This window comes from Nocardia sp. NPDC056952, assembly GCF_042674185.1.
GTDB lineage: Bacteria > Actinomycetota > Actinomycetes > Mycobacteriales > Mycobacteriaceae > Nocardia.
This window is the reverse complement of sequence record NZ_JBHURA010000009.1, coordinates 112,522-168,255: the sequence shown is the minus strand read 5'-3', so window position 1 is coordinate 168,255 and position 55,734 is coordinate 112,522. Positions and strand designations below refer to the sequence as shown.

The 55,734-nt window shown below is 67.0% G+C and carries 56 protein-coding genes, 2 tRNA genes and 1 pseudogene (2 of these 59 cut by a window edge); 26 read left to right on the top strand and 33 right to left on the bottom strand.

What is annotated here, in order from left to right:
• Together ACFTS5_RS27005 and ACFTS5_RS27000 are read left to right on the top strand one after the other, a co-directional pair.
• On the top strand, positions 1-373 hold the final stretch of the coding sequence (locus ACFTS5_RS27005) for an APC family permease (RefSeq protein WP_378636168.1). 1,139 nt of this gene lie to the left of the window's left edge; the window shows 373 of its 1,512 coding nt (coding positions 1,140-1,512); its start codon lies off the left edge, out of view; the stop codon is at positions 371-373.
• 116 nt (positions 374-489) lie between these two features.
• Positions 490-563: transfer RNA gene (locus tag ACFTS5_RS27000), tRNA-Leu, on the top strand.
• Positions 564-697: 134 nt separating this feature from the next.
• Here ACFTS5_RS27000 and ACFTS5_RS26995 read toward each other — a convergent pair.
• Together ACFTS5_RS26995 and ACFTS5_RS26990 are read right to left on the bottom strand one after the other, a co-directional pair.
• On the bottom strand, positions 698-1,102 hold the full coding sequence (locus ACFTS5_RS26995; RefSeq protein WP_378636166.1) for a hypothetical protein: 405 nt from the start codon (positions 1,100-1,102) through the stop codon (positions 698-700).
• A gap of 235 nt (positions 1,103-1,337) precedes the next feature.
• Positions 1,338-2,015, bottom strand: coding sequence for a hypothetical protein (locus ACFTS5_RS26990; protein WP_378636163.1), 678 nt, complete (start codon positions 2,013-2,015; stop codon positions 1,338-1,340).
• Positions 2,016-2,490: 475 nt separating this feature from the next.
• Here ACFTS5_RS26990 and ACFTS5_RS26985 point away from each other — a divergent pair, with 475 nt between their 5' ends.
• Together ACFTS5_RS26985 and ACFTS5_RS26980 are read left to right on the top strand one after the other, a co-directional pair.
• The gene (locus tag ACFTS5_RS26985) at positions 2,491-2,796 is read left to right on the top strand and encodes a transposase (protein WP_378636161.1); all 306 of its coding nucleotides are present in this window, start codon (positions 2,491-2,493) and stop codon (positions 2,794-2,796) included.
• Positions 2,797-2,798: 2 nt separating this feature from the next.
• Complete coding sequence (locus ACFTS5_RS26980; protein ID WP_378636158.1) at positions 2,799-3,686, top strand: IS3 family transposase; 888 nt, start codon at positions 2,799-2,801, stop codon at positions 3,684-3,686.
• 61 nt (positions 3,687-3,747) lie between these two features.
• On the opposite strand, the gene ACFTS5_RS26975 is transcribed toward ACFTS5_RS26980, so the two are convergent.
• From ACFTS5_RS26975 to ACFTS5_RS26965, 3 genes are all read right to left on the bottom strand, one after another.
• The gene (locus tag ACFTS5_RS26975) at positions 3,748-4,083 is read right to left on the bottom strand and encodes a DUF4333 domain-containing protein (RefSeq protein WP_378636155.1); all 336 of its coding nucleotides are present in this window, start codon (positions 4,081-4,083) and stop codon (positions 3,748-3,750) included.
• 802 nt (positions 4,084-4,885) lie between these two features.
• On the bottom strand, positions 4,886-5,305 hold the full coding sequence (locus ACFTS5_RS26970) for a hypothetical protein (RefSeq protein ID WP_378636153.1): 420 nt from the start codon (positions 5,303-5,305) through the stop codon (positions 4,886-4,888).
• Positions 5,302-5,610: a hypothetical protein gene (locus ACFTS5_RS26965; RefSeq protein ID WP_378636150.1), complete on the bottom strand. Its 309-nt coding sequence runs from the start codon at positions 5,608-5,610 to the stop codon at positions 5,302-5,304. The genes ACFTS5_RS26970 and ACFTS5_RS26965 overlap by 4 nt, the downstream gene beginning before the upstream one ends.
• A gap of 199 nt (positions 5,611-5,809) precedes the next feature.
• On the opposite strand from ACFTS5_RS26965, the gene ACFTS5_RS26960 reads away from it, so the two are divergent.
• The 3 genes and pseudogenes from ACFTS5_RS26960 to ACFTS5_RS26950 all read left to right on the top strand — a co-directional run.
• Complete coding sequence (locus tag ACFTS5_RS26960) at positions 5,810-6,988, top strand: helix-turn-helix domain-containing protein (protein WP_378636148.1); 1,179 nt, start codon at positions 5,810-5,812, stop codon at positions 6,986-6,988.
• Between the two features lie 139 nt (positions 6,989-7,127).
• Entirely contained in the window at positions 7,128-7,382 is a 255-nt protein-coding gene (locus ACFTS5_RS26955; protein ID WP_378636146.1) for a hypothetical protein, read from the top strand.
• 1,229 nt (positions 7,383-8,611) lie between these two features.
• Positions 8,612-8,830, top strand: a pseudogene (locus tag ACFTS5_RS26950) (hypothetical protein); the annotation flags it as partial.
• A gap of 203 nt (positions 8,831-9,033) precedes the next feature.
• On the opposite strand, the gene ACFTS5_RS26945 reads toward ACFTS5_RS26950, so the two are convergent.
• The 4 genes from ACFTS5_RS26945 to ACFTS5_RS26930 are packed head-to-tail and all read right to left on the bottom strand — an operon-like array spanning position 9,034 to position 11,591.
• Entirely contained in the window at positions 9,034-9,534 is a 501-nt protein-coding gene (locus ACFTS5_RS26945) for an SMI1/KNR4 family protein (RefSeq protein WP_378636144.1), read from the bottom strand.
• Positions 9,524-10,984, bottom strand: a complete 1,461-nt coding sequence (locus ACFTS5_RS26940) for a deaminase domain-containing protein (RefSeq protein ID WP_378636142.1) — start codon at positions 10,982-10,984, stop codon at positions 9,524-9,526. The genes ACFTS5_RS26945 and ACFTS5_RS26940 overlap by 11 nt, the downstream gene beginning before the upstream one ends.
• A gap of 5 nt (positions 10,985-10,989) precedes the next feature.
• On the bottom strand, positions 10,990-11,292 hold the full coding sequence (locus ACFTS5_RS26935; RefSeq protein ID WP_378636141.1) for a WXG100 family type VII secretion target: 303 nt from the start codon (positions 11,290-11,292) through the stop codon (positions 10,990-10,992).
• The gene (locus tag ACFTS5_RS26930) at positions 11,292-11,591 is read right to left on the bottom strand and encodes a WXG100 family type VII secretion target (protein ID WP_378636139.1); all 300 of its coding nucleotides are present in this window, start codon (positions 11,589-11,591) and stop codon (positions 11,292-11,294) included. The genes ACFTS5_RS26935 and ACFTS5_RS26930 overlap by 1 nt, the downstream gene beginning before the upstream one ends.
• Positions 11,592-12,160: 569 nt before the next feature.
• Between ACFTS5_RS26930 and ACFTS5_RS26925 the strand changes: the two genes are divergently transcribed.
• Positions 12,161-12,709: a carboxymuconolactone decarboxylase family protein gene (locus ACFTS5_RS26925; RefSeq protein ID WP_378636137.1), complete on the top strand. Its 549-nt coding sequence runs from the start codon at positions 12,161-12,163 to the stop codon at positions 12,707-12,709.
• Positions 12,710-12,887: 178 nt separating this feature from the next.
• A complete protein-coding gene (locus ACFTS5_RS26920; protein WP_378636134.1) occupies positions 12,888-14,132 on the top strand; it encodes a hypothetical protein in 1,245 nt (414 codons plus the stop codon).
• A gap of 27 nt (positions 14,133-14,159) precedes the next feature.
• Here ACFTS5_RS26920 and ACFTS5_RS26915 read toward each other — a convergent pair whose 3' ends face one another.
• Entirely contained in the window at positions 14,160-14,609 is a 450-nt protein-coding gene (locus ACFTS5_RS26915; RefSeq protein ID WP_378636132.1) for a cupin domain-containing protein, read from the bottom strand.
• 191 nt (positions 14,610-14,800) lie between these two features.
• Positions 14,801-14,932: a hypothetical protein gene (locus ACFTS5_RS26910; protein ID WP_378636129.1), complete on the bottom strand. Its 132-nt coding sequence runs from the start codon at positions 14,930-14,932 to the stop codon at positions 14,801-14,803.
• 60 nt (positions 14,933-14,992) lie between these two features.
• Here ACFTS5_RS26910 and ACFTS5_RS26905 point away from each other — a divergent pair, with 60 nt between their 5' ends.
• On the top strand, positions 14,993-15,550 hold the full coding sequence (locus ACFTS5_RS26905) for a hypothetical protein (RefSeq protein WP_378636127.1): 558 nt from the start codon (positions 14,993-14,995) through the stop codon (positions 15,548-15,550).
• The gene (locus tag ACFTS5_RS26900) at positions 15,547-16,167 is read left to right on the top strand and encodes a hypothetical protein (protein WP_378636125.1); all 621 of its coding nucleotides are present in this window, start codon (positions 15,547-15,549) and stop codon (positions 16,165-16,167) included. Before ACFTS5_RS26905 ends, ACFTS5_RS26900 begins: the two co-directional genes overlap by 4 nt.
• 112 nt (positions 16,168-16,279) lie before the next feature.
• On the opposite strand, the gene ACFTS5_RS26895 is transcribed toward ACFTS5_RS26900, so the two are convergent.
• From ACFTS5_RS26895 to ACFTS5_RS26885, 3 genes are read right to left on the bottom strand one after another with little or no spacing between them, the layout of a single operon-like run.
• Positions 16,280-17,506, bottom strand: coding sequence for an acyl-CoA dehydrogenase family protein (locus ACFTS5_RS26895; protein ID WP_378636123.1), 1,227 nt, complete (start codon positions 17,504-17,506; stop codon positions 16,280-16,282).
• Between the two features lie 52 nt (positions 17,507-17,558).
• On the bottom strand, positions 17,559-18,137 hold the full coding sequence (locus ACFTS5_RS26890) for a TetR/AcrR family transcriptional regulator (RefSeq protein WP_378636121.1): 579 nt from the start codon (positions 18,135-18,137) through the stop codon (positions 17,559-17,561).
• Positions 18,138-18,168: 31 nt separating this feature from the next.
• Positions 18,169-19,410, bottom strand: coding sequence for a cytochrome P450 (locus tag ACFTS5_RS26885; RefSeq protein ID WP_378636119.1), 1,242 nt, complete (start codon positions 19,408-19,410; stop codon positions 18,169-18,171).
• Positions 19,411-19,505: 95 nt separating this feature from the next.
• Between ACFTS5_RS26885 and ACFTS5_RS26880 the strand changes: the two genes are divergently transcribed.
• Together ACFTS5_RS26880 and ACFTS5_RS26875 are read left to right on the top strand one after the other, a co-directional pair.
• Entirely contained in the window at positions 19,506-19,772 is a 267-nt protein-coding gene (locus ACFTS5_RS26880) for a YdeI/OmpD-associated family protein (protein ID WP_378636117.1), read from the top strand.
• Positions 19,773-19,832: 60 nt separating this feature from the next.
• Complete coding sequence (locus tag ACFTS5_RS26875; RefSeq protein ID WP_378636115.1) at positions 19,833-20,843, top strand: hypothetical protein; 1,011 nt, start codon at positions 19,833-19,835, stop codon at positions 20,841-20,843.
• Between the two features lie 57 nt (positions 20,844-20,900).
• Here the strand turns inward: ACFTS5_RS26875 and ACFTS5_RS26870 are convergent, their stop codons facing one another.
• The 8 genes from ACFTS5_RS26870 to ACFTS5_RS26835 all read right to left on the bottom strand — a co-directional run bounded on the left by ACFTS5_RS26870 (position 20,901) and on the right by ACFTS5_RS26835 (position 30,125).
• On the bottom strand, positions 20,901-21,860 hold the full coding sequence (locus ACFTS5_RS26870) for an exopolyphosphatase (RefSeq protein ID WP_378636113.1): 960 nt from the start codon (positions 21,858-21,860) through the stop codon (positions 20,901-20,903).
• Between the two features lie 45 nt (positions 21,861-21,905).
• Positions 21,906-22,421 (bottom strand): DUF501 domain-containing protein, encoded by a 516-nt coding sequence (locus ACFTS5_RS26865; RefSeq protein WP_378636110.1) that lies wholly within the window; start codon positions 22,419-22,421, stop codon positions 21,906-21,908.
• Entirely contained in the window at positions 22,418-22,993 is a 576-nt protein-coding gene (locus ACFTS5_RS26860; protein ID WP_378636108.1) for a septum formation initiator family protein, read from the bottom strand. Before ACFTS5_RS26860 ends, ACFTS5_RS26865 begins: the two co-directional genes overlap by 4 nt.
• Positions 22,994-23,016: 23 nt before the next feature.
• Entirely contained in the window at positions 23,017-24,303 is a 1,287-nt protein-coding gene (gene eno / locus ACFTS5_RS26855; protein WP_067451558.1) for a phosphopyruvate hydratase, read from the bottom strand.
• A 114-nt stretch (positions 24,304-24,417) separates the two neighbouring features.
• Complete coding sequence (locus ACFTS5_RS26850; RefSeq protein WP_378636105.1) at positions 24,418-25,134, bottom strand: lytic transglycosylase domain-containing protein; 717 nt, start codon at positions 25,132-25,134, stop codon at positions 24,418-24,420.
• 100 nt (positions 25,135-25,234) lie between these two features.
• Complete coding sequence (locus ACFTS5_RS26845) at positions 25,235-27,688, bottom strand: ATP-binding cassette domain-containing protein (protein ID WP_378636103.1); 2,454 nt, start codon at positions 27,686-27,688, stop codon at positions 25,235-25,237.
• On the bottom strand, positions 27,685-28,614 hold the full coding sequence (locus ACFTS5_RS26840; protein ID WP_378636101.1) for an ABC transporter permease: 930 nt from the start codon (positions 28,612-28,614) through the stop codon (positions 27,685-27,687). Before ACFTS5_RS26840 ends, ACFTS5_RS26845 begins: the two co-directional genes overlap by 4 nt.
• Before the next feature lie 5 nt (positions 28,615-28,619).
• Positions 28,620-30,125 carry an ABC transporter substrate-binding protein gene (locus tag ACFTS5_RS26835; protein WP_378636098.1) on the bottom strand — a complete coding sequence of 502 codons (1,506 nt, stop codon included), beginning with the start codon at positions 30,123-30,125 and terminating at the stop codon, positions 28,620-28,622.
• A 327-nt stretch (positions 30,126-30,452) separates the two neighbouring features.
• On the opposite strand from ACFTS5_RS26835, the gene ACFTS5_RS26830 reads away from it, so the two are divergent.
• Genes ACFTS5_RS26830 through ACFTS5_RS26810 form a run of 5 tightly spaced genes read left to right on the top strand, consistent with a single transcriptional unit; the run spans position 30,453 to position 36,456 of the window.
• Positions 30,453-31,529, top strand: coding sequence for a TauD/TfdA family dioxygenase (locus tag ACFTS5_RS26830; RefSeq protein ID WP_378636095.1), 1,077 nt, complete (start codon positions 30,453-30,455; stop codon positions 31,527-31,529).
• Positions 31,501-32,511 (top strand): ornithine cyclodeaminase family protein, encoded by a 1,011-nt coding sequence (locus ACFTS5_RS26825; protein WP_378636093.1) that lies wholly within the window; start codon positions 31,501-31,503, stop codon positions 32,509-32,511. The genes ACFTS5_RS26830 and ACFTS5_RS26825 overlap by 29 nt, the downstream gene beginning before the upstream one ends.
• A complete protein-coding gene (locus ACFTS5_RS26820; RefSeq protein ID WP_378636090.1) occupies positions 32,502-33,956 on the top strand; it encodes a Y4yA family PLP-dependent enzyme in 1,455 nt (484 codons plus the stop codon). Before ACFTS5_RS26825 ends, ACFTS5_RS26820 begins: the two co-directional genes overlap by 10 nt.
• A gap of 36 nt (positions 33,957-33,992) precedes the next feature.
• On the top strand, positions 33,993-35,027 hold the full coding sequence (locus ACFTS5_RS26815; protein ID WP_378636088.1) for a PLP-dependent cysteine synthase family protein: 1,035 nt from the start codon (positions 33,993-33,995) through the stop codon (positions 35,025-35,027).
• Between the two features lie 37 nt (positions 35,028-35,064).
• On the top strand, positions 35,065-36,456 hold the full coding sequence (locus tag ACFTS5_RS26810) for an MATE family efflux transporter (RefSeq protein ID WP_378636085.1): 1,392 nt from the start codon (positions 35,065-35,067) through the stop codon (positions 36,454-36,456).
• A gap of 58 nt (positions 36,457-36,514) precedes the next feature.
• On the opposite strand, the gene ACFTS5_RS26805 is transcribed toward ACFTS5_RS26810, so the two are convergent.
• The 4 genes from ACFTS5_RS26805 to mfd all read right to left on the bottom strand — a co-directional run bounded on the left by ACFTS5_RS26805 (position 36,515) and on the right by mfd (position 42,136).
• Positions 36,515-37,090: a TerD family protein gene (locus ACFTS5_RS26805; RefSeq protein ID WP_378636082.1), complete on the bottom strand. Its 576-nt coding sequence runs from the start codon at positions 37,088-37,090 to the stop codon at positions 36,515-36,517.
• Positions 37,091-37,128: 38 nt separating this feature from the next.
• Positions 37,129-37,614, bottom strand: coding sequence for a hypothetical protein (locus tag ACFTS5_RS26800; protein WP_378636080.1), 486 nt, complete (start codon positions 37,612-37,614; stop codon positions 37,129-37,131).
• Between the two features lie 203 nt (positions 37,615-37,817).
• Positions 37,818-38,513, bottom strand: coding sequence for a MazG family protein (locus ACFTS5_RS26795; protein WP_378636077.1), 696 nt, complete (start codon positions 38,511-38,513; stop codon positions 37,818-37,820).
• 8 nt (positions 38,514-38,521) lie between these two features.
• Positions 38,522-42,136, bottom strand: coding sequence for a transcription-repair coupling factor (mfd, locus tag ACFTS5_RS26790; RefSeq protein WP_378636075.1), 3,615 nt, complete (start codon positions 42,134-42,136; stop codon positions 38,522-38,524).
• A 217-nt stretch (positions 42,137-42,353) separates the two neighbouring features.
• Between mfd and ACFTS5_RS26785 the strand changes: the two genes are divergently transcribed.
• Positions 42,354-42,977: a TIGR03085 family metal-binding protein gene (locus ACFTS5_RS26785; RefSeq protein ID WP_378636071.1), complete on the top strand. Its 624-nt coding sequence runs from the start codon at positions 42,354-42,356 to the stop codon at positions 42,975-42,977.
• Position 42,978: 1 nt separating this feature from the next.
• Here ACFTS5_RS26785 and ACFTS5_RS26780 read toward each other — a convergent pair whose 3' ends face one another.
• Together ACFTS5_RS26780 and ACFTS5_RS26775 are read right to left on the bottom strand one after the other, a co-directional pair.
• Entirely contained in the window at positions 42,979-43,626 is a 648-nt protein-coding gene (locus ACFTS5_RS26780) for a TetR/AcrR family transcriptional regulator (protein WP_358071707.1), read from the bottom strand.
• Positions 43,627-43,786: 160 nt separating this feature from the next.
• Positions 43,787-44,425: a TetR/AcrR family transcriptional regulator gene (locus tag ACFTS5_RS26775; RefSeq protein WP_378636068.1), complete on the bottom strand. Its 639-nt coding sequence runs from the start codon at positions 44,423-44,425 to the stop codon at positions 43,787-43,789.
• Between the two features lie 227 nt (positions 44,426-44,652).
• Between ACFTS5_RS26775 and ACFTS5_RS26770 the strand changes: the two genes are divergently transcribed.
• The 6 genes from ACFTS5_RS26770 to ACFTS5_RS26745 all read left to right on the top strand — a co-directional run bounded on the left by ACFTS5_RS26770 (position 44,653) and on the right by ACFTS5_RS26745 (position 49,316).
• Positions 44,653-44,723, top strand: a tRNA-Gln gene (locus ACFTS5_RS26770).
• Positions 44,724-44,814: 91 nt separating this feature from the next.
• Complete coding sequence (glmU, locus tag ACFTS5_RS26765; RefSeq protein WP_378636066.1) at positions 44,815-46,305, top strand: bifunctional UDP-N-acetylglucosamine diphosphorylase/glucosamine-1-phosphate N-acetyltransferase GlmU; 1,491 nt, start codon at positions 44,815-44,817, stop codon at positions 46,303-46,305.
• Positions 46,302-47,282 carry a ribose-phosphate diphosphokinase gene (locus ACFTS5_RS26760; protein ID WP_056813833.1) on the top strand — a complete coding sequence of 327 codons (981 nt, stop codon included), beginning with the start codon at positions 46,302-46,304 and terminating at the stop codon, positions 47,280-47,282. The genes glmU and ACFTS5_RS26760 overlap by 4 nt, the downstream gene beginning before the upstream one ends.
• 214 nt (positions 47,283-47,496) lie before the next feature.
• A complete protein-coding gene (locus ACFTS5_RS26755; RefSeq protein ID WP_378636063.1) occupies positions 47,497-48,123 on the top strand; it encodes a hypothetical protein in 627 nt (208 codons plus the stop codon).
• A gap of 87 nt (positions 48,124-48,210) precedes the next feature.
• Positions 48,211-48,876, top strand: a complete 666-nt coding sequence (locus ACFTS5_RS26750; RefSeq protein WP_378636060.1) for a DUF2461 domain-containing protein — start codon at positions 48,211-48,213, stop codon at positions 48,874-48,876.
• A gap of 65 nt (positions 48,877-48,941) precedes the next feature.
• Positions 48,942-49,316 carry a hypothetical protein gene (locus ACFTS5_RS26745; protein ID WP_378636058.1) on the top strand — a complete coding sequence of 125 codons (375 nt, stop codon included), beginning with the start codon at positions 48,942-48,944 and terminating at the stop codon, positions 49,314-49,316.
• Positions 49,317-49,429: 113 nt separating this feature from the next.
• On the opposite strand, the gene egtD is transcribed toward ACFTS5_RS26745, so the two are convergent.
• The 4 genes from egtD to egtA form a co-directional block, all read right to left on the bottom strand.
• Positions 49,430-50,401: an L-histidine N(alpha)-methyltransferase gene (gene egtD, locus ACFTS5_RS26740; protein ID WP_378636056.1), complete on the bottom strand. Its 972-nt coding sequence runs from the start codon at positions 50,399-50,401 to the stop codon at positions 49,430-49,432.
• Complete coding sequence (gene egtC, locus ACFTS5_RS26735; RefSeq protein WP_378636054.1) at positions 50,398-51,240, bottom strand: ergothioneine biosynthesis protein EgtC; 843 nt, start codon at positions 51,238-51,240, stop codon at positions 50,398-50,400. Before egtC ends, egtD begins: the two co-directional genes overlap by 4 nt.
• Positions 51,240-52,574: an ergothioneine biosynthesis protein EgtB gene (egtB, locus tag ACFTS5_RS26730; RefSeq protein ID WP_378636051.1), complete on the bottom strand. Its 1,335-nt coding sequence runs from the start codon at positions 52,572-52,574 to the stop codon at positions 51,240-51,242. Before egtB ends, egtC begins: the two co-directional genes overlap by 1 nt.
• Positions 52,575-52,659: 85 nt before the next feature.
• On the bottom strand, positions 52,660-53,946 hold the full coding sequence (egtA, locus tag ACFTS5_RS26725) for an ergothioneine biosynthesis glutamate--cysteine ligase EgtA (protein ID WP_378636049.1): 1,287 nt from the start codon (positions 53,944-53,946) through the stop codon (positions 52,660-52,662).
• A 122-nt stretch (positions 53,947-54,068) separates the two neighbouring features.
• On the opposite strand from egtA, the gene ACFTS5_RS26720 reads away from it, so the two are divergent.
• Entirely contained in the window at positions 54,069-55,247 is a 1,179-nt protein-coding gene (locus ACFTS5_RS26720) for an aminotransferase class V-fold PLP-dependent enzyme (protein ID WP_378636046.1), read from the top strand.
• Here the strand turns inward: ACFTS5_RS26720 and ACFTS5_RS26715 are convergent.
• Positions 55,237-55,734: the 3' portion of a TetR/AcrR family transcriptional regulator gene (locus ACFTS5_RS26715; protein ID WP_378636044.1), read on the bottom strand. It continues 63 nt past the right edge of the window; 498 of the gene's 561 nt are visible here — the last part of the coding sequence; the start codon falls outside the window, past its right edge; the stop codon is at positions 55,237-55,239. The two genes, ACFTS5_RS26720 and ACFTS5_RS26715, sit on opposite strands and share 11 nt — an antisense overlap.

Below are 55,734 nucleotides of genomic sequence, written 5' to 3'. Positions count from 1 at the left end.
CACCGGCAAGCGCGGCACGCCGGTGCGCCTCACCGCCATCGTCGGCGTGATCTGCTGCGTGCTGGCCGGTTTCGTCGACTTCGGCACGCTGGAAGAAATGGTGAACATCGGCACGCTGTTCGCCTTCGTCCTGGTCTCGGTGGGCGTCATCGTCCTGCGCCGTACCCGCCCCGACCTGCCCCGCGGCTTCCGTGTCCCCCTGGTCCCCCTCATCCCCATCCTGGCCGTCGCGGCCTGCCTGTGGCTGATGGTGAACCTCTCGGTGGAAACCTGGCTGCGCTTCGTGATCTGGATGGCCATCGGCTTCGCCGTCTACTTCGCCTACGGCCGCCGCCACTCGGTCCTCGGTAAAAAGGCCGCGAGTGACGACTGACCAGCCCCTTCGATGACATGATCGGTCCCGGCGTGGTCTGTTCCGACACGCCGGGCCGACCTTGTCGACCAACAGGATTCCGGTACACCCGTACGATTCGCTACGCTATCCGGGACGCCCCTATAGCCCAATTGGCAGAGGCAGCGGACTTAAAATCCGCACAGTCAGGGTTCGAGTCCCTGTGGGGGCACTCAAATACCAGGTCAAGCCCGGTCACTGGGCCTGAACCGCTCGCAAACTGCGGCTGTGACCAAAAATATGCCAAGAATTCCTGGCCAACTTCCTGTCGCTGATCCTCGAGACGGCGACCGACTGGGGAACGACCTAGCCCTTCGAAAGTGGCATGATGCTGAACACGGTAGCGACGCAGTGCCAGAACAATGGGACCGCCTCACCGACCGGACCTACTATCTGGCCGGGGTTGACATCCGAGAGGCACTCGACGATCACCGTGCCGTCGGCCACCTCGACGAGCGATCCCGGGGCACGGACGACCACTTCCTCGATCGGCGCTTCAGACACCGGCCGGGCCGTGACAATCAGATCGTGCATCGACATCGTCGCTGCCATGTCCCGATCACGGCCCGAGCGCACGACGCTATCCACGATGTCGGTCAGGTGCTGCATGTGGGGGTGCCGCTCGGACAACCCCCGATAGAAGCGCGCGATCTCGCTCCAGGGCACCTCATGGAAGTCCTCGGTCCACGCACTGAGCCCGTTGCTCCTCATACGTCCAACTATGCCCACCCGTAGGCCGTGAAAGCCAGTGTCCGAAAAGTCAGTTCAACTCGCGCACTCTGCAACCGCTCATCACCACGTTGACGATGTAGAGCGTTCCCGACGTTTGCCGAGAATGGTGGTCGATGGTCAGGCCACCTACCGGCTGGTTTAGGAGACGCGCACGATGGTGACGTTGGCGCTCGTCTGTACTGCTGCGTGGTTTCTGCGTACCCGCACATCCCATCTAGACCTGCGTGTCGTCTCCCACAACATCCCTGGATGGCAGTGAACCCGGACTTGCCTTCCGCAGGCGGCGTCGAGGTTGCTGTGCACGTCGCAGCCCTGGCGTTCGTTTCTGCTGATTCACATTTGCAGCCTGCGCCAAGGCCGCTGTGATCACTGCGTGGTACTGATCAATATGCTCTTCAGTGCGACCTGGCATTTGCCCGATGAGTCGTTCAGCACTCAGTAGGTAGCTCTGAACGAGTGGCTCCTGAAAGAAGTACCTCATCTGGTCCTGGGTGCTGGACTGGACTTTGATGAAGGTACTGGCGATGTAGCCACTTGTGGCAGCACATGTAGCAGTGACGATCGCCGCCGCGTACTTGCTCGCCGCGTCGCTGCCGAATATTGCTGCCGCGATCCCGCTCACGACGAGCAATAGACCGACAACCATGGCCCACGTGCTGGCTCGGTGAGAGCTAGACGCCTGGTCGCGTGCGATCTGGTCATAGGTTGACATCTGTTTGCGGTTCGCAGCGAGAAACCCCATCACATCGCTTGGGTCTTGGACCTGCTCGAAAGCCGAGTCCGCTGTCGCCTTCATTCGACCGATCCACTGGTTCGCGTAGGCAAACTGTGCAGTGGTGTAGGTGTACCAACCTATCCCAGCGACGATAAACCCACCGCCCGCAAGAATCATCGCTGCCCACCATCGCCCTGTCTCCGCCCACCACGTTCCTTCAGGCCGAGCGACGGACCAGGCGAGAACTCCGAAACCCAGCGGAACGAGCGCCCCAATGTAGTACCGAATTGCTCTTCGTAAAGCGTCGCTGCGCTCTTGCGACTGCAACCACATCCGCTGACGATCCGCGGACGCGAAATCCACCGTCTGCGGCAGACGACCCGAGGTTGGTTGACCTTCGATCACCTTCGCGTCAGCGATAGCATCTCGCCCCCTGCGCAGTCCGCTTGAGGCGCCTACGGGCGGCTTCGTACCGTCGGCCATATCGGGATCTTACGGTACTCGAACCGCGCTTCAGAAGGATTATAGGCATCAGCTACCATTAATCCTTACCCTCCTTGAACTGGTTGTTCGACGGCAGTTCCGCATTGAGGTTCCCCCGCTTTCTCGGAGGGCTCTGACGGTGGTCCGATAGGACCGGAAGCAGTCATTCGTGGCAGCACCGAAGAAGTACCCGGACGAATTGAAGGCGCGGGCCGTGCGGCTGTATCGGGAGTCGGAACCGAAGCCGACGATCCGGAAGCTGCCAACGCAGCCCGGGGTGCATCACGAAGCGTTGCGGCTGTGGATTCGCCAATCGGAGACTGATGGCGGCGAGCGAGACGATCGCCCGACGACCGACATGCTGGCCGAGAACCGAGCTCTGAAGAAGCGGGTCGCGGAGCTGGAGCGAGTCAATGCCGTATTGCGTGATGCGAGTGCGTATTTCGCCTCGGAGCTCGGCCAGACCCGACGGTGATCGTGGCGTTCGTCAGCGAACATCCACAGCACCCGGTCGAGCTCGTATTACGGGTTCTGGGCATCGCGTCCTCGACGTATTACGGCTGGTTGCGGCAGGCGCAGACGCCGTCACGGCGGCAACTGGCCGATCAAGAGCTGCTGGCCGAGATCGTTGACATCCATACCCGCTCCGGCGGAACCTACGGGTCACCACGCGTGCACGCGATGCTGGCTCGGCGCGTGTTCTCGGTCGGTCGCAAACGAGTCGAGCGGCTGATGCGGGGTGCGGGTTTGCAGGGCGCGTTCTCGCGCAGGGAGTGGCGGCTGGGCTCGACCCGGCATGATCGGCGTGCCACCCCAGCTCCGGACCTGGTGAATCGTGACTTCACTGCCGGGGAGCCGGACCGGTTGTGGGTTGCCGATGCCACTCGCATCGTCTGCGGTGAGGGTGTGTTCTGGCTGGCCGCGGTCCGGGACGCGTTCTCGAACGCCGATCGTGGGCTGGAAGTGTTCGACCGTTGCGACACCGAACTGGTCCTCGGTGCTCTCGAGTACGCGGTCTGGACCTGCGATGTCCGGGACGGGCAGCTGGTTCATCATTCCGACCGCGGGTCGACCTACACGGCGATCCGGTTCGCTAACCGGCTGGCCGACAACGGAATAGCACAATCCATGGGGTCGGTCGGTGACAGTTACGACAACGCCCTCATGGAGAACTTCTTCTCGACCTTGAAGACCGAGTTGGTGTATCGGAACAGTTGGCGGACAAGGGAAGACGCCGAGAACGCCTTGTTCGCCTACATCGACGGCTGGTACAACACCCAGCGGATCCAGAAGAAGCTCGGCTGGCGATCACCCGACGAGTACGAAGCCAGCTATCATCACCGGGTTCCTGCTGGAACCAGATAATCCGCTCTCCGGATTAGCGGGGCACCTCAGATGCTGGATCAACCCGAATCCCGGTCTCCTGTCACGACCTGGTGACCTCGATCTCGCCCTGATCGCTGACGATCTCAACGCGCGCCTTAACGGAACGCAGGTAATCCCATGTATCGCAATCGAACTGGTTACCGACGACGACCTGAACAGAACCGGGACAGGTCACCCGGCCCACTGGATTGTCTCCCACACCCTGCAGCCGGTTTGCCACCTGCTGCTCCAGCGCCGCCTGGTCCAGCACCCGCGGTGGTTCGGCGGGGTCGAGGTCAGCGACCGCCACCTTTACCGTCACCACCACCGCGCACACAGCGACTACAACCGACGAGACGGCAGTAACGATCCGGGCAACACTCTGTTGATCAGCCACCCGATATTCCTATCCGCCACCCATCCCGCTGACAAGAGCTGAGACGCTGCCATCAGCCCCGACGCGGTACGGCATTGTCTGTTCGGATTCCTCGGGGTACGGCAGAATATCGCTAGGCTGGACCCGGTTGGCGAGTTGAGAATTCGGGCCCGTGGGGCTCCGAAGTTCGTTCATCAGGCGACAAGGAGATGTTCGTGGCAGATCCATGTGAAGGCAAACGGCATATCGTCGACGAACTTGAGCAGCAGCTCTCCAGCATGCAGGATGTCCCTCTCAGCGACATTCCTCCCAAGCACAGGCCTGCATGGGAAGCGTCAATTACGCAGCTCCGGCGAGCACTGGATAGGGCTCGCGATGCCTTGGCTGAGTGCGAGCGACTCAATCCGTCTCCCCCGGAACCCCGAGCCTGACTTCGAGGACGGCACCGCGCGCATCGGATCGCTTCCCGTCAGTGCGCGGTCGCCCGACAGCCTGGCTTCCCTTTGACCCACTTATCGGGGGTCAGAAATCCGGCCATCGTGCACGGCGAGCGGCCACCTCAAGAACGTGCCGAACGGCTCGTGTCACGTCCGGTCGTCGCCCCGAACTGACCTGCGCGTGCCGACCGCCTTCGCTCTGGCAAGGTCAGGCAGCCGACACGCGCAGGCTTCTATCCGTGACGGTCTGACATGCACCCGACCGCCACGCTCATCCCCCGGAGGGAGTAGTCAGAGGTCCGCCGCTGTAGCCATCTGACCGGCACCGCCCGCCTGGCCGAACGTGCAGCCGGGCGGGCGGAGCTGTCTACGCGGCAGACAATGCGTCACTGCGGCGTGAGCTTCTCGGCCCACTGGTGGCACTCGTCCAGCGAGAACGCGGGACGGTTGACCGCAAGGTTGACCCCTGCTCGATCGCTAGTGAGCCACCAGAAGCCCTTGCGCCAGATCCCCCACATGCCGTTAGGCAGGGGATGCGGGCCCACAACGGAAGCCCACTGGCGACACCGGTCGAGAGTGGCGCCCGTGAATCGGCAGAACGTTTCGAGGGTGCCGTCTCGGTCGATGGTTACCCGCCACCATCCGTTCGACTTGTTCGCCCACATGCCGTTGCTGAGGACGATCGGTCCGATCATGTCGGCCGGTTCGGCTTCTGGTTCGGCCGGTTCGGGTGCGGCCGCGTTGATCGCCGCGGTTGTGTCTGCGTGCAGCACGGTCAGTTCCCGCGCCAAGTCATCGTCATTCACGACGCTCGGACCCTCCCCGGCTCGAGCTGCCCGGCGGATGGGCTCGGGGACATGATCCCGCGCTCCACCAGCAGCGCGAACGCCGCGCGTTTCGCTGGGCACTCGTCTCGCTGGCAGACCCGATGCTGCCGCATCAGAATGCGCGCATAGTCGACCGTGATCGGTCCGCGTGGTGCGGCATGGTTCAGGACCGGCGACGGGCGGCCCTCTGCTTCGTGCTCGCTGCTGATTCGGTCGATGATTTCCTGCACCGTGACCGCGTTCGCCGCGGAGCGTGGCTCCGGTGCTCGCGACTGCTCCGGCACTTCGTCCTGGATATCCCGCTGTAACCCCCACATGGCGGCCTTCTCTCTCCAGAGTTGGTGTGCCTCCGCCGCCGGGGGATGAGAGCCACCCGGCGGCGCGGCTGCAATCAGATTCGCGGCGTGCAAGAGCGCAGAGGGACAGCAAAAGGACAGTGACAACGCGCGACAAGGTGGCACACGTGCACGTACGCTCGGATACATGGGCACGCACGTAGGGCAGGCCATCGCGACGGAACGCAAAGTGGCCGGCCTGAATCAACGCCAGCTTGCGACCCGCGCCGCCTATTCGCTGTCGATGGTCAAAGCTGTCGAGCAGGGGCGAGAGATCGCGTCGCCGGGGTTCATCGCGGCCGTGTCCCGCGTGCTCGGCGTCGACCCCGACCGACTCATCGGCACGCCCTATGTGGACACCATCGAGGAAGAGGGCCCCCTTGCGGGGCTCGCCGAATTGCGCGCTGTCCTCGCCGAGGGCGCCTACGTGCAGCCGCTCGACCCGCCACCCGCCGCAGAGCTGGCGAACGAACTGGCCGCCGTCGAGACAGCGCTACGCAACGACCGCACCCGCCGCGCTCTCGCTGCCCTGCCCACCCTGCTGCGTATGGCACACGGCGCCGCGCACGCGGCCGCCGATGACGCCGAGCGGGAACGCGCGTATGAACTGCTGTGCGCCGCATACATCGCCGCCGAGGGTGCGTGCTGCCGACTCGGGTACTCGTCGCTGACCGCGCTGGTACTCGACCGGCTCGACTCTGCGGCGACGCACACCACGGACTCCGCCTACGCGGTCCGTTCGTTGGTGAAGCGGTCACGGCTGCTGATGGCGCACGGGTCCACTGATGTCGCAATGTCCTTGGTAGACAGAGGTATTGGACTCGTGCCTGGTGACACCGAGGGCGAACGAGTGTTGCGCGGGTATGCCCACTTGCGCGGCGCGATTGTTGCGGCACGCGGTCGACGTCTCGACGTTGCGCGCGACCACATCTCGGAGGCACGATCACTCGCACGCACGATGACCCACGAAAGCGACCTGTACACAACCGACTTCGGTCCGGGCAACGTCGAGATTCACGCGTGCGCAGTCGAGCTGGAGGCCGGCGACCCCGGCAAGGCTGCTCGCGACGGGGCCGCGTTGATTCTGCCCGGTGACATGGCCGCGCCACGGGCAGGACACCACTGGCAAGACAACGCACGCGCCTGGCTCATGGCGGGGAAGCAGGATCGCGCGTTGGCCGCGCTGAACAAGGCCCGCGCTGCCGCACCACAGCAAACCCGCCTGCACCCAGCTGTACGAGAAACGATGTACGGGATCGCCGCCGCGCAACGTCGCCAATCCGAAAGCCTGCTCGGGTTCGCACACTGGCTCGGCGCGAGTTTGTAGACCGGCGCGCTTCTCATCGGCCCCCGGTCCACCGAGGGCGGTTTGTTGATCTCCTGTGCGTTGGCGCCGCCGGTGCGGTTGCCTGGACCCAATCGACGCGAATCGGACCGCTGACAAACGGCGGGGGGAAGGTGGCGAGGTGACGGAACAGGACGACTCGGCGCGGCTGGCTCATGAGTTCTTGCGTGCCCGCAGCAAAGCATCCGGTGACCAGTTCGAGAACTTCTACCGCTCGCGCAATCTCGATATGGACGAACGGTATTGGACCGCTGAACAGCGCGCCGAGTTCAAGCAGGAGGCCGACAAGCTGACTGCGGAATGGAAGGTCAAGCAGGAGGAGCTGCTGGCCACGCTGCGCGCCGAGTACCCCGGCGGCGAGTGGACTCGAGACTGAGGGGGCGCACCCCGCGCCGCGGTTTGTTGATCTCCTGTGGGTTCGTTGATCTCCCGTGCGGTGACGCAAACCGGCGCGTTGATGGATCGCCTTGGCCGGTCCGAGTAGGTCGCCGTGCACCGTGCGCCTCACAATCCGAGGTATGCGCATCGTGACCCCGACACCAGCCACCGCCGACGAACTCCGCATCGTCCGTTCGTGGATGGCCTGCCCGGAAATACGTCGCTGGTTTCCCGGCCTCGACCCGCTCGCGTCAGCGTTCCGCTATAGCGACCTCGACGGCCAGCAGTTCGGGCACGTCCGGACAACCGAACTGGTTGTATGCGCCGGCCACTGGGCACCGGAGGTACCGGTACACCCGGAATGCAGGGGCCGCGCCGATGGGCGCCTAGTTGCTGCCACCCGGGCGACGCCCCCTTACTTTCCCCGCATAAACGACCGGACACACCCACATTCCGTCACACACAACCACACACGGACTAACCACCGAAACCCACTGTGGCACTACATATTCAGACTCAACCACACGCATCCACGAACGTGACGAAAGGCCCCCGCCGACACCCGCACAGTCAGGGTTCGAGTCCCTGTGGGGGCACTCAAATACCAGGTCAGGCCCGGTCGCTGGGTCTGGGGACGTGCAAAATATGGGCGATTCCCAAAAACACCAAGAATTCGCGCCGAAACTTCCTGTTGCCTGCCAAGCCCAGCCATCGTCATGCGGGACCGCCGCAGCGAGTAGATCCCCCAGTTCCGAAACATGCCCACCCAGCTCCTCTCACGTGAGTTCGGGCCAAAACCGACTCGTGTCGACTCGCGATGGTCAGGTAAACATCATGGCCACGGAACGAACCTGCCTGGCCGATGACACCCCCGGACGGATGGACGCTGTGGCTCTCCGCTGTGGTGGCCGGACGCACCAAGACATCCCGCTATGCGCCGACGAAGACCTGGTGCCGGTGTTGAGCGAATGGGCTGCCGATGACCGTCGGGTTCTGACCGACCTGGGCGAACCGACTTGCCGACTACGCCACCATGGCCTCTGCCCACGGCGAGATCGACGAGAGCGGCCTTTTCCAACCTGGTTGTATAGCAACCAGTTTCACCGAAAATGATCGCGGCTCAGGACTATGGATTCGGTCCTTGGGGCCCGATCAACTCGATCCGAACGACCGCTGGCCCGAAGCGATCGTTGCCCGCGCCGTCGGTGAGTTCTCCGCGCCCCGGCGATCTCGTCCTGGATCCGATGCGGCGGAATCGGCACCACCCTCGTCGAGTCGCTGCACCTGGGCCGCCGCGCGGTCGGTGTCGAATACGAGACCCGGTGGGCGGAGCTGGCACGCACCAACATCGGACTCGCCCGGGAAGCGGGTATCGGACTCGATGCGGCCGTCCACTCCGGTGATGCCCGCAAGCTGGGCGAGCTGGCCCCGCACGAGTTGCGGGGTCAGGTGGATCTGGTGATCACCTCCCCGCCCTACGGCGACAGCCTCCACGACCATGTTCGCGCCAACGGTGCCGACCCGGTCCGCAAAACCAACCACCGCTACGGCCGAGTCCTGGACCGCGGCAACCTCGCCAACGTCGGCCTCGGCCGCCTACTGTCGGGGTTCACCAAGATCCTCGCCGGGCCCCCTACTCGACGAGCATTCTATTCCATACGTCCAAGCCTCTCCCTACGCATAGCTTCCGTAGATTCGCGAATCCTCTGCTGGATACGCCAGGAATCCCGAAGGAATTCGATGAACCCATCTGCAAGCCTTTCCTCCTCGGAAGTACCCTCCTGGTAGCCATAGACTGCACCGGATCCACGCTTGAAGAAATACACTTTATAACCTTGATGATGACCGAAGAAAAAGCGGCCATCCAACGTTAACCCCTTGCCGGAGACATCTTCGGCCGCCTCTACCGCATCGAGCATTCGCGGAAAGAATAGGTCAGTTCCTCTAAAGAGGGTGCCAGCCTTCTTTCCCATCTTTTCAAGAAAGGCCTGATACTCATCAGGGATGGGGAAGCCTTCGGGGGCAATGGAATAAACCTGTGCGATCTCCGCCGAGTCACACCCTATTATCGTGTCGCTCGTTGCAAATCCGGACTCAATCAACTCATGACTGAACATCTCTATGTCGTGGTCACTACCGTCATCCACCATAGGTAACCTTCACCTGCACTCCAGGGTATTTCTTCATGAATTCTTCTACCACACTCTGGCAAGCATCGCAAGGTTCACGCTCAGTATATAAGTCGATTGTCCCCGTTGCGCCAGGCTCAAGCTGTTGCGCTAAGCTATCAAGAATTTTAAACTCGGAGTCCGTAGGCCGGACCGTTAGCTTATCGTCGGACTCTGGCTTTAGGACCGGGTTCTCCGGTTTTTGCACCGTGCCCGTTGGAGAGTCGTCGCCACTGACCGCGTCTAGGCTGATTTGCTGTCCGTTAATCTCGCCCCGCGCCACGGCGACATTACGAGTTTTCTTTATCGTTTCTCCGCTTGCAGCCAGGCGTTCGCGAACCTTTTCGGCTTCCTCTGCTCCATTGATTGGAGATTGTCCTTGGTCTGTGAGCGCTACGCCCTGCCTTTCAGTGATCAGTATTGGCAGTGCGACGATGGTCAGCAGCTGGCCGTTGGTCAGCTCTGCTGTGGTGAAGGTGAGGCCGCCGAGTGTAGCGAGGAAGGTGTTGGCAGGTCCGGCGATGGCCCCGGCGGCATCGTTGAGGAAGTCGATATCGATCTCGACTTTGTTTCCGTTGGGGTCGGATGATTGTTGCTTGCTTGGTGTTTTTGTTTTTGTTGGTGGCTCTTTGACGGTTACCGTCGAACGCCCAATCGAGATGGCGGTGACGACCACGACCATCGCGAACTGGGTGTTGATGTCCGCGCGCATCGTCGTCAGAGCAACCTTGTGGGCCTCGATCGCCGCTGCGATATCGCCGGCCGCGGTACGGATGTCGCGGAGGCTGTGAGCGAGCGTGCGAAGGTTGGTTGCGTGGTTCGGAATGTCTCTTGGGACCTGAGATCCGAAGCCGCGCTCCAGCCCGGAGGCGACCGTGAGTAGTTGTGCCACACCGTATTCAAGCGGGTCTGAATTGCCGAAGGTCTTCCATGCGGTTGCCGCGCGCTCGAGGTTTTCGGTGTCGCCGTCAGGGACTTGGCCGCCAGAGACAAGCGTGGTGACTTTGTCTTGTAGTTCGGTCCAGTCTGTTTGCAGTCCGTTACTGTATGTTCCCGATGAGGCGACACCAGCAGCTATGCCCGGGCCGTAGGGTAGTTCCGTGGGGAAGCCGGTGGGCAACGTTGGGGGGTCGCCTTTGTTGGGGTCGATGTTGGCGATGTATTCCCCGAGCGTCCAGTTGTAGTTGGACGCGGTCAGTATGTCGGCATATTTTCGCAGGGCGCGCGCGAAGTTGGTCGAGACCGTGGCCACTGCGGCGGCGCGGATATCGTAGGCCTTCGACCACGGCTGGACTGCTCTATATCCCCCGGCCATCGCGGGGGTGTCTAAAATAACGGTTTGCAGTGAGTTGTAGACGGTTTGGAATTTCTCCGATAGGTCGTAGCAGGCCTTGGCTGCGGTCTCATAGGACTGCGGGGAGATCGAGGCCACAAAGTTTAGCCGCCGCTCATTCTCAAGTTGATGTCTGATGCTTGGCTGTAGGCGTCGCGGGCAGTGACGGCGGCGTTGTACATCTGGGTGAGCCCGTCAACCACCGCTGCAGCCCCAGTTGCCCATTCTCGGTAGGCGTCCTCTTGAGCGGTGGCAGCAGCTCCGTGCCAGGTTTGTTGGATGGTGGCGATTCGGTGGTTGATGCCATCGAGGCTCTCGGTGAGGAATCCGATGAATCCATCGGCGCGGCTGATGAGCTTGTCTAGCTCGTCGATGTCGAAGGCGAAGTCGCGGGAGTGGTCGACCATCACAGGTTCAGTTCTGGTAGATCGAGCGAGCTTAGGGCATTAGAATTGGAGATGTCCTGGCTGACAATGGCTTTGCTCGCGTCACCCAAGAGTTCGCCCATGATGTTGAGGGCGTTCAACACGTCGGCGGCACCCTTCTTGGTTTCAGTCCAGCCTTCCCCGAAGGCGTCTGCCGCCGATCCTGTCCAGTTGCTGAGGACGCCAGATACCTCGCGGTCGAGCGAACTGAGTCCGTTGATCATCGACTCGGCGACTTGCTGGACGTAGTTACCCGCGTCGGTCACTTCTACTGGAACCATCGCGAAAACTGTTGTAGGCGTATCATTCTCACTTGACACGCGACCCCCTCATCAAGACAACGGGGCCCAGCCTATCCACGGCAGGGTTGGAACCGCAACAATCTGTCAAGCGTTGGCCGCACCGGCGCATCCCTCGTGCGCCGATCTGGCCGCAGAACCCATATCTGGCGGTCCCGCAGCGAATTCTGTTGCGTCGGCCGATGAGGTACAGCGGACTTGTCAACCCGAAATAGCTGTGCATCGTCTCGCGTCGAGGGTCTGCACCGTGGGCCCGCAGGTGCCCGTGATCATCCGGGACTGAACGTGCAGCACGCCTTGCCATCGCCGCAGGTAGACCGACCGCCGTGATCTGGTGGGATCGAATGTGAACACCGAAAACCCCCGAACGGTCAGGGTTCGAGTCCCTGTGGGGGCACTCAGCATGACCCATGGCGCTGGGTCGCGGCGTCTTTCGGTGGGCGTTGCGCCCCTCTCCCCCGCTTGAAAGCGAGGCGGATCACCCTGGGGTTCGGTGGGGTCCCGGCGTAGGTTCATGGGCAGGGAATCGTCGGCACGAAGGGGTGTTATCGATGCGGGTGGTCACGCGGGTTCGGGGATACATCAAGGTGCTGGGGCAGGCTCGGCGTCATCGGGGGGATCTGGTGGGGTGGCTCGGGCGGCGGCCGCAGATCGCGGCGGCGACCATGGGGTATGAGACGGCGTTGCTGTTCAGCAACAAGCTGGATCCTCGGCTCAAAGAGCTGGCCGAGCTCAAGACGGCGGGGCTGGTGGCCTGTCAGTTCTGTCTCGATATCGGGTCGGCGCTGGCGCATACGGCGGGGCTGACCGAGCAGCAGCTCGTCGATCTGCCTCGGTATCGGACCAGTGATGCCTACACCGAGCTGGAGAAGCTGGTGATCGCGTTCGCGGAGGCGATGACGGTGACGCCGGCGGTCGATATCGACGAATTGCGCGAAACTCTGCTCACCCATCTGTCGAAGGCACAGCTGGCCGAGTTGGCGGCGAGCATCGCGTGGGAGAACCAGCGGGCCAGGCTCAATCAAGGTCTCGGTGTGCAGCCGACCGGGATGGCCGACGGGCTGGCGTGCGCGATGCCGGAACCACGGCGAGCCCCGTAAACGGCGCGCTCCAGACGTCGACGGTCCCGCCTGGATATGGCGTGAGGTGGGGATACGAGTAGCCCGTGGGTGTTCGCTGCCATGCAGTGCACTACGTTGATCGCGAGCCGACCACGGTGACGTGGACGCGCGGGATTCTTCGACAGTTCGCCGGTTCGAGCGCAGCGAGGGGATCGTCATGCATTCGGTTGGGGCTTTGATCGTTCGCGTCGGTTGTGTGGTGGCAACGCTGCTGGCCGCGGTGGGGTTCGCCGCGCCCGCCTCCGCGGATCCGCCGGACTCGGCGCTGTGCGCATGGCGGTTCATGTCCAACAGCACCGTGCTGAATGTGGCTTTCCCCGATGCGAATTCGACGTATTGGCTGATGCCCTACGCGCTGGGACCGGGTGACTCGATCGAGTTGTCCGGTACCTATCCGGCCGCCCGGTATTTCTCGTTGAACACCTACGGGACCGACCTCGACACCGTGGACACCTTGCGCGACGACCAGATCGTCGCCGATCCGGGCAGCGCCAATCCGTTCGTCGACGCCGCCGCCGCATCGCTGCCCGCCGCGCAGCGGCGCTGGCACGCCACGCTGGTCAACGGGCCGGCCGACCACAGCCGCAACGAGATCCAGGCTGTCGCGAGTGGGCAGAGCACACCGATCGGCTTCGTCATCGTCCGTGTCTATGTTCCGACCGACCCGGCCTTGCTCAGTGGCGGCGTCCCGCTGCCCGATGTGAAGCTCTCGATCGCGGGCGCCGACGTGCCTGCCCAGCCCTGCGCGCAGCCCTTCGATCCAGCCACCTACACCGGCCCGGTCGCCGACGTCGCCAAGGCCGCCTTCGACCGGGCGATCGCCGGGGCGGCCTCGGGCGCGTTCCCCGGCAACACCCCGGAGGCGACATTCCGGAACCCGGCCAGCACCTCCGGGCTCTTCCCGAACGGCGACAACAAATACATCGGGACACGGATCAGCTATCAGCCCGGACGTCTGCTCGTGGTGCGAGGCAAGGCGCCGACTTACCCGAATACCCGTGCGGGACAATCGCCTACCGATCCGAACCAGCAGGTGCGGTATTGGTCGATGTGCCAGAACGACCTGCGCTCGCCCTACCCCGTTGTCGCCTGCGCGGCCGACTTCCAGACCGCGATCGACGCGTCCGGCTACTACACCTATGTGGTTGCCGCACCCGCGGACGTGCCAGCGAACCCCGACCCGAGCGTGACTGTAATCCCTTGGGGCAGCACCGACGTGGACAAAGTGCTGTTCCTGCGGAACATGACCCCGAGCGCCGAGTTCTATCCGAATTCGATCCAGGCGTCCCAGGACTCCGGGGGCGACCCGGCCGACACGATGGGCCCGTATTACCCGAGTACCACCTATTGCAGCACCGACACCTTCGCCGCAGGCGGCGCCGAAGCCTGCCTCGGCACCTGATCGAATCGAGCTACGTGCGAAAAGCGGCTACGGGCAGTCCGGGGCAGGGGCGTCCACGAACAGCGGTTCATTCGCACGGTTGACATACGCGACGTACAGCACCGCCGGCTCGCTGCCGAGATTACGGCCGACATGGACGTGATCCGGTCCGACAGTCTCGGACAAGCCCTGACCGGCGGAGTACGTCGTCCCCACGCAGTCCGACTCATATCGGGTCACCTGCCCCGCGGTGACCACAGCGAGAACATTCCCGTCGTGATAATGCCACCCGAGCGTCCCCCCGGGCTCGATGGTGATCCGCCGGAAGGTGAACTTGCTCGGCAACGAGGCGAATGGACTGAACGCACTGACATCGACCTGGCTCAGCGGTTCGACGCCCACCCCGGACGGCGGCGTACCCGAAGCCGACGGCGCTAGCGCGACGACCGCGGCGGCGATCACCACGGCGCCGGCATAAGCATTCCGATGGATTCGCATCTTCGCAGTATACGAGCCCACTACCTGCTCGAATAGCCGGAAAAACAAACCCGCAACCTCGCTCCCTCGTGCCGCACGGCACACACTGCGCAGATCTACACCGATCCCGCGCTCGTCCGCGATCTCTGCGGACCTTTCGAGCGCACGAACGGCTAGATCCGTAACCGTCCGCCTGGGTGCCCGATGGGCCGTTAGGGGCAGTCCATCTCGTAGCGGGTCACCTGGCTCGCGGTGATCACCGCGAGAACCTTGCCGTCGCGGTAGTGCCAGGCGCGTTCGGCGCCGGTACCGGCGGGCCGGGCCCGGAGAGCGAGCGGGCCCACTGTTTGAGAAGTGATTTTCGAGGCACTACCGGGGCAAGAGGCTCGTAGAAGGAGAAACCCGTGTCTTCCGGAATTCTGGTAGTTGCCATCGTCATCGTGGTCGCACTCGTAGGTGCGGCTTTTCTGGTGCCGCCATACCTACGCCGGAAGCGTCTACGCGACCGTTTCGGGCCCGAGTACGACCGGGCCGTCGAGCAGACCGAGGATCGCCGTGCCGCCGAACGCGAACTGGCGGAGCGAGAGCGCAGACACAACTCGCTCGACCTGCGTGAACTGACGCCCGAACGCAAGGAGGAGTTCACCAAGGACTGGGCGAGCGTGCAGGAGCGCTTCGTCGACGAGCCCGCCGACGCCGTCGGCGAGGCCGACCGGCTCGTGACGACTGTCATGGCCGAACGTGGCTACCCCACAGAAGGTTTCGACCAGCAGGTCGCCGACCTCTCCGTCGAGCACGCCTCGACGCTCGGGCACTATCGCGACGCTCACGGCATCGCGGTCGAGCACGCGAAGGGCAAGGCGAGCACCGAGGACCTTCGGACCGCCCTCGTGCACTATCGCGCCCTGTTCCTCGATCTGACGAACGGCCACACCACGCACAAGAAGGACACCGTGTCATGAGCACCGAATACGACCGAGCCGAAACCGATTCGCGCACCGACGATATCGAGCGCGACAACCTCGGCGAGCACGACCGCGTCGCGGCCGAGAAGCGTGGCGAGCACCACGTGATCGACGCCGAGGTCATCGAACCCGATTCCCGACGCGATCCCAAGACCTCCTCCTCCGTGGACGGCAGTTCCGATACGACCTTCATCGCGGGCAGAGGCGCGGATACCGCGGACGAGACGCGCACGGGTCACCGGCGCATCGACACCGCCGACGAGTCCGACATCGTCGCCGCGGGCGGCACCGAGCCCGAGCCGGTCGTCCAGCAGCAGAGCCCGGCCACCGACGCGGAGGATGACGTCGTCCCGCTGTTCGACGAGAAGTCTCTGGAACAGCTGCGCGGACGCTGGCGCGATCTGCAGGGCACCTTCGTCGACGATCCCCATGATGCCGTCTTCAAGGCCGACGAGCTGGTCACCGAACTGATCCACGAGCTCACCAGCACCTACGCCGCGCGCAAGGGGATCATCGCGGACCAGTGGTCGGAGAGCCCGGACACCGAGTCGTTGCGGCGCGCGCTGCGCAGCTACCGCTCGTTCTTCAACCAACTCCTCACCCCCACCGCCTGATCTCTTTCGTCGGCGACCGCTGAACCGTACGAGCACGACACACAGCCTCGCTCGTACGGTTCTGCCGTGTTCAAGGTGAGATCAGATGTGCGGGTCTGCGCGATTCGGGCGTTTACCCGCTGATCAGGCCCTTGGCGATGTGGGTGACCTGGATTTCGTTGCTGCCCGCGTAGATCATCAGCGACTTGGCGTCACGGGCCAGCTGTTCGACCTTGTATTCGGCCATGTACCCGTTGCCGCCGAACAGCTGCACGGCCTCCATCGCGACCTCGGTGGCGGCGCGGGAGGAGTAGAGCTTCATCGCCGAGGCCTCGGCGAGGGTCACCTTGTCGCCCGCGGCGGTGCGCTCGATGGCGTTGAACACCATGTTCTGCACATTGATTCGCGCGATCTCCATCTCGGCCAGTTTCAGCTGGATGAGCTGGAACTGCGCGATCTCCTTGCCCCACAGCGTGCGGGACTTGGCGTAATCCACGCACAGGCGGTGACATTCGTTGATGATGCCCAGGGCGAGGGAGGCGATGCCGATGCGTTCGGCCGCGAAAGATTCCTTGGCACTGTCTTTTCCGTCGCCCTTGGCCGGGTTCTCGGTTTCGCCGAGCAGCCGGTCGGGGGTGATGCGGACGTTCTCGAAGAACAGTTCGCCGGTGGGCGAGGAGTTCATGCCCATCTTCTTGAACGCGGGACTCTGCACGAAGCCGGGCATGCCCTTGTCCAGCACGAATGTCAGCACCTTGCGGTCGCGGCGGTCGGTGCCGTCCTCTTCGTCCAGCTTGGCGTAGACGATGGTGACGTCGGCGTGCGGACCGTTGGTGATGAACGTCTTGCGGCCGTTGAGGATGTAGTCCTCGCCGTCGCGGCGGACGTAGGACTTCATGCCGCCGAACGCGTCCGAGCCCGAATCGGGTTCGGTGATGGCCCAGGCGCCGACCTTCGCCATGGTGACCAGCTCGGGCAGCCAGCGCTTCTTCTGCGCGAGGGTGCCGCGGCTGCGGATGGTGCCCACGGCGAGACCGAGGCTCACACCCATGGAGGCCACCAGACCCAGGCTCACGCCGGCGAGCTCACTGTTGAGGACCACACCCATGCTGCCCGCGCCGCTGAAACCGCCGCCCGGTTTGCCCGAGCCGGTGGTACCCGCCTCTTCGCGGGCGAGCGCCTTCTCGAGGCCGTCGCGCGCCATCTCGTCGAGCCCGAAGGTGGCGTACAGCTTGCGGATGATGTCGAACGGCGGCAGCGCACCACTCTCCAGCTGGTCGACGTGCGGGGTGACCTCCTTGGCGATGAAGCCGCGCACAGCGTCGCGGAACATCAGGTCTTCGTCTGACCACTGGTACATATCTGGACTCCCGAGGGATCGCCGGAACTTTCCCTCGAATATAGAACACGTTCTAATTCGGTGAGGCGAAGGTGCGGGTGACGACCGGGGCGACGAACTCCTCGAGCATGGCGCGTTCGTCGGCAGCGTCGCGACCGGGAGCCGACAGCAGGGAGACGATGACGCGGGTGAGCCAGCGGGCCAGGCGGCTTCGCTCCGGGTCGGTCAGGTCCGTGGGGGCGAAGATGGTCGCGGCCAGGGACTCGATGACGTCGGAGTCCTGGCTGATCCGCCCCGCCGTGCCCGAGTCGGCGGGGCGGAACCAGGCGATGAGCAGGGGGTTGGCGCGAACTTCCTCGACCGCGCCGAGCATCGCGGCGACGATGCGTTCTCCCGGGTCGGTGATGTCGCGGAACCGCTCGTCGAGCTGGGCGACGATGCGGCGGGTCTCGCGGTGCACGAAGGCGAGCCGCACCGCGTGCCGATTGTCGAAGTAGCGATACAGGGTGGCGCGGGAGCATCCGGCGGCCTTGGCGATCTCGGCCATGCCGACCGCGGCCACCCCGTGTTCGGCGAACAGTTCGGCGGCCGCGTCGATGATGCGTTCGGCAGCCAGGTCCGCCCGATCGGCGGCCAGCCAGTCACCGCTCATACTGTTTCCCCTCCCACTGCCTCCGGCCGGTTCATGCCGAATCCTGCGCACGGAACGGCACCGAGACGGGCCAGCGCACGTAATTGCCCTGCGACCATTGCACCGCATCGAGGTCGACGGTGAAATTCGGGCACCGCGAGAGGAGTTCCTCGAGCGCCACGCGCGCCTGCATGCGGGCGGCGGCCGCGCCGAGGCAGTGGTGGTGGCCGTGACTGAAGGTGAGAATGCGCTTGGGATTGCGGCGAACGTCGAGTTCGGCTGCGGTGGCGCCGAACTCGCGCTCGTCGCGGTTGGCGGAGCCGTAGAGCAGCAGCACGCGACGACCGGCCGGGATGGTGGTGTCGTGCAGTTCGACATCACGGGTGGTGGTGCGGGCCAGACCCTGCACCGGGGAGGTCATCCGGAGGAACTCCTCGATGGAGTCCGGAATCAGGGAGGGGTCTTCGGCGAGCAGCCTGCGCTGGTCGGGATTCGCGGTGAGCAGCTGGACCGCGCCCCCCAGATTGCCGGTGGTGGTGTCGTTGCCGCCGGTGATCATCGTGAACGCGAAGCCGAGAATCGCGATCAGGCCGTCGTTGTCGCCGTCGGCGCCGAGGCCGGAGGCCAGCAGGTGCGAAATGGTGTCGTCGCCCGGTTCCACGCGGCGGCGGGCGATCAGTTCGGTGAAGTAGCCGACCAGTTCACCGACGGCGGTGAAGGCGTTCTGGTCGCCCGCGGCCAGCCCGGCGCCCGCGACCGCACCGCCGACGATGTTCTCGGTCCACTCGTCGAACTTGCCGTGATCGTGTTCCGGCACGCCGAGGTAATGCGCGACCACCATGGTGGGCAGCGGTTTGAACAGCTTTTCGACGATATCGCCGCCGCCCTCCGCGCGCAGTCGCTCGATGCGCTCGACGACGAATCGGCGCACTGCGGGCTCGACCGAATTCACCTGGCGTGGGGTAAATCCCGGCGCCACCCTGCGACGGAAGTCGGTGTGCTCGGGCGGGTCCATGAAGACGAACGGCTTGACGCCACCGAACCCGGCGGCCACCAGGTCGATGTAGTCGACGGTCAGGCCCGATGCCGAGGAGAAGGTCTCGGGGTCGCGGGCGGCCGCCCACACGTCGGGGTGCCGCGACAGCACGTAGAAGTCATTGGATTCCAGACCGTCGGGGATCACCCGATGGACCGGATCATGTTCGCGCAGTGCGGAATACATGGACCAGGGATCGCGCCAAGTGTCTCCGGAGCGAAGTTCGAACCGCACCGAATGAGACGTCGTTGTACTCATGACTCCATAGTGAGACATATAGTCTACTTTGTCTAGCATCGCTGATGAAGTGCGCGATACCCGCAGGTCGAACGCTTGCGCGCTACCGTGGACCGATGAGCAGTCGACAAGTATCCGGGGGCGTTGTGCACGAGTTGCCTGCCGATCTGCGTGCGGCGCTGCTCGGCAACCCGGTGGCGCTGGGTGCCTGGCAGGACATCACGCCGCTGGCCCGCAACGAGTTCATCTGCTGGGTCGAGGACGCCGAACAGGACGCGACCCGCGCACGGCGGATTCGGCGCACCCAGGAGGAACTCGAGGAAGGTCAGCGGCGGCCGTGCTGCTGGCCCGGATGCAAGCATCGCGAGCGCACCGGGAGCTGAACCGGGAGATTCCAAGAATCCGTCAAGCTTTCTGTCGGCGGCACCTGCGAACATCGCGGCATGGATGGGGAGGATTTCGGTAGCTGGGGAGCCGCGTTCATCTGGGCACTACTCGCCTGGTCGATCGCGGGGCCACTGTGGTTGTGGACCGGCGAGGAAGCCTGGCTGATAGTCCTGGTGATACCCGGCATCGGGTTCACGGGTGTCGGCCGGGGCATCGTGTGGATGGCACTGGCCACCCTGTCCGCTCGCGGAACCCGCTTCGCCGGATGGTTCTTCGTGTCGGTCGCCGTGGCGGACGCGGTGGCGATATCGGTGTGGAAGTTGTCGCCCTCGGGGTGGACCTGGCCGGTCGCCGCGGCCGGGGCGCTGTTCCTCGGCGCGGTGACCTATCTCGCGGTCGCCTCCGAAGTGGCCGACGGCTGGCTGCTCGCCCACGGCACCGCGCTGCGGCACGTCGAACAGGAGCTCGCATCGGCGCATCTGGAGCAGACGCCGCGTATCGATCGGTCGTCGATGTATGCCTCGGGGCCCACACTCGGGCTCCGGCCACCGCCCTTCGCGATCGGGGCGCACGGGATCAACGGCAAGCTCGGTGAATACCACGCCAGGATGGCGCGCCGATACTGGATCAGCGCCCACACCGACCTGGCCTTGATGCACGCGGCGGAATCGTCGGCGGCACGCCGCGAGATGGTCAGCGGCCCGCTGAGGCACGCGAAGATGCTCGACTTGGCGCAGTCGCTCTACGAGGAGGCGTTCTACCTCGACGAACTCCGCCGTAAGCGCGAAGCCGTCGAGCTACGGGCCGAAGAGATCGACCTGCGTCGTCAGCTCGTGCGCCGCTTCGACAAGCGGTTTCCGGCGCTGGTCGCGAAAGCCACCCGGCCCCGGGCGACAACCGCGACGAAACAGCGGGCGGTCGCGGTTCAGTTGCTCGGGCAGGGCTTGAAGGCGTCGCTCGTTACCGCGCTGACCACCCAGATCGCCGGATTGACAGCATTGGAGCGGACCGTCGAGGCGGCCGAACTCCGGGCCGAAGCCGAGACGCTCGCAGCCTCGGACACCTGACCCGGTTCGCGCCCACCCGCCGGGCCGAACCGGTGCCGATTCCCGCTCGTCGGGGAGTCAGGCGGGTGCGTCGAGGATCGACATGGCGATACCGTCGAGTATGTCGTGTTCGCTGACGACCAGTTCGGAAACTCCCGCGCGGCTCGACAATTCGTCGGCCAGCACTTCGGTGATCACCGCGCCGCCGCCGATCACATCGACGCGGCCGGGATGCATCGGGCCGAGGGCGGCGCGTTCGTCGTGGTTCATGCCGATCAGGCGGTCGCAGACCTGGTGCACCTCGGCGAGGCTCAGGCGGGTGAGATGCACCCGCGCGGAGTCGTATTCGGGCAGATCGAGGGCGACGGCGGTGATCGTGGTCATCGTGCCCGCCACCCCGACCCAGGTGTGCACCTTGTCGACAGGGACCTTCGCGAAGGCCTCGTCGAGCTTCTGCTGGGCGAATTCTCGTGCGGCAGCGACCTGGTCGGCGGTCGGCGGGTTGCCCGCCAGGCAGCGCTCGGTGATGCGGACGCAGCCGATATCCGCGGAATAGGCGGCCTGGACACCGTTCTCGTCGCCGACGACCAGTTCGGTCGAGCCGCCGCCGAGGTCGACCACGACGAAAGGTCCCGCGTCAGCGGACAATTCACCGACGGCACCGGCGAAGGACAGCCGCGCTTCCTCGTCGCCGGTGATCACCTCGGCGACCGCGTCCGGCACGACACGACCGAGTTCGGTGCGGGTCATCGAGAAGAAGTCGTCGCGGTTGGCGGCATCACGGGTGGCGGAGGTGGCGACCATGCGGACGCGCGAAACACCCTGCGCCACCATCACATCCACGTAATCGGCCAGGGCGAGGCGGGTGCGTTCGATGGCTTCGGGCGCGAGCCGTCCGGTGGCGTCCACACCCTGACCGAGCCGCACGATGCGCATCTCCCGATGCACGTCGGTGAGGCCGCCGTCGGCCCCGACCTCGGCGATCAGCAGGCGGATCGAGTTGGTGCCGCAGTCGACTGCGGCGATGCGCTCACTCATGGTGTCCTCCAGAGGTCTCGACCCACGTACGGGCACTGCCCGCGATTATGCCTGTTCGTCAGGTGCGGCGGGCCAGTCGGCGGGGATCGCGGTCCCACGGAAGCCCGCGGCGGCGGCCAGCGCGACGGCCTCGTCACCGAAGGGGTTCAGACCGGGCCCCTTGGCGAGGGAGTGCGCGATCAGCACGTGCAGGCACTTCACCCGGTCGGGCATGCCGCCACCGGTGAAATCAGTGCCGAGGGACTCGATCTCGTTACGTTCGGCCAGGTAGCTCTCGTGCGCGCGACGGTAGGCGGCGGCCAGTTCGGGGTCGGTGGCGAGGCGTTCGGTCATCTCGCGCATCACGCCGGCCGACTCCTGCCTGCTCGCCTCGGCGGTGAGCCGGGGATCGGTCAGATAGTAGAGCGTGGGGAACGGGGTGCCGTCGGGCAGGCGGGGCGCGGTCTTCACCACGGCGGGCAGGCCGTCGGGGGTGCGGTAGGCGACTTCGAGCACACCGCGAGGCTCGCGGCCCAACTGCTTCGCGATGATCTCGAGGTCGTCGGCGTTCGGTGTCGTCACCGTGGTCCTTCCGGGGCTGGTTCGGAGATGCTGCGCCACAGGTCGGTGTACCAGGGGTCGGGCGCCGCGGTGCGGGTGCTCATCGGCGGCGGCGCTGGTGCTTCGATGCCGGGAATCTGCACGATGTAGGGGGTTTCGCCGGGCATCACCAAGCGCAGGCGATCACGCGCCTCGGAGCGGATGTAGGCCGGATCCTGCTGTTGCGCACGACGATCGCGCAAGCCCGCCAGGTCGGCTTCGAGTTCGGTCCGCTGTTTGGCCAGTGCCACGGCCTCGGCGCGCTGACTGAAGTAGGTGCGCGTCGGCACGGCCAAGGTCAGCGCGAGGCCGCACAGCACCGCCGCCAGGATCACCGCTTTCCCGGTCGAGAGACCGAGGATGGTGTGTTCGCTGCGCTCGAGCTTGCCGCTGGGCTTGCGCGAGGTGGCCGAATCCGGGCGGCGGCGGGTGGGACGTTTGGCCGCGGTGGGGCGGCTCGGCGTGTCGAGACGGGGGCGGGAGCGCGCGGCCCGCGACGTGCGCCTGTCGCCTCGTCCACCAGGACTGGTTCCACGCGCACGTCGCTCGGTCATTCGCTACCGCCCCTGTACTGCTTTCAGAATTCGCCGGTGAAACGCGGGAAGGCCACGTCACCCGCGTAGCGTGCCGAATCACCGAGGGCGTCCTCGATGCGCAGCAGCTGGTTGTACTTGGCGACCCGCTCGGAACGCGCGGGGGCACCGGTCTTGATCTGGCCCGAGCCCACGGCGACCGCGAGGTCGGCGATGGTGGTGTCCTCGGTCTCGCCCGAACGGTGCGACATCATGGTCTTGTAACCGTTGCGGTGCGCCAGCTCGACAGCGTCGAGGGTCTCGGTCAGCGTGCCGATCTGGTTGACCTTCACCAGCAGCGCGTTGGCCGCGCCCTTGGCGATGCCCTCTTCGAGGCGCTCGGGGTTGGTGACGAACAGGTCGTCGCCGACCAGCTGCACCTTGTCGCCGATGGCGTCGGTCAGTGCGACCCAGCCGTCCCAGTCGTCTTCCGACAGCGGGTCCTCGATGGAGACCAGCGGGTACTTGGTGAGCAGGTCAGCGTAGAAATCGCCCATCTCGGCGGCCGTGCGGACCTTGCCCTCGAACTTGTAACCCTCGCCCTCGGTGTGGAACTCGGTGGCGGCCACGTCGAGCGCCAGCGCCACATCGGTGCCGAGCTTGTAGCCCGCGCGCTCGATGGCGATGCTGATCAGGTCGAGCGCCTCCACGGTGCCCGCGACGTCGGGGGCGAAGCCGCCCTCGTCACCGAGACCGGTGGACAGGCCCTTCTCCTTCAGCACGGCCTTGAGCGAGTGGTACACCTCGGTGCCCCAGCGCAGCGCCTCGCGGAAGGTGGGCGCGCCGATCGGGGCGACCATGAATTCCTGCACGTCCACGCCGGTGTCGGCGTGCGCGCCACCGTTGAGGATGTTCATCATCGGGACCGGCAGCACGTGGGCGTTCGGGCCGCCCAGGTAGCGGAAGAGCTCGAGACCCGAGGACTCGGCGGCACCGCGGGCCACGGCCAGCGACACACCGAGCAGGGCGTTCGCGCCGAGGCGGGACTTGTCGGGGGTGCCGTCCAGATCCAGCAGGACCTGGTCGACGGTGCGCTGCTCCACGGCGTCGAGGCCGATGATGGCGGGCGCGATCTCGTCGAGAACACCCTCGACGGCCTTGGTCACACCCTTGCCGCCGTAGCGGTCGCCGCCGTCACGCAGCTCGACGGCCTCGTGCTCGCCGGTGGACGCACCGGAAGGTACGTCTGCCCTGGTCAGGGTGCCGTCGTCGAGGGCGATCTCGACCTCGACGGTGGGATTGCCGCGCGAATCCAGAATCTCGCGAGCTCCGACCTGTTCGATAATGGCCACGAAAACTGCTCCTTACGACGGAAGGCACGGTAGGTATCACGGGAAGGGCCGTGCGGTGCCGAGCCTATCGTCTCGGCGGAGTGGGGAGTAACCGGCACTCCGGGCCGTGGGCAACTACACGCGGCGGCCGATGCTGTATATGGCGGCGCGATCGCGCACCACATGCATGTACTTGTTCGACTGGTTGTAGGCGAACAGGGCGCGCTGCCAGCCGTCGGCCGAGGTCAGATCGCCGCCGCGGGTGCAGAGGTAGCGGGCGGCGGTGAGGGCGGCGTCATCGATGTTCTGCGGGTCGGCCACGCCGTCACCGTTGGCGTCGACGCCCCAGCGCTTCCAGGTTTCGGGGATGAACTGCAACGGGCCGACGGCGCGGTCGTAGGTGGTGTCGCCGTCGAGGCTGCCGCCGTCGGTGTCGCGGATGTCGGCGTTGCCCTTGGTGCCGTCGAGGGCGACGCCGATGATCGCCGGGCGCACTGTCCCGTCGGCGTCGACGCCGGCACCACGGTGGGTTCCGTGTCCGCTCTCCACGCTGGCGATGCCGGCGATGGTGGTCCAGGCGATCCCGCATTCGGGCTTCGACTTCGCCAGCACGGCGGCGGCGTAGCCGTAGGCCTCCAGGGCGACCGGTTGGATGCCGATCGCGTCGGACTGCTCGTCGGCCCAGCCGCGTAACTGTTCGGCCGCGCGGCCGGGTGCGTCGACATCGATCAGCGGCAGCGCGACGCCCGGCCCCGGCGGCATGTCATCGGGGATCGACGCGAGCGAACTGCACCCCGCTAACAGGGCGCTGATCGCGACTGCGGCGGCCACGCCGACCTTCTGCACTGACATCTGTTCAATCATCCAGATCCGGCGCTGTTTACGCACATCTCACAGGGAGTTCTCAGAGAAAGCCACAGCAGGCCACCGACTCCGCGGCCCGCACCGGGCGTCAGCCGAGCAGGTCGGCGGTGGCCTGGTGCGAGGGTGCGGCGAGAACGGTTGCCGGGGTGCCTGATTCGACTATTCGGCCGTGATCGAGGACGAGAAGGTCGGTGCAGTGGCCGCGGACCAGGGTCATGTCGTGGCTGATCAGGATGATCGTGGTGGCTCGGTCGGCGCGGAGCCGGTCGAGCAGGGACATGATCGCCGCGGCGGTGTCGGTGTCGAGGGCGGTGGTGATCTCGTCGCAGATCAGGACGGCTGGGTCGGCGGCGAGGGCCCGGGCCAGGGCCACTCGTTGACGTTGGCCGCCGGAGAGTTGATGGGGGCGGCGGGCGGCGAGGTCGGCGGGGAGGTCGACAGCGGCGAGCAGGGCGGTGACGCGGGTGCGGATTTCAGGTCTGGGGACCCGTGCGATGCGGCGCAAAGGGCGAGCCAGGGTCTGCTCGACGGTGCGTCGCGGGTTCAATGCCGCGCGCGGGTTCTGGGTGACGAGTTGGATCCCGTTGGCACCGACCCCGATCCGCCGTCTGCTCCCCACCGGAACGCGCACACCACCGACATCCAGCGATCCGACGGCGTCGGTGTGCAAACCCGCGATCACCCGCGCGAGCGTGGTCTTACCCGCCCCGGACGGCCCCACGACAGCGAGGGCCGCGCCTGTGGGCAGGCTGAAACCGATGTTCTCGAGCACCCTGTGGCCGCCCGCGTCAGCGTTGATCGCCTCGGCGTGCAGGGCGATCTCCTCGCCCGCGACCGCCTGGCCTTCGGTGCGAGATGCTGTCTCGCTCCCCTGGACCTCGCCGGGCGGGTCGACAGGTCGACGTCCGGTCGCCGCCGAGTGCCCGTTGGACAGGTGTTCGGCTCGCACCGAATCAGCCACCACAGCGGCGACATTCGCCGAACGATCACCGGGTGGCTGGAGCTCGATCACCGTATCGGCGACGGCGTTGATCGCGTCGGTGTCGTGGCCGGAGAGAAGGACGGCCGTGCGGTTCTCGGTGGCGAGAGTCGAGATCAGCTGGGCTATTTCGGTGCGGAGAGTGCTGTGCAGACCTGCGAGTGGTTCGTCGAGGACGAGGATTCGGGGTCGGCGGAGAATGGCTCGGGCCAGGGCGACACGGCGTTGCTGCCCGCCCGAGAGGCGGGCGCAGCGACGGCGGAGATGGGTGCGCTCGAGGCCCACTCGCGCGAGGACGGCGAGGCGTTCGGCGTCGGAGGTGCCCGGCGCAGCCTCGGCCAGGACTGCCCGGACGCGAAGCAGCGGGTTGAGTTCGGAGCCGGGATCCTGGCCGACGTAGGCGATCTGTTCACGACGGAATGCGCGCAGCGCGCCCGCGTCGAGCGCGAACACATCTCGCCCCGCGACGAGCACGGTGCCCTGCCCGCGAGCGCCTGCGGGCAGTTGTCCGAGCAGCGCACGCATCGCCGTCGACTTTCCCGCACCCGATGCACCGGTGAGCGCGGTGACCGTCCCCGACTTCAGCCGAAACGACAACGGCGCCAGCAGCACCGCCCCGCTGTCAGCGACAACGCTGAACCCGTCCACCGCCACCGCCTCCCCCGAATCCACCACCGAGATCCCACATCCAGCTCCCGCCGGCGCAACCCCGCCCGCGTCGACCGCCTCCGGTGCGGTTGCCGGGGTCTGACGGGTCCTGGGCCCACTGGTCACCACCAGATTCACACCGACCGCCACGATGGCGATGGCAGCGCTCGGCGCCAGCACCGCCCAGGGATTCAAGAGCAGCCCGGAGGCATTGTCCCGGACCATGATCGCCCAGTTGTCGGGATCGAGCGCGGAGACGCCGAGGAAGGCGATGGTGCTCACGAGATACACGGCGACGACGAAGCGGAGGCCGAGCTGGGTGGTGAAGACGGCGCGGAGATTGGGCAGGATTTCGCGGAAGACCAGGTGGGACAGGGATTCTCCGCTGGCGACGGCGGCTTCGACGTAGCCGGAGGCCGCGACGGTCGAGGCGGAGGCCGCGAAGATCCTGGCGCAGTAGGGAACTCCGAAGATGAGCGACACCACGATCAGCGCGGTGACGCCACCCTGCGGCCATGCGGTGAGCACCAGCAGGATGCCCAGGACCGCGGGCAGCAGGATCACGAGGTCCCCGCAGAGTTCGATGACCTTGCCCGCGCGCGGGCGCACGGCGGCGATCGCGCCGAGCACGGCCGACAGCACGGTCACCGCCACCGCGATCACCGCGGAGACGGCCAGCAACTGCGTGCCGCCGGTGAGCAGATGGCTGAGCACATCCCGGCCGAGCCGATCCGTCCCGAGCAACGCTCCCCCACCCGGCTGCGCGAACGGCATCCCGACGGCTTTGTCCCCCGGGTAGGGCGCGAAGAGCGGCCCGGCCACCGCGAGCAGCACAACCAGCCCCACCCCGGCCGCCACCGAGTACGCGCCCCACCTGGACACCACCGTGCGACCTCCGAAGCCGGGCTTGCTCATCGCGCACTCCTCGACGCCCACGTCCGGACGATGTCGGCCATCGCGAGCAGCACCATGATGACGATCGCCGTCAGGGCGACCACCGCGGCGACCATGGTGGAGTCACGGTCGGCGACGGACCCGGCGAGAACGGCGCCGACACCGGGATAGTTGAAGAGCGTCTCGACCACCAGCGCGCCGCCGAACAGCATCCCGACAGAGGTGGCGTATCCGGCGACGATGGTCGGCGCCGCGAACGGCAGCATGTGCCGGAGCAGAATCGTGCGCGCCGGTAGTCCTTCCAGCACAGCACTTTCCACATGTGGAGCCACCGCGACATCGAGCAGCGCCGAGCGCACCACTCGGGCGTTCCAGCCGATCTGCGGAATCGCCAACGCCAGCACCGGAAGCACCAGCATCTCGGGGCCGACGGGAAACCCGGAACGGCCGGTAATGGTCACGGCCGGAAGCCATCCGGTGGCCAGGGAGAACACCAGGATCAGCATCGTGCCACCGACGAACTCCGGTACCGCCACGGCAACAGTGCTGACGGGCTGCAGAATTCGTGCTCCGAGCGCGGCCGGACGCATCGCCCACCAGCAGCCGAGTCCCAGCGACACCGCGATGGTCAGGAGCAACGCGATCCCACCGAGCAGCAGAGTCTGCGGGAACTTGTCGGCCAGCAGCGCACCGATCGAATTCCCGCGGGCGGTCTGCCCGAAGTCTCCGGTGAGCACCCCGGAGATCCAGTCCAGGAACTGCACCGGCAGCGCGCGATCCAGGCCGAGCTCGTGCTCCTTCGCCGCCAGCGCGGCCGGATCCGCGTCCCTGCCGAGCGCCGAACGTGCCGCGTTGCCCGGCAGCAGATCCACCGCGACGAACACGATGGCCAGCAATGTCACCAGGAGCGCGATCCGCCGCACCATCGGCAGGGCAAAGGTTTTCATGACATTCACGCCAGCCAGGCACGTTCCAGCTGGACGCGCGCGAAACCGCCGAGCGTCGGCAGATCACGCACCGTCGACGCGGCGATATCGATACCGTCGGCCATGCCCCACACCAGATAACCGCCACGCTCGAACTCGATGCGCTGCAATTCGCGCACCGCACGCGTGTAGTCCTCTCCGGACGCGGCAAGGGCTTTGGCGTCGGCCGCATCGAATTCCGGGTCGCGGAAGGCGGTTTCGTTGCGGTTGGTGCCCGAGGTCATCAACTTGTCGGCCAGGAACAGCACCGAGTCGTTGGTCCCCCACGACACCGTGTACAGCGGTGCGTTGAGCCAGGTCTGGTCGTAGAACGCGGCCGATTCGACCACCTGCACGTCGAGCCGGACGCCGATCTCGGCGAGCTGGGTGGCGATCACCTTCGCCGACTCGACCTCGCCCGGCACTTCGGCCTTCGTCACGAACGGGTAGCTGCGGCCGGTGTCGAACCCGGCTTCGCGCAGCAGGGTTTTCGCGCGTTCGACGTCGCGGTCGCGGCGCAGCGTGGTGTCGTAGAGCGGGTCGGCGGTGCCGAGAACATCGGCGGCGACGGTGCCGTAACCGGAGTGCACCTGGTTGACCAGCGCGGTCCGGTCGACACCGAGGCGCAACGCCGTGCGCACCCTGGCATCGGCGAACGGGCCGTCGGCGGCCCGCATCGCCACGCCGAGCATGGTGTCGTCGGCGCGCCGGATCACCTGCAGGTCGCCGCGTCCCGCCGCGGTGCGGCCTGCGATGGCGCCCACGTTGGAGGCGAGGTCGATCTGCCCGCCCAGTGCCGCGTTGCCCAGGGCGGTGACGCTGTCGAACATCGTCACCTCGATGGCGTCGAGCAGTGGCGGGGTGCCGTGCCAGCGCTCGTTGCGCACCAGCCGGGCATTGCCGCCCTGGTAGGACTCGAGCCGGAAAGGGCCGGTGCCGACCGCGGCGGTGAAGTCGGTGGTGCCCTTCGGCACGGTGAAGGTCATCAGCCGAAGCAGCAGCGGCAGTTGGGTATTGGGTGCGGGCATGGTGAACACGACGCGGTTCGGACCGTCGGCGACGATGTCGTTCTCGGCCACCGGCATCTTCGACGCGCCACCGACCGAGCGCAGGCGCCGCATCGACCACACCACGTCGTCGGCGGTCACCGGCGCACCGTTGTGGAAGGTCGCGCCGTCGGCGATGGTGAAGGTCCAGCTGCGGTTGTCCGCGCTGGGCTCCCAGCGCGAGGCGAGGCGCGGGGCGACGGTCGGATCCGCGCCGGGAACAGTGAGTGCGTCGTAGACGAGCGAGGCGATGAGGAAGTCGCTGTCGTTGCTGAGGTTGGCGTGCGGGTCGCGTTCGCTGCGAGCGGCGGTGCCGAGCGCGCCGACGCGCAGGGTGCCGCCGCGCTGCGCGGTGGTGGACCGATCATCGGTGCCGCACGCCGCCGCCAGTAGCAGTGCGGTGACGCCGACGCCGGATTGGAAGAGCTGCCTGCGAGTGAAACCCATCGTGTTGCCTCCTCGAACCGCGTGCGCCGAAACCCCTTTCCCGACGCCGCAAACTAGGCGAGGCTAGCCTAAAAGAGGTTCCGAGTGGGGAGCTTCACTTCGACCGTCACCGAACCGCAGCGACCCGCGACACCCCGGTCAGCGCTCACTTCGGCAACCCGGGCAGGAAGCTACGTTATATGGATCGGCTATTTCCCTCGCCTACGCATTAGGTAAGTCTTGCCTAATCACACGCCAGGCACTACCTTCGCACATCGAGCCTGAAGATCACCCGCTTTCGACCGATGCGAAGAAGGGAAACCGGTGAAAAGCGTTCTCTCCGAACGTATGACGATTCACCAGCACGACATCGAATACCGCGAGCTCGATCCCGACGCCGCGACGGCGCTCCGATCGCTCGCGACAGATATTCGCCACCGATTAGGTGACGCACCACACACCACGACCCTGCACGATCCCGCGTTGATCGCCCGGATCACCGAGCGCGTCGACGACCTGCCCGACAGCATGCGCCACGCCGTTCGACCGCCCGCCACCGCCGCGGGCGCGACCGTGGTGCGCGGGTTGCCCGTCGACGATGCCGATTTCGGTCCCACCCCGGCGCACTGGCAGGCCGCGGCCGAGCACGCGCATCCCGGCTCGCTCGAACTCGACATCGTGATGTTGCTGCTCGGGCGTTGTGCCGGTGAGCCGTTCGGCTGGCAGGGCCAGCAGAACGGCAGGCTGGTCAACAACATCGTGCCCGCCGCGGGCCACGAGGACGAACAGTCGGGCGCGAGCAGTTCCACCCTGCTCAGCCCGCACACCGAGGATGCCTTCCACCATCAGCGCGCGAACCTGCTCATGCTGGCCTGCCTGCGCAACCCCGACCGGGTCGCCACCACGGTCTCCTCGGTGCGCGAAGTGCGCCTGTCCGACGAGGACCTGCGGACCCTCACCGCCCCCACGCTGCCGATCCTGCCCGATGTCTCCTACGGCACCGGTTTCGATCAGCTCGCACCGTTGCCCACACTGTGGCTCGACGAAAATGGCGCTGTCACAGCACGTTACGATCCCGCCTACACCCCGATCGACGATGCGGACGCGGTCTTCCGCGCCGCCTACGCCAGGCTCACCGCCGAACTCGCCAGGGTCAGTCACGCCCCCGCGCTGGCGCCCGGCGAGCTCCTGCTGGTGGACAACGATGTGGCCGTGCACGGGCGCGTTCCGTTCCGCGCGCGCTACGACGGCACCGACCGCTGGCTCAAACGCATCAATATCCGGCTGCCCGAACGCCGTCGGCGCGCGCAGGAGTCGTCCGAGAATGGGTATGGCCAACGAGTGGTCGCGCCGTTCCGGGCGACCGCTGATCGGACAGCAGAGCGGGGCATTGCAGATGAACGAGGATCCGTTGAACAACCGTGACCGCGGGATCGGGCTGCGCGTCCTCTCCCGCAGCGACCTGGCCGACGTGCCGATCAGCCCCGCCGAAGTGGTGCGCGCCGTCGAGGAGGCCTATCTCGCCTTCGCGGCGGGCGAATCCGACAATCCACGCAAGCTGAGCGTCGCCGACCCCGGCGGCTCGTCGGTGTCCTACGCCATGCTGGGCCGCGACGGGCGCCGGCGCGTGGTGGCCATGAAGACCTCCTACAAATTCGATCCCGGTCACGACCGCAGCACCAAGCGGTACTACACGACCATCACGCTCTACGACGACACGACCGGCGCCCCCATCGCGATGATGGACTGCGCGCGGGTCGGCGCGTTGCGTACGCCCGCCGTGTCGGCACTGCTGGTGCGCGAGACGGTGCGGCGCGGGGCGGAGAGCGTGCTGCTCATCGGCACCGGTACCCAGGGACGTAATGCGTTGCCGCACCTACTCGCCGCGAACCCGCAGTTACGCAAGCTGATGGTGTACGGCACCCATCCCGAGGGATTGGCCGCCGTGCACTCGCACCTGGCCGACGCGGCGCCGCACGCGCTGCTCGATGTGGTCGACGACCCGTACGCGGCGGCGGCGTCCGCCGATGTGGTGCTGGCTACGGCCGGCCCCGGCACCGAGGTCGCCCTGGAATCCTCGCATCTGGCACCGGGTTCGGTGGCGGTGCTGGTGGGCTACGGTCTGGCACCGTCGACGCTGGTCGAGGCCGATCGGGTCGTCGCCACCAGCGCGGCGCAGATGGCACTGACGGGCACCGACATGGCCGGACCCGACGGAACGCTGCGTTCGGTGGATGCCGAACTGCCGCAGGTGCTCACCCGCAGCGCGGTGGCCCGCCGGACCGAGGACGAGAAGATCTTCGTCTACAACAGCGGACTGGTGCTCACCGATATCGCGGTCGCGCACGCACTGGCCGCCAGGGCGATCGCCGAAGGACGTGGCACGGAGGTGCCGTTGTGGGACTGACGGGTGCACAGCCCGGGGTCACCGGGGACAGCACCCCACCGGCCGCGCCGCGATCCGACGCGCGGGTGCCGCCGAGCCCGCCGCACATCGAGGACCGCGTCGTCGACCCGGCACTATCGGCAACCACCGACCGGCCGACGCACTGCGCACCACCGATGCCCGCTCACACCGACGTGGCGCAACAGCGGCTACTCGCCGATCCCTGCCTGCTCCGCGATATCGCCGACGCGGTCGGTGGACCGTTTCATGTGCTGTTCCCCGAACGGGTCGCGGTGAATATCAGGGCGTTTCAGTCGGCCTTCACCGAGGCGGGCGTCGACGGGTTCGTCTACTTCGGGAAGAAGGCGAACAAGGCGGCGTGCGTGGCTCGTGCGTGCGCGGAGAGCGGGGCGGGGATCGACGTCGCCGGCACCGGCGAACTCGTCGCGGCGTTGGGGCAGGGGGTGCGCGGCGAGGACCTGATGGTCACCGGGCCCGCGAAGTCCGACGAGCTGCTGTGGCTGGCGGCCCGGCACGGGTCGTTGATCGCGATCGACGCGCTCGACGAACTCGACCGGCTCGCCGCGCTCGAACTGCCGGTGCGGGTGTTGCTCCGGGTACTGCCGGAAGGCTCGACCAGCCGGTTCGGGCTCGACCCGATGGAGCTCGAACAAGCGATCCAGGCCATCGTCGAACCGATCATGCTGTCGGGCTTCAGTTTCCACCTGTCCGGCTACGACGCTGTCGCCCGCTCCGAACAGGCGGCCACGCTGGTCGGGCACTGCAGGCGCGCACGAGCCGACGGCCATCGCGCGGACACGATCTCGATCGGTGGCGGGTTCGGGGTCGACTACCTCGATGCCTCGACATGGACCGAGTTCCAGAACACCCTCAGCGACAAGTGGTTCCACACGAATCCGCCCGGCGACTACTACCCCTATCACTTCGCGGCCCCCGGCGCGGCGATGCTCGATGCCGTGCTCTCCCACAACGACCTCGCCGGGCTGTTGCGCGACAACGGAATACGACTCGCGATCGAGCCCGGCCGTGCCCTGCTCGACCAAGCGGGAAGTTCCGTCTTCCGGGTCCAGGGCGTGAAAACCCGAACCGCACAGGGAAACCCGTACGACATCCTCACTGTCGACGGCACCAGTCTCAGCCTGTCCGAACAGTGGTTCGACAGTGAATACCTGCCCGATCCCGTGCTGTGGCCCGAAAGCACCGGCCACCTCACCCCCACCTGCGTCGGCGCCACCACCTGTCTGGAGTCCGACCTGCTGAGCAGACGGCGCATCCCGCTGCCCCGTCGCGCACGAACCGGCGACCTGCTCGTCTACCCGAACACCGCCGGGTATCAGATGGACTCCAACGAGTCCCCGTTCCACGAACTCCCGCTCCCGCCGAAGGTGGTGCTGCGCGCAGGCGCGGACCGACTGCGCTGGAGTCTGGACAGCACTGCCCGCTGATCCACCCGAGCTCTCAATCCGATGGAGGAACACCCCATGGCTCTCGTCACGCGCGTGACGGACCTGATCGGCCGCACCCCCCTGTTCGAACTCGCCGTCACCGACACCGGCACGCGGCTGCTGCTCAAGCTCGAGCAGTTCAATCCGACCGGCGCCGCCAAGATCAGAATGGCCCGTTCGATGGTGCTCGACGCGGAGCGGCGAGGTTTGCTGCGCGATGGCGGGCATATCATCGAGTCGACGTCCGGCAACACCGGACTCGGCTTGGCGGTGGTCGCGGCCGAACGTGGCTATCGATTCACCGCCGTGGTCGACAACCACGCCTGTAAGGACAAGTTGCGCGCGATGCGAGCCATGGGCACCGACCTGGTGTTCGTCGCCGACGACGGTGACGACGAGCTGGCCACCTCGGCACGGGAAGACCTCGCCGAGGCCATGGCGGCCGCCCGGGACGACGCGTACTTCACCGAACAGCACAACAACGACGCCAACGCCGTCGGCTACTACGCCGTCGCCGAGGAATTGCTGGCTGAGGTCGAGCGGGTCGACATCCTGCTCTCCGCGGTCGGCACCGGCGGCTCCCTGTTCGGTACCGCCACCCGGCTGCGCGACCTCGGCCTGCCCGCCCGGGTGATCGGGATCGAGCCGGTCGGGTCCATCGCCTTCGGCGGCGAGGGCGGACCGTACTGGCAGTCGGGCACCGGCACCCCACCCGGCGCGACCATCGGCACCGCCGTCGACTACGCCCTGCTCGACGAGGGCGTGAAGGTGAGCGACGTCGACGCCTTCGCCACCACCCGCGCGGTCGCCAGGACACACGGTCTGTTGATCGGTGGTTCGGCAGGCGGTTCGGTGCACAATGCCTTGGCGCGGCTCGAGGAGTTCCCGGCCGGGTCCACCGTGGTGACCATCGTGTGTGATGGTGGCGAGAAATATCTCGACACCGTGTTCGACGACGACTGGATGAGCGCCCGCGACCTGCTCGATCCCGCCGCCGAAGCGGAAGTGACCACGCTGCTGCGCCGCTATTCACCGCTGCGGCGCCAGGACGAATTGATGGAGGTCAGGTGAGCGCGATCGCGCGCGAGACGAACCACGGAGCGGGCGGGTGAACGGCACGGCGACCGATAGCAGCGCGCTGGCCAGGCTGGCGACGCCGATCGCGCTCACCCAACTGGCGCAGATCGCGGTCTCGACGACCAATCTCGCGCTGATGGGCACGCTCGGTGTGCGCGAGGTCGCCGCGGGCGGGCTGGCGCTGGTGCTGTTCAACCAGATCCGCACGATGTGCGTCGGGCTGATCACCGGCACCGGCAATCAGATCGCGGGCGCGCTCGGCGCGGCCGGGAAGCGCGGCGGTTCGGCCGACGACGAAGTGCGCGCGGTGGTCCGGGCGGCGTTCGTCATCGCGACGATCGCCGGGCTGCTCGGCGGCGCGCTGCTGATCGGGCTCGGGTGGGTACTGCCGTGGCTCGGCCAGGATGCGGGCGTGCTCGACGCGGCACGGCCGATGATGATCGCCCTCGCGCCAGGGTTACTGCCGTGCCTGTGGTTCCAGGTGCTGCGCCAGTACACCGTCGGCATGCAGCGGCCCCAGGCGTTGCTGCTGGTCACGCTCGGTTCGGTGGCCTTGAATCTGGTGCTGGCGCTGGCCTTCATCCACGGTTGGGCCGGTATTCCGGCGATGGGCCTGACCGGTGTCGGCATCGCGACCTCGCTGGTCTTCCTGATCACCTTCGGGGTGTTCTGGGCGATGGTGCGCCGCGACGAGCAACTCGGCCGCACACTGCCCTCGACGCCGTGGCCGGTGCGCTGGGCGACCGTGCGCGAGGAGCTGCGCCTCGGCACGCCGATCGCGCTCACCTACGGTTCGGAAGCGGGCATGTTCTCGGTGCTCGCGCTGGTGATGGGCAGTTTCGGGCCCGCCGCGCTGGCCGCGCACAACGTGGTCTACCAGATCATCTACATCGTGTTCCAGATGGCGATCGGGCTGTCGCACGGAGCGTCGATCCTGGTGAGCGATGCGGTCGCGCGCGATGAGTTCGGCCACGCGCGGGCGCTGGCCTGGCTGGCGCTGCGGATGGCCGCGGTGATCGCGATCGTCACCGGCGCTGTCTACGTGCTCGCCCCGGACATCGTGCTCGCGCCGTTCCTCGATACCACCGACACCGACACCGTCGCCATCGCGCACACCCTGCTGCTCGTCGGCATCGTGCTGCAATTCTTCGACGCCGCCCAGAACATCGGCACCGGGCTCCTGCGCGGGCTGAAGGAGACCTCCGCGGGCTTCCGGCTGTCGCTGATTGGTTACTGGGGCGTGGGGCTGCCCTCGGCGCTCCTGCTCGCGTTCCCGCTGCATCTGGGCGCGGCCGGGGTCTGGTGGGGCTTGACGGCCGGCCTGGCCACCACAGCCGTACTGATGCTGCGCAAGTACTTCGCGCTGCTCGATCAGGCCGGCGTGGTCCCGCCACGACGGGTGCCGGTCACCCAATCACGATGACAGCGAGCACAGCAAAGGCGGGCGACGCACAGTCGCCCGCCTTTGCGGTCGTGTTTCGTCAGAGATTCACGCCGTAGTCGCGGGCGATGCCCGCCAGGCCTGAGGCGTAACCCTGGCCGACAGCGCGGAACTTCCACTCGTTGTTGTGGCGGTAGAGCTCGCCGAACACCATCGCGGTCTCCGTGGACGCGTCCTCGGACAGGTCGTAGCGCGCCAGTTCCACGCCGGTGTTCGCGTCGGTGACGCGGATGTAGGCGTTGCGGATCTGGCCGAACGACTGACCACGGGCCTGGGCGTCGTGGATCGACACCGGGAAGAAGATGTTGGTGATCGTCGGCGGGGTGGCGGCCAGATCGACGTTGATGATCTCGTCGTCGCCGTCGCCCTCACCGGTCAGGTTGTCACCGGTGTGCTCGATGGTGCCTTCCGGCGAACGCAGGTTGTTGTAGAAGACGAAGTGCTGATCCGAGAGCACCTTCAGGTTCGTGCCGGTCGCCAACGCGCTGGCGTCCAAGTCGTGGTCGGCACCGGTGGTGGTACGCACGTCCCAGCCGAGACCGACCGCCACCTTGGTGAGGTTGTCGGTCTGCTTCGACAGCGAGACATTGCCGCCCTTGGCGAGTGTGACGCTCATGAAAACCCTTCTGTCCAGATGGTGTGCCGTAGAGGAACTTACGCTGCGGGCCCGTTGTCGGCCCAGGATCGCAGGGTCTCGACCCGACCCTCGAGCGCCCGCAATTCGGTGTCGTCGAGGACGGTGCGCTGGATGCCACGGTCGACGGCGAACGCGGACTGTCGATGGTCGTCGATCACGTCGACGTCCAGCTGCACCGCGGTGTAATCCTGCGCCGACGGCATCTGCTCGGCGATGACAGTCGCCCGGCCGCGCGCGCACAGCGCCACATTGCCGCCACCCAGAATCAGCAACGCCACCTCCGGCTGTGCCCGCAATCGCGCCAGCGACCCGCGATCGGACTTCAAACTGAGGAGAATCCGCCGGTCACCCGCGCGCACCGGCCACGACACCGGGATCGCGTGCGGCCCCGCATCGGTGGTCACCAGCACCGCGATGGTTTCCTGCGGCCATACCGGCAACACGTCCAGCTCAGGGTGGTCGGTCATCACATCCTGTCCCGCCGGATCTACCTCTGTACCCATCAACCTCACCTCGACGATCGCCGGACCCCTGCCCCGCCGCGGACGGCGAGCTGCTTCGAGTCTAAAGCTGTGTGGCCCTTGCCCGCTGGCGCGCGCACGATTGTCCACAAGATCTCAGCAACGTCTCAGCCGCCGACGCCGTGCGCCGGCACCCGCGAAGCGTCGTTAGCTCAGCGGTAGCCGACACGGTCGGCGAGGGTTGCTCAGCGCGGCCAGAAGATGTGCCAGTCATCCGCGCTGAGCGGCGACCGAGCGCCTCGTTCGGCTTCGGCGGCGTCCTCGGCGGCGCGGATGGCGGTGGCGAAGTCGACGGCCGCTGTGCGGAGCCGTTCCTCGGCCGAATCAGGACCGCCCAGTTCCACCACGCGCAGAGTGTCCGGGACGAGATCGGCGGGCAGACCCGCGTTGGCGCTGCGGGTGCGGATCTTCTCGGCCAGAGCGAGGGCGGGCTGGGCCATGGCGATGCCGTCGAGGCAGGAGCGCCGGGCCTTCTCCGCGGATTTGCGCTCCTCCCACGCCTTTTCCTGCGCCGCGATCTTGGCGGCCACCGAGGTACCCGAGGAGAAATCGGCATCGGTGAGGTAGGGACTGCGATGGACGAGTTTGCCGACCAGGGTCGCTGCCACGTCGTCGACGGTGAACTCGCCCGCGTGTTCGGCGATTCGGGAGTGGAACAGCACCTGCAACAGCAGGTCGCCGAGTTCTTCCTTGATGGTTTCGGCGTCGCCCGCCTGGATTGCGTCGAGGAGTTCGTAGGTCTCCTCGAGGAGATAGGGGCGCAGCGACTCGTGAGTTTGGGTGCGCTCCCAGCCGCCGAAATGCCAGAGGCGATCCATCACCTCGACGGCGTCGGACAGTCCCGCGGCGACGACCGCGGTGTCGGCCTGTTCCTGGGACATCTCCTGGCTCATCGCGCCGCCGCGGCTTCCGTCGGCACCGAAAGATCCACCATCCCCTGGGGTTTACCGTCCAGCACCAGCAGAAGATCGGCGACGAATTGCAGCACTGCCACGTCGCGCACCCGGTCGGCGCCGACACTGTCGGTGATCCGGGGCAGCGGCAAGGTGATCAGCCCGCTCGCCGGGCGATAGTTGGCCGCGGGGTAGATGCGCTTGAGCCGAAGTTGTTTGGAATCAGGAAGATTCAGCGGGGCGATCTTGAGCGACGAGCCGGTGACCACGATCTCGGACACGTCGTACTCGCGCGCGAGCAGGCGCAGCTTGGCCACCGCCACCAGTCGCCCGACCTCCACCGGCAGCGGGCCGTAGCGGTCGACGAGCTCCTCGACGACTGCGGCCAGGGCCGAATCGTCCTGGGCGGAGGCGAGTTTGCGGTAGCCCTCGAGCCGCAGCCGGTCGCTGGCGATGTAGTCGGGCGGGATGTGCGCGTCGACGGGCAGATCGATGCGCACCTCCTTGTTCTCCTCGGTGACGATCGGCTTGCCGTCGGCGGCCGCGCGGTAGGCCTCCACGGCCTCGCCGACCAGTCGCACATACAGGTCGAAGCCGACGCCGGCGACGTGACCGGACTGTTCGGCGCCGAGCACGTTGCCCGCGCCACGGATCTCGAGGTCCTTCATCGCCACAGCCATACCCGCGCCGAGATCGGAGTTCTGCGCGATGGTGGCCAGGCGGTCGTAGGCGGTCTCGGTGAGCGGTTTCTCCGGCGGATACAGGAAGTACGCGTAGCCGCGCTCACGGGAACGACCGACGCGGCCACGCAACTGGTGCAACTGCGAAAGTCCGAGGGAATCGGCACGTTCCACGATCAGCGTGTTCGCGTTGGAGATGTCGAGGCCGGTCTCGATGATCGTGGTACACACGAGCACGTCGTACTCGCGTTCCCAGAATCCCTGCACGGTCTTCTCGAGCTGGTCCTCGTTCATCTGGCCGTGCGCGACGACGACACGCGCCTCGGGCACCAGATCGCGAATCTTCTTGGCGGCCTTGTCGATCGAGGACACCCGGTTGTGCACGTAGAACACCTGACCGTCGCGCATCAGCTCGCGGCGGATGGCGGCGGTGACCTGCTTGTCGTTGTAGGCGCCCACATAGGTGAGCACCGGATGACGTTCCTCGGGCGGGGTGAGGATGGTCGACATCTCGCGGATACCGGCCAGGCTCATCTCCAGGGTGCGCGGGATCGGAGTGGCCGACATGGTGAGCACGTCGACGTGGGTGCGCAGCGCCTTGATGTGTTCCTTGTGCTCCACACCGAAGCGCTGTTCCTCGTCGACCACCACCAGGCCGAGGTCCTTCCAGCGCACGCCGGTCTGCAACAGCCGGTGGGTGCCGACCACGATGTCGACCGAGCCGTCGGCCAGACCGGCCAGGATCTCCTTGGAGTCCGAGGCATCGGTGAACCGGGACAGCCCCTTCACCGTCACCGGGAAGCCCGCGACACGTTCGGTGAAGGTCTGCAGATGCTGCTGGGCGAGCAGCGTGGTGGGCACCAGCACGGCGACCTGCTTGCCGTCCTGCACCGCCTTGAACGCGGCGCGCACGGCGATCTCGGTCTTGCCGTAGCCCACGTCGCCGCAGACCACGCGGTCCATCGGCACCGCCTTCTCCATGTCCGACTTCACGTCGGTGATGGCGGTCATCTGGTCGACGGTCTCGGTGAACGCGAACGCGTCCTCCATCTCCTGCTGCCACGGGGTGTCCGGGGCGAAGGCGTGGCCCGGCGCGGCCTGGCGCGCGGCGTAGAGCTGCACGAGCTCGCCCGCGATCTCGCGAACGGCCTTGCGCGCCTTGCGTTTCGTGTTCGCCCAGTCGGAGCCGCCGAGCTTGGACAGGCTCGGCAGTTCGCCACCGACGTAGCGGGAGAGCTGGTCCAGCGATTCCATCGGCACGAACAGACGGTCGCCGGGCTGGCCGCGCTTGCTCGGCGCGTATTCGATCACCAGGTACTCGCGGCGCGCGCCGCCGATGGTGCGCTCGATCATCTCGACGAACCGGCCGATGCCGTGCTGGTCGTGCACCACCATGTCGCCCGAGGTGAGGGCGAGCGGGTCGACCTGGTTGCGGCGCTTGGCGGGCAGCCGCTTGCCCTCGGTGGGCGCGGTGACCCGGTTGCCGGTGAGATCGGACTCGGCGACGACCACCAGCCCGGCATCGTCGAAGATCAGCCCGTCGTGCAGTGAACCACACAGCACCCCGACCACTCCCGGCTCCGGCACCCCTCCGGCGGGCAGCAACGCGGCGGGCACTTCGGCCTCGCCGAGCCGTTCCAGCACACGCTGCGCCGTACCGTGACCGGTGACCACGACGACCGCGCGGCCACCGGTGGCGACGTGCGCGCGCAGCGACGCGAAGATGGTGGCGACCAGTTCCTCGGACCCGCGGGCGGTGGGCCCGGCGGCCAACGGCAGGTTCACCTCGATCGGGTCGCCGGAGCTGAGCGGGCTCAGCGTCCACCACGGCAGGCCGAGTTCGTCTGCGCTGGTGTGCAATTCGGGCAGGCTGCGGTAGCCGGAGGCCGCCAGGTCGAGGCCGTTGGCGCCCAGCGGCGCGTCGCTGCCGAACGAGGCGGCGGTCCATGAGGCTTCGAGGAACTCCTCGCCGGTGCGCACGAGATCGGCTGCGCGGGTGCGGATCTTCTCCGGATCGCACAGCAGCAACTGGGTGCCCCCGGGCAGCGCCTCGGTGAGCAGGCTGAGCTTGCCCGGCGCGAGGACCGGCAGCAGGGCCTCCATGCCGTCGACGGGGATGCCCTCGGCGATCTTGTTCAGCATCTCGACCAGGGAGGCGTCGGCCTCGTTGTCGGCGGCGACCGCGGTGGCGCGCTCGCGCACCGGCGTGGTGAGCAGCAACTCGCGACACGGCGGCGCGACCACCGTCTCGACGGTGCTCTCGGTGAGCGAACGCTGATCGGCGACCGAGAACGGGCGGATCTCGGTGACCTCGTCGCCCCAGAACTCCACGCGCACCGGATGATCCGCCGTCGGCGCGAACAGATCGAGGATGCCGCCACGCACCGCGAACTCGCCGCGCTTGCCGACCATGTCGACGCGGGTGTACGCGAATTCCACCAGGCGAGCGAGCAATTCGTCGAAATCGTGTTCACCGCCGACACGCAGCACCACCGGCTCGATATCGCCGAGCCCGGCCGTCATCGGCTGCATCAGCGAACGCACCGTGGTGACCACGACCCGCAGCGGTTCGGGGTAGACGGGGTCTTCGGGATGGGCCAGCCTGCGTAGTACCTCGAGCCTGCGCCCGACCGTGTCGGGGCCGGGCGAGAGCCGTTCGTGCGGCAGGGTCTCCCAGGACGGGAACATGGCGACCGACGGGCCGAGCATCTCGGTGAGTTCCACGGTCAGATCGTCGGCCTCGCGACCGGTCGCGGTCACCACCACCAGCGGACGCTGATCGGCGATCGTCGCGGCGACGAACGGCCGCACGGCCGATGGTGCGACCAATTCCACCCCGGATTTGCCGACCAGGTCGGTGACCATCCGCAGCGCGGCGTCACCCGCGACCACTTCGGCCAGACCGGCGAGCGGAGGACGAAGGGAGGACATTGTTCGCTCCTGAATACGCAGACGGGATAGGCGAGGCAGCCCGTCTCGAAGTCTAGATGAGTGATTCCCGGGGGTCGGCCCGCGGCTGACCCCGGCGAAACAATCCGAGGTCCGGCAGACAGTCGAGCAGCGTGTCGAAGACGGGGCTCGGCCGGGGGCCTGCTGTTCGCCGACAGGCTCGGCACCGTGGATGCCGCGACACGCGTAGGGTCGAGGCGTGAGTCTGGCTCGACGTGAACGCCACGCCCTCGTGGAAACGATGACCGAGGCCGGCCCTGCCGCGCCGACCCTGTGCGGCACCTGGACGGTGCACGACCTCGCGGCCCACCTGGTGGTCCGCGAACGCAGGCCCGACGCGTCGGTGGGCATCGTCTTCCGGCCGATGGCCGGCTACCTGGAAGCCAAGCAGGCGCAGATCGCGCAGCGGCCGTTCGCCGAGCTGCTCGAGCTGGTCCGCACCGGGCCGCCGTGGTGGTCGCCGTTGCGCCCGGTCGACGCGGTGGCCAATCTCAGCGAGATGTTCGTCCACCACGAAGACGTGCGCAGGTCCGAACCGGGCTGGGAGCCAAGGCAGTTGGCGGCGCGCGACGAGGACCGCCTGTGGACCGCACTGCGCGCCGTCGCCCGCGCGGCCTACCGCAAGTCACCGGTTCCGGTCGTCCTCGCGACGCCGCAGGGAGCCCGGATCACGGCGCACCGTGGCGACGGCACCGAAGTGGTGCTCACCGGCACGCCGTCGGAGCTGCTCCTGCACGCCTTCGGCCGCGACGAAGTCCGGATCACCCCGACCGGACCCGAGGCCGACGTGCGGACGGTGCTCGCCACCGACCGCAGCGTGTGAACTAGACGACGTAGCGGCGCAGCCTGCGCGCCGCGAACTCCCGGAAGTACGACAGCTTCTCCGGCGGCACCAGCGAGGGCAGCAGGAAGTACCAGGCCCGCTCCATCCGCGCCGCCATCTGCTCCATCGACTCGGTGCCGACCGCGACGATGTGCACGCCCGCGGTGAGCTCCTGGAGCAGCACACCGACCACCTCGGGATCGAGGTCGGCGATCAGGTCGCCCTGGGCGATGGCCCGCTCCGACAGCAACCGGTAGGTCTCGCCCCAGGTCTTGGCGATGTTGTCGCCCTGCGCGCCGCGATAGTCACCGATCTGATGGGTGAGCTTGAGCATCGCGCCCACCATCGGATCGTTCATCGACAGATCGGCCACCACATAGGTGATCCCGACGGCCGCCTCCAGCGCGGGCACCCGGGAATCGAAGAAACCCTGACAGGATCCGGTCAGGCGCTCGTTGCCCTGATCGACCACCGCCCTGGCCAGCTCCTCCTTGGAGCCGAAGTGAAAGTACAAGGCGCCCTTGGTCACATTGGACTGCGCGATGATTTCGCTGAGGCTCGCGTTGGCGTAGCCCAAACGGAGAAAGACATCGGCAGCGCCAGCAAGGACGGAGTCGCGGGTGATCTCCGCGCGTGCTTGCCTAGCCATCAGATCCGCCTGTCATCCAATAATCCAGCCATCCTGAAGTAGACCGACATCCCGAAATTTGCTCGACATACCGCCCGGCAGCACCCAAAAGGATGGGTGAACCGTACCACCAGGCGGCAAAGTGGCAGCCGAATCATGGATTCGGTCCACGCTGCTTGCGCTAACGTCCGGTTACCCCACCGCTGGTCGGCGCAGTCCCCGTATTCCATTCGGAGCTGAGCCCCGGTTCGGCTTCCAAATGACTCAAACCGTTCCAACACAGGTTGACCAGGTGCGCCGCGACCACCTCTTTGGGTGGGGTGCGCTCGTCGAGCCACCACGTGGCGGTGGTCGAGACCATGCCGACCAGAGCCTGGGCGTAGAGCGGGGCGAGGCTGGTATCGAGATCGCGACGGCCGAAATCACCGGCGAGCAGATGGGCCACCTGGTTCACGGCCTCGTTGAGCAGGCTCGAGTAGCGCCCGTCGGAGTTGGCGGCGGGCTGGTCGCGGACCAGGATCCGAAAACCGTCGGTCCGCTCCTCGATATAGGTGAGCAAGGCCAGCGCCACCTGCTCTAATCGCACCCGCGATCGATTGCGGGTGAGTGAGGAGGTGACCATCTCCAGCAGCATCGACATCTCGCGATCGACGACCACCGCGTACAGGCCCTCCTTGCCACCGAAATGCTCGTAGACCACCGGCTTCGACACCTGCGCCCGCTGCGCGATCTCCTCGATCGATGTCGCGTCGTACCCCCGCTCCGCGAACAATGCGCGGCCGATCTCGATCAACTGCTGCCTGCGCTGCGTACCCGTCATCCTGGGCCTGGTGGCCCGCCCCGGCTCACTGGACGACATGCGTGCCCCCGCCTCTCCGCGTTTCGACTCACGAGAAATCAGTACGTGCGTTCCAGAAGGCTAACAACGGCGTCCGAGCACGGACGCGACAGGCGTACACAAGATTCGCCCGAGGGCGGGATCGTGTGCGAGGATCACTGGCGTGCCGTAGCACAGTGGTGGGCTCCGAGAGCCCACTGGTGTGGCGATCCGCCGTAGTGTAATGGCAGCACCTCTGATTTTGGTTCAGATAGTTCAGGTTCGAGTCCTGGCGGCGGAGCACACGGACACACAGTGACGTATCGTCGGCCCGCACCATCTACCGACCGAACCCGCCACAGCACTCGCTGACAGGCAGCCGAGGGAGATCCATGCCACCGCAGACCGCCGTCGTCGTTCTCGCAGCAGGTGCTGGGACGCGAATGCGGTCGAAGACTCCGAAAGTGCTGCACCCGTTAGCAGGCCGGTCGATGCTCTCGCACGCGCTGCACGCCGCCGTCGAGATCGATCCGACCCACCTGATCACCGTTGTCGGGCACGACCGGGAGAAGGTCGGAGCCGCCGTCGCGGACGTGGGTAAGGAACTCGGCCGCGAGATCGTGTGCGCGGTGCAGGAGCAGCAGCTCGGAACCGGACACGCGGTGCAGTGCGCACTGGGTTCGATCCCCACGGACTTCGACGGCGACCTTCTCGTCACTTCGGCCGATGTGCCGCTGCTCGACGGGCACACTCTGTCCGCGCTGCTCGACGAGCACCGCAGCTACGCCGAACGGCCCGCCGTGACGGTGCTGACCTTCGTGCCCGACGACGCCAACGGTTACGGCCGGATCGTGCGCGACGACGACGGTCAGGTCGCCGAGATCGTGGAGCACGCCGACGCCACCCCGGAACAGGCCAAGATCAAAGAGGTCAACTCCGGCGTCTACGCGTTCGACGCGTCCGTGCTGCGCACGATGATCGGGCGGCTGTCCACCGCCAACGCCCAGCACGAGCTCTACCTCACCGATGTGCTGCGGCTGGCCCGCGAAGCCGGTCATCCGGTACACGGCGCGCGGCTGATCGACTCCAACAAGGTCACCGGCGTGAACGACCGGGTGCAGTTGTCGCAGGCCGGCGCCACCCTCAATCGCTACATTCTCGAACGGCACATGCGCGCGGGCGTCACCATCATCGACCCGGCGACCACCTGGATCGACGCGAGTGTGCGGATCGGGCGCGACGCCGTGCTGCGGCCCGGCACCCAGCTCTTCGGCAGCACCGAGATCGGCGAGGACGCCGAGATCGGGCCCGACACCACGCTCACCGACGTGCTCGTCGGAGTCGGCGCGAGTGTGATCCGAACGCACGGGACGCACGCTCAGATCGGCGACGGCGCGTCCATCGGCCCGTTCAGCTACCTCCGCCCCGGCACCGTCGTGGGCGAGGAAGGCAAACTCGGCGCGTTCGTCGAGACCAAGAACGCCTCGATCGGCGCGCACTCGAAGGTGCCCCACCTCACCTACGTCGGCGACGCGACGATCGGCGAGTACAGCAACATCGGCGCTTCCAGCGTTTTTGTGAACTATGACGGAGTGAACAAGCACCACACCGTGGTTGGTTCCCATGTGCGAACAGGTAGCGACACCATGTTCATCGCGCCGGTCACCGTGGGTGACGGAGCCTATACGGGTGCGGGTACTGTACTGCGCAGAAGCGTTCCACCGGGTGCACTTGCTGTGTCGGGTGGGCCACAGCGCACTTTTGAAAACTGGGTGCAGCGCTACCGTCCAGGAACCGCTGCGGCGCGCGCGGCGGCGGAAGCCATCGCGGCAGACGAGACGTCTTCGAAGACAATCGAGCAAAAGGATGGCAACCAGCAGTGACCGCGTTCTCGATCGACAACCAGAAGAACTTGATGCTCTTCGCCGGCCGGTCACATCCTGAGCTGGCCGAGCAGGTCGCCAAGGAACTCGACGTCGACATCACCCCGCAGACCGCGCGTGACTTCGCCAACGGTGAGATCTTCGTCCGGTTCGAGGAGTCGGTCCGCGGTTCCGATGCCTTCGTGCTGCAGAGCTTCCCCGCGCCGCTCAACCAGTGGCTGATGGAACAGCTCATCATGATCGACGCGCTCAAGCGCGGTTCGGCCAAGCGGATCACCGCGGTGCTGCCGTTCTACCCGTACGCGCGCCAGGACAAGAAGCACCGCGGCCGCGAGCCGATCTCGGCCCGCCTCGTCGCCGACCTGCTCAAGACCGCCGGTGCCGACCGCATCATCAGCGTCGACCTGCACACCGACCAGATCCAGGGCTTCTTCGACGGCCCCGTCGATCACATGCACGCGCTGGTGCAGCTGTCGGATTACATCCGCACCAACTACCCGTCGGACAACCTCGCGGTCGTCTCCCCCGACGCGGGCCGCGTGAAGGTCGCCGAGAAGTGGGCCGACGCGCTCGGTGGCACGCCGCTGGCGTTCATCCACAAGACCCGCGACCCGCTGGTGCCCAACCAGGTGAAGTCCAACCGCGTCGTCGGTGACGTCGAAGGCCGCACCTGCGTGCTGATCGACGACATGATCGACACCGGTGGCACCATCGCCGGCGCGGTGAAGGTCCTCAAGGAAGCCGGCGCGGGCGACGTGATCATCGCGGCCACCCACGGTGTGCTCAGCGATCCGGCCGCCGAGCGCCTCGCCAACTGTGGCGCCAGGGAAGTCGTCATCACCAACACGCTGCCGATCAGCGAGGACAAGAAGTTCCCGACGCTGACCGTGCTGTCGATCGCGCCGCTGCTGGCCCGCACCATCCGCGAGGTCTTCGAGAACGGCTCGGTCACGGGCCTGTTCAACGGCAACGCTTGAGCTGTTTCGCCTCTCCGTGACTTTTGGCCAGACTGAGGCGCGGGGTGGGTTGGGGACGCGGCAAGCCTTCAGAGGTTGAGGGTTAGCTCGTGCCCGGTGAGTTACCCATGTTCTCTCGAGACCAGTCGGTGCGTTTGTCCTCGGACAATGGCGCACCGGCTGGTCTTTGGTGCATGGTGGTCCTGTCGTAGTGCGGGACGTGACAGGGGGCGGCATGGGGACTGAGCCGGAGCGGCGGGTCGAACTCGGTAAGGATCAGGTTGTGCCGCGGGTGCAGGACGCGCCGGAGGTGGCTGATCCGGCGGGCGGGGAACCATGGGGTGGGATCGCCGCTCCGGTAACCCCGGGTGATGCGGTGCCGTATCCCCCACCGCCCGCCGCGCAGCCCTGGGCTGGGGTCGCGAATCCGGCTGTCGAGTTGCCGCCGTATCCGCCGCCACCGCCCGGGCCGATGTTTCCCGCGCCCGGCTATCCCGCTGTCGGCAATGCCGCGCCGATATATCCCGCTCCGGGCTATCCGCCGCCTGGTCGGGCACCTTACGGAGCGCCGCAATACCCGGGGCAGTTCCCGTCGCCGCCTCCGCCGGGGTACGGCTACCGGGACAGCACGCCGGTGTGGTCGATCATCAGCTTCTGCTGTGTCGCGGCGTCGGTGCTCGGTGGGGTGATGCTGTGCGGGCTGCCTGTGCTCGTGACCGCGCCGACGGGAGTCGTGCTCGGGCTGGTCGGACATGCCAAGGGTGAGCCGATGGGCAAGTGGGCGGCGATCGCCAATGGGGCCATCGCGGCGCTGGCCGCGGTTCTGGTTCTCGTGTTCGTGGCACTGATCGGCGGGGTTTGAGCCTCGGCGGGCGATACTGGTAGGCGGTAGCCGGCCCGGTCGCCACGCCGCCCCCGTCCCCGAACAGAACTGAGAAACGCCGCACCGATGGACGCTTTCACCGGATTCCCGCTCGCCGGACTCGACTTCTACGAAGACCTGGAGGCCGACAACTCGAAGGCCTTCTGGAACGCGCACAAACACATCTACGACGAGGCCGTGCGCGCACCGATGGTCGCGCTCGCCGCCGAACTGGCGGCGGAATTCGGACAGGCCAAGATCTTTCGGCCCTACCGTGACGTCCGATTCTCGGCCGACAAACTGCCCTACAAAACCCACCAGGGTGCGGTGGCGGGAGTGTCGCCCGGCGTCGGCTGGTACGTGCAGATCGGGGCGGCGGGACTGTTCATCGCGGGCGGCTGCTTCCGGCCCTCGCCCACCGCCTTGGCGGTCCTGCGGGCCACGATCGACGACGAGGTGCGCGGCGCGGAGCTGGAGAAGATCCTGGCCGCGACGACGGCGGCCGGTTTCACCCTCGGCGGCGACAAGCTCAAAACCAAGCCGAAGGGCTACGCCATCGACCATCCGCGCATCGACCTGCTGCGCCACAAATCACTGACCGTGCACCGCGAGTTCGGCGCACCGGAGTGGCTCACCACCCCGGCCGCGGCCACCGAGATCCGCCGCGCCTGGAACGACCTGCGGCCGCTCGTCGAATGGTTCGCCGCCGTCCTCCAAGGCGTCCCGGAGGACACCAGCGGCAGACGCCCGTAGCCGGCGACCGCCCGGCCCGGGCGTGGTTCGTGACGGACGGCCGTCGGAGGCCGATACTGGAAACCATGAGCCGTGAACCGTTGGACATGGACATGGGCGATGACGATCAAGCCGACGACATCGTCGAATACGAACGCTATGTGGAAGACCCACCGGCCGACTACGTGATCCGCAATCACGAAGCCGACGCCGACGGCTTCCTCGGCATCAACGAGGAAGTCTCCGAGGAGTACACCGAGCGCGGGTCCCGCCAGGAGGCGATGGCAGAGGACGAACGCCCCGCCGAGGTAGGCGCGATGCGCGTGGTCGGCGACGACGATGTCGACGGCGACCTCTTCGACGACGACGCCGTCAACGGCGAGGAAGGCGTCGAAAAGGACCTGGAGGGCGACGAGAACCTCACCAGCGGCGAATACCTCGCCGACGAGCTCGACCTCTGACCACACGTCCCGCTCGATGACGTCACCGCCGACGCACCCCGCTTGTCGTGACCGCTCGGTTGTCGCCCTCCTGACCTGACCGCCGGCGCGCTTTTCGTGGCCGGAGCCAGGACTCAGCGGCGTTCGGACAGGGACAAGATGAAGCGATTGTCGGGGTCGGTCCAGGTGTGCGTGGGGGTGAAGCCGGCTCGGTGCAGTTCGGCGGCGAGGGAATCGGGACGGAATTTGGCGGAGATCTCGGTGCGCATCTCTTCGCCCGCGGCGAAGTCGACGGTGAGGTTCAGGCCGGCGACGGTGGCTGTCATCGCCTCGGTGGCGCGCAGGCGCATTTCGATCCACTCGTTCTCGGCGTCCCAGCGGGCGACGTGGTCGAATTTCTCGGGGGCGAAGTCGGCGTCGAGACGGTTGTTGAGGACGTGCAGGACGTTGCGGTTGAATTCGGCGGTGACGCCCGCGGCGTCGTCGTAGGCGGGGACCAGGATCGCCGGGTCGATGACCAGGCCCGCGCCGAGCAGGAGCAACTCGCCGGGTTCGAGGACCTCGTTGATGCCCGCCAGGAATTCGGCGCGCTCGGCGGGGACCAGGTTGCCGATGGTGCCGCCGAGGAAGGCGATCATGCGGCGGCCACCGCGGGGCAGGTTGTGCAGGGTGTCGGTGAAGTCGCTGACCACGCCGTGCACGGACAGGTTCGGGTACTCCGCCGCGATCTCGGCGGCCGCGCCCCGCAGCGCCGAGGCCGAGACATCCTGCGGAACATAGGTTTTCAGCGAACCTTCGGCGGTGAGCGCATCCAGCAGCAGCCGGGTCTTGGCGGCCGAGCCCGAGCCGAGCTCCACCAGCACCTCGGCGCGAGCGGCCGCGGCGATCTCACCGACGACCCGCTCGAGCAGGGCTCGCTCGGTGCGGGTCGGGTAGTACTCGGGCAGTTCGGTGATCCGTTCGAAGAGCTCGCTACCGCGTGCGTCGTAGAACCACTTGGGCGGCAGCGACTTCGGGTCGGCGGTCAGACCGGTGCGGGCGTCGGTGCGCAAGGCCGCGGTGAGATCGTCGTCGGTGAGGTGGATGTCCAGCAGCGGCGCGGTCATGAACGGACCCTTTCGGTAGCGGGGAGTTCGAGTGCGGTGATGGTGCAGTGGCCGGGTGTGGCGGTGACCAGTTGGTGGTCGACGACGGATTGCCAGCGTGGGTCCGCGTCGTAGGGTTCGGACGAGAGCACGGCGTAGTCGTCGGTGACGAGCACCGACAGCGCGTGCCAGCAGGTGGTGGCCCACAGCTGGATTCCGTTGCCGAGCAACAGGTTCAGGCGAGCGCTCGGCTGATACCGGAGAACGGTCACGACCAGCAGCTGGAGGGCGTCGGCCGGGGAGGTGACGGGGCCGGCGGGGTCGATCGCCCCGAGCAGGCCCCGCAGCAGCACCCACAGCGCGGCGGAATCGGTGAGCGCCTCCGCCCGCAGCAGGACCGCGGGTGAATCGAACAGCGTTGCGGTGGTGCAGACTTCACGCAGGTCGGCGACGACGGCGACGAGCGTGGTTCGCCAGTCCGGGACGACGCCGTTGTGGCTGAAGGCCCAGTGTTCGTCGGTGAAAGGCGCGCAGGCCGAACGCTCCACCGGCATGCCGACGGTGGCCGAGCGCACGGCGGCGACGACCGAACGGGATTCGAGCTGCCCGAGCACCTCGGCGACGGCGGGGTCGGTCCAGATCGGGGCGTGGTTGCGGTAGCGGGTTACCGCGTCGCGGGCGCCCTCCGTTCCCACATCGGCGCGGCGCCACCAGGCCACGCCGAAGCCGTCGGCGTTGATGGTGCCGCCCGCGCGCATGTCGACCGGCGCCCAGGACTGGGTATAGAGCGAGTGGGGGCCACGCAGAATCAGCTCGCCGACCCCCACCGGTGGGCCGACGTAACCGAGGTGCCTACACATCAGAGTTCGTCCTCGCGCAGATCTCGGGCGAGCCGGAACCCGGCGAAGATCTGCCGCCGGATCGGGTGATCCCAGTTGCGGAAGGTGGCGCGGCAGGCGACCTCGTCGGTGCCGAAGGATCCGCCGCGCAGGATGCGGTAGTCGCCGCCGAAGAAGACCTCCGAGTATTCGCGGTAGGGGAACGCGCGGAACCCGGGGTAGGCCTCGAAACCCGAGGAGCACCATTCCCAGACGTCGCCGATGAGCTGGTGCACGCCGGTGGCCGACGCACCGGCCGGATAGGCGCCGATCTCGGCTGGTTCCAGGTGTCGCTGGCCGAGGTTGGCCAGGTGCGCGTCCGGTTGGTCCTCGCCCCACGGATAGCGCCGGGACACACCGGTTTCCGGGTCGAAGCGAGCCGCCTTCTCCCATTCGGCCTCGGTCGGCAAGCGCTTGCCCGCCCACCGCGCGAAGGCCTCGGCCTCGAACCAGCACACATGCACCACCGGCTGATCGAGCCGCAGCGGGGTGCGGACGCCGAATGCCGTGCGCGTCCACCCGTCACCGTCGCGCTCCCAGAACTGCGGAGCGACCAGGCCGGCCTCCCTGCGGTGCGCCCAGCCACGCTCCGACCACAGCTCGGACCGGTCGTAGCCCCCGTCGTCGAGGAAGGCGAGGAACTGCCCGTTGGTCACCGGCGCGACATCGATCGCGAAGCCGTCGACGTGCACCGGATGGGCGGGGCGTTCGTTGTCCAGCGCCCACGGATCGGCCGAGGTCCCCATCAGGAATTCGCCTGCGGGAAGGATGACTTCGCCACCTGCCGACACCTGGGCGACCGGGGCGGGCGGCGCTGACAGGACCGGCGCGCCGATTCGCAATTGATGGGTGGCGAGCATGGTCTCGTCGTGCTGCTGTTCGTGCTGAGCGATCATGCCGAATGCGAAACCGTTGTCCACCAGCGGATTACCGGACAGATCACTGGAATCGAGGACGTCGAGGACCTTTTCGCGCACCGAGCCGACGTAGCCGCGCGCCTGCTCGGGGTTGAGCAGCGGCAACGCGGGCCGGTTCGACCTGGCGTGCTTGAACGCGTCGTAGAGCTCGTCGATATCGGCTCGCACCGCATCGCGGCCGCCGACATCGCGCACCAGCCACAGCTCTTCCTGGTTCCCGATATGCGCCAGGTCCCAGACCAGCGGCGACATCAGCGGCGAATGCTGCGCGACGAGATCGGCTTCGTCCACGGCCTCGGTGAGCAGGGCGGTGCGGCGGCGAGCACGCGACAGGACCTCGGCGATGCGGGCCCGCGTCCGGTCGCGGTCACTGTGGTCGGCGGGGGCGGAAAGAGTCACGAGAGCTCCGAAACAGACAGGTCGGCAACGACTTCGGACAGAAGAACAGCGGCATGCCGGCCACGGGCGGCCGGCGGCGAGACCATCACGACCCGCCCGCGCCGTTGCGTGCCGAGTCGACCTCGGCGAGTGGACTGCGGCCCGCATTACATCGGCGGGCCGCGGCGGCCAATTCCGCGGCAGCGGAGGGTGTTCGCGCATGGGCGGCGGCCAGGTCGAGCACGTCTACGGCAGCGCGGCGCAAGTGCGGGTCGAGCAGGCCGCAACGCGCGGACGTCAACCACTCCCCCGCGGTGGGCGCGGCGAGGGCTGTCGCCTCGGCGACGACAGCGGGGGTCGACAGCAGCGCGTCGAACAGGTGGATCGGGGTGGTCCACGCTTCACCGGGCTGGGTGTCGAGGTAGCGGACCTCGAGGTGACCGGATGCTCGGACCGGGGGAAAGAGGGTGGTCAGGTGGTAGTCCAGATCGGCGCGGGTCGGGCGGCGGCCCACTTCGTCGTCGAGGGCGCCGGACAGCCAATCGGCGAAGGTGGCACCGGGGGGCGGGGACCAGTCGGCGTCGGCATCGGCGCACCGCACACACAGCAGCGGCACGTCGAGAGCCCAGTGGGCGTACGAGGTGATCGGGTCCGCCCAGTCGGCCACCGGGGGTCTGGAACGGGCGGGGTCCAGGCGCAACCAGGTGCGCATGCGCTGAGACGCCCAGTCGCCGCGCGGCACGCCGTGCAGGCGCGGTGAGCAGGCGAAGGCGGCGATGAGGGTGGGGCCGAGGGCGTAGAGGGCGGTCCAGCGCGCCCGCACCTCGGCGGGATCGGCGCCGGCGTCCACGCTGACCTGCGTGGCGGCGGTATTGCACATCATCAGGGTGCCAAAGGGGCCGACGCCGTCGAAATGACGTTCCATCGCCGCGTAGCGGGGCAAACGAAGCAAACGCTCGGCGGGACGGCCCGCATCGGCGGCGGCGGCGAAGACGCTGATCTCCTGGTCGGCGAGCAGGTCCCGCAAACGGGCCGCATCAGCGCGCAGATGCTGCGTCAGCGCGGCCGGATCAGCGAACGGTGCGCTGGAAAGTTCTATCTGACCACCGGGTTCGACGGTGACCAGGCTCCCGCCGGGCAGAGCAACCGCGGCGGAAGCGGGAGCGAGGGAGGTCGGTGCGTGCGGCCCGAGGGCCGCTGCCAGCTGGTCGAGCGAGGGCCGCGAACCGGTGGGACCGGCGGTGAGCCACTCCAGTTCGGCGCCGATCAGCGCAGGGGGACCGAGCTTGAAACAGACGCCGCCGACATAGGCCTCCGCCGCCGCCCTGGACGACATTTCTCCCTGGTCAGGAGCATAATCGGGCCACGATGAACGTTCCAGGGTGACCGCCATACCAACCTCCACGTGCTGCGTGCTGCCGGGGAACCTGCGTTTCGCTCATTCCAGAGTAGCGAGGTCCACCGACAGAGAAAGTGACGAAAATCCGAACGGCTCGGGGCGCTATCGTCGTCACCATGCTTGACCTCGCCGCGATCAGAGCCGACACCGCAGGACTTGCCGACGGTCAGGTCTTCCTCGACAGCGCCGGATCGTCACTGCCGCCGAAGATCGTCCTCGACACGATGATCACCCATTTACACCGCGAAGCGGAGATCGGTGGCTATCGGGCGGCTAATGAGCGTCTGGACGATCTCGCCGCGGTGAAGACCTCGATCGCGACGCTCATCGGCGCCACGCCCGACACCATCGCCCTCAGCGACAGTGCGTCCCGGTCATGGGCCGATTTCGCCTACTCGGTACCGCTGCACCCCGGCGACCGGATCCTGATCTCCGGCGCCGACTACGCCAGCAACGCGATCGCCGCGCTCCAGCGCGCGAAGCACACCGGTGCGGTGGTCGAGCGCATTCCCAGCGACGACACCGGCCGCCTCGACACCGACGCGCTCGCCGACATGCTCGACGAACGCGTGCGGCTGGTTTCGCTGCAACACGCCCCGACCAACGGCGGCCTCGTGAACCCGGTCGCCGAAGCCACCCGCATCGCCCACGAAGCCGGTGCGCTGGTACTGCTCGACGCCTGCCAGTCGACCGGCCAGCTGCCCATCGACGTCACCGAACTCGGGGTCGACGCCATGTCGACGACCGGTCGCAAGTGGTTGCGCGGCCCCCGGGGCACCGGGTTCCTGTACGTGCGTTCCGAATTGGCGCAGACGATGGAACCGACCCGCCTCGACCTGCACAGTGCCGCGTGGGTGAGCCCCGGCGAATACCGCCTGGCCGACGACGCTGCCCGGTTCGAATTCTGGGAGTGCGGTGTCGCCGCCCGCCTCGGTCTCGGCGCCGCCGTCGACTACCTGCTCGAACAGGGGCCCGACGAGGTCTACGCGGCCGTGGCCACCCGCGCCCAGTACCTGCGCAAGACCCTGCCGGAGCTGCCCGGCGTGACCGTGCGCGATCTGGGCACCGAGCACAGCGGCATCGTCTCGTTCACCGCCGACGGCCACGATCCCGAACAGCTGCGCGATCGGCTCGCCGAGCACGCGATCACCGTCACCGTCAGTCACGCGGGCTCCACCCTGCTCGACATGTCCGAGCGCACTCTGCCTGCCGTGCTGCGGGCCTCCCCGCACTATTTCGTCGGCCCGGCCGACTTGGACCGCTTCGTCGCGACGCTGGCCGACCTCACTCGCTGAGCCCCGCGAGGTGCTCGCGGACGATCCGGTCCACGAGCACCCGCGGGTCCTGATCGGGGGCAACGATCTCCAGCGTCCGGTTGACGGCGATCGTCGCCAAACCGTGCACATTGGTCCACAGGGCCAGCGCGCGCTGCGGCGCCGACTCCGGCGCCACCGCCGCGACCAGCTCCACCACCTGTCCGTACAGCGGCCGCGTCGTCGCCCGCAGATTCTCGCCGGAGCCCGCCAGCAGATCGTGGCGGAACATCAGCGTGAACATCTCGGGCCGCGACACCGCGAAATCCACGTAGTCAACGGCCATTCGACGTAACCGTTCCCGTGGGTCGTCGATCGTGGCGAGCACCGAGAACCGCTCGATCAGCTCCCCGAATCCGCGCGCCGCGATCGCCGCGAGCAGCGCCGCGTGCGTGGGAAACCACCGCCGCGGCGCGCCATGGGAGACGCCGGCGGCCCGCGCGATCGCACGCAGCCCGAGTGCGCCGAA

Excerpts from the sequence above, each read along its gene's own strand:
- ACFTS5_RS26995 (WP_378636166.1), bottom strand. The coding sequence starts at position 1,102 with ATGAGGAGCAACGGGCTCAGTGCGTGGACCGAGGACTTCCATGAGGTG.
- ACFTS5_RS26990 (WP_378636163.1), bottom strand. The coding sequence starts at position 2,015 with ATGATTCTTGCGGGCGGTGGGTTTATCGTCGCTGGGATAGGTTGGTAC.
- ACFTS5_RS26960 (WP_378636148.1), top strand. The coding sequence starts at position 5,810 with ATGGGCACGCACGTAGGGCAGGCCATCGCGACGGAACGCAAAGTGGCC.
- ACFTS5_RS26945 (WP_378636144.1), bottom strand. The coding sequence starts at position 9,534 with ATGGTGGATGACGGTAGTGACCACGACATAGAGATGTTCAGTCATGAG.
- ACFTS5_RS26935 (WP_378636141.1), bottom strand. The coding sequence starts at position 11,292 with ATGGTCGACCACTCCCGCGACTTCGCCTTCGACATCGACGAGCTAGAC.
- ACFTS5_RS26930 (WP_378636139.1), bottom strand. The coding sequence starts at position 11,591 with ATGGTTCCAGTAGAAGTGACCGACGCGGGTAACTACGTCCAGCAAGTC.
- ACFTS5_RS26925 (WP_378636137.1), top strand. The coding sequence starts at position 12,161 with ATGCGGGTGGTCACGCGGGTTCGGGGATACATCAAGGTGCTGGGGCAG.
- ACFTS5_RS26920 (WP_378636134.1), top strand. The coding sequence starts at position 12,888 with ATGCATTCGGTTGGGGCTTTGATCGTTCGCGTCGGTTGTGTGGTGGCA.
- ACFTS5_RS26915 (WP_378636132.1), bottom strand. The coding sequence starts at position 14,609 with ATGCGAATCCATCGGAATGCTTATGCCGGCGCCGTGGTGATCGCCGCC.
- ACFTS5_RS26900 (WP_378636125.1), top strand. The coding sequence starts at position 15,547 with ATGAGCACCGAATACGACCGAGCCGAAACCGATTCGCGCACCGACGAT.
- ACFTS5_RS26895 (WP_378636123.1), bottom strand. The coding sequence starts at position 17,506 with ATGTACCAGTGGTCAGACGAAGACCTGATGTTCCGCGACGCTGTGCGC.
- ACFTS5_RS26890 (WP_378636121.1), bottom strand. The coding sequence starts at position 18,137 with ATGAGCGGTGACTGGCTGGCCGCCGATCGGGCGGACCTGGCTGCCGAA.
- ACFTS5_RS26885 (WP_378636119.1), bottom strand. The coding sequence starts at position 19,410 with ATGAGTACAACGACGTCTCATTCGGTGCGGTTCGAACTTCGCTCCGGA.
- ACFTS5_RS26880 (WP_378636117.1), top strand. The coding sequence starts at position 19,506 with ATGAGCAGTCGACAAGTATCCGGGGGCGTTGTGCACGAGTTGCCTGCC.
- ACFTS5_RS26875 (WP_378636115.1), top strand. The coding sequence starts at position 19,833 with ATGGATGGGGAGGATTTCGGTAGCTGGGGAGCCGCGTTCATCTGGGCA.
- ACFTS5_RS26870 (WP_378636113.1), bottom strand. The coding sequence starts at position 21,860 with ATGAGTGAGCGCATCGCCGCAGTCGACTGCGGCACCAACTCGATCCGC.
- ACFTS5_RS26860 (WP_378636108.1), bottom strand. The coding sequence starts at position 22,993 with ATGACCGAGCGACGTGCGCGTGGAACCAGTCCTGGTGGACGAGGCGAC.
- ACFTS5_RS26850 (WP_378636105.1), bottom strand. The coding sequence starts at position 25,134 with ATGTCAGTGCAGAAGGTCGGCGTGGCCGCCGCAGTCGCGATCAGCGCC.
- ACFTS5_RS26845 (WP_378636103.1), bottom strand. The coding sequence starts at position 27,688 with ATGAGCAAGCCCGGCTTCGGAGGTCGCACGGTGGTGTCCAGGTGGGGC.
- ACFTS5_RS26840 (WP_378636101.1), bottom strand. The coding sequence starts at position 28,614 with ATGAAAACCTTTGCCCTGCCGATGGTGCGGCGGATCGCGCTCCTGGTG.
- ACFTS5_RS26835 (WP_378636098.1), bottom strand. The coding sequence starts at position 30,125 with ATGGGTTTCACTCGCAGGCAGCTCTTCCAATCCGGCGTCGGCGTCACC.
- ACFTS5_RS26830 (WP_378636095.1), top strand. The coding sequence starts at position 30,453 with ATGACGATTCACCAGCACGACATCGAATACCGCGAGCTCGATCCCGAC.
- ACFTS5_RS26825 (WP_378636093.1), top strand. The coding sequence starts at position 31,501 with ATGAACGAGGATCCGTTGAACAACCGTGACCGCGGGATCGGGCTGCGC.
- ACFTS5_RS26815 (WP_378636088.1), top strand. The coding sequence starts at position 33,993 with ATGGCTCTCGTCACGCGCGTGACGGACCTGATCGGCCGCACCCCCCTG.
- ACFTS5_RS26805 (WP_378636082.1), bottom strand. The coding sequence starts at position 37,090 with ATGAGCGTCACACTCGCCAAGGGCGGCAATGTCTCGCTGTCGAAGCAG.
- ACFTS5_RS26800 (WP_378636080.1), bottom strand. The coding sequence starts at position 37,614 with ATGGGTACAGAGGTAGATCCGGCGGGACAGGATGTGATGACCGACCAC.
- ACFTS5_RS26795 (WP_378636077.1), bottom strand. The coding sequence starts at position 38,513 with ATGTCCCAGGAACAGGCCGACACCGCGGTCGTCGCCGCGGGACTGTCC.
- mfd (WP_378636075.1), bottom strand. The coding sequence starts at position 42,136 with ATGTCCTCCCTTCGTCCTCCGCTCGCCGGTCTGGCCGAAGTGGTCGCG.
- ACFTS5_RS26780 (WP_358071707.1), bottom strand. The coding sequence starts at position 43,626 with ATGGCTAGGCAAGCACGCGCGGAGATCACCCGCGACTCCGTCCTTGCT.
- ACFTS5_RS26775 (WP_378636068.1), bottom strand. The coding sequence starts at position 44,425 with ATGACGGGTACGCAGCGCAGGCAGCAGTTGATCGAGATCGGCCGCGCA.
- glmU (WP_378636066.1), top strand. The coding sequence starts at position 44,815 with ATGCCACCGCAGACCGCCGTCGTCGTTCTCGCAGCAGGTGCTGGGACG.
- ACFTS5_RS26755 (WP_378636063.1), top strand. The coding sequence starts at position 47,497 with ATGGGGACTGAGCCGGAGCGGCGGGTCGAACTCGGTAAGGATCAGGTT.
- ACFTS5_RS26750 (WP_378636060.1), top strand. The coding sequence starts at position 48,211 with ATGGACGCTTTCACCGGATTCCCGCTCGCCGGACTCGACTTCTACGAA.
- ACFTS5_RS26745 (WP_378636058.1), top strand. The coding sequence starts at position 48,942 with ATGAGCCGTGAACCGTTGGACATGGACATGGGCGATGACGATCAAGCC.
- egtD (WP_378636056.1), bottom strand. The coding sequence starts at position 50,401 with ATGACCGCGCCGCTGCTGGACATCCACCTCACCGACGACGATCTCACC.
- egtC (WP_378636054.1), bottom strand. The coding sequence starts at position 51,240 with ATGTGTAGGCACCTCGGTTACGTCGGCCCACCGGTGGGGGTCGGCGAG.
- egtA (WP_378636049.1), bottom strand. The coding sequence starts at position 53,946 with ATGGCGGTCACCCTGGAACGTTCATCGTGGCCCGATTATGCTCCTGAC.
- ACFTS5_RS26720 (WP_378636046.1), top strand. The coding sequence starts at position 54,069 with ATGCTTGACCTCGCCGCGATCAGAGCCGACACCGCAGGACTTGCCGAC.